The organism is Pseudomonas pichavaramensis (assembly GCF_050473265.1).
Lineage (GTDB): Bacteria > Pseudomonadota > Gammaproteobacteria > Pseudomonadales > Pseudomonadaceae > Aquipseudomonas.
In genome coordinates this window covers 57,672-111,763 of sequence record NZ_JBJKFJ010000004.1, presented here as the reverse complement: position 1 = coordinate 111,763, position 54,092 = coordinate 57,672, and the positions used below count along the sequence as shown (strand labels likewise).

Annotated in this window: 59 protein-coding genes and 1 other RNA gene (1 of these 60 only partly in view); 34 read left to right on the top strand and 26 right to left on the bottom strand. The window is 61.9% G+C overall.

Annotation, left to right across the window (positions count from 1 at the left end):
* Positions 1–134, top strand: the 3' portion of a protein-coding gene (locus ACJRW5_RS08205) for a hypothetical protein (RefSeq protein ID WP_484570034.1). It extends 109 nt beyond the left edge of the window; only the last 134 of its 243 coding nucleotides appear in the window; its start codon lies beyond the left edge, outside the window; the stop codon is at positions 132–134.
* A gap of 43 nt (positions 135–177) precedes the next feature.
* Here ACJRW5_RS08205 and ACJRW5_RS08200 read toward each other — a convergent pair whose 3' ends face one another.
* Positions 178–903 (bottom strand): amidotransferase, encoded by a 726-nt coding sequence (locus ACJRW5_RS08200; protein WP_484570033.1) that lies wholly within the window; start codon positions 901–903, stop codon positions 178–180.
* A 298-nt stretch (positions 904–1,201) separates the two neighbouring features.
* Between ACJRW5_RS08200 and ACJRW5_RS08195 the strand changes: the two genes are divergently transcribed.
* Both ACJRW5_RS08195 and ptrC read left to right on the top strand, forming a co-directional pair.
* A complete protein-coding gene (locus ACJRW5_RS08195; protein WP_484570032.1) occupies positions 1,202–1,315 on the top strand; it encodes a PA2485 family small membrane protein in 114 nt (37 codons plus the stop codon).
* Between the two features lie 20 nt (positions 1,316–1,335).
* On the top strand, positions 1,336–1,536 hold the full coding sequence (gene ptrC, locus ACJRW5_RS08190) for a type III secretion system co-regulatory protein PtrC (protein WP_484570031.1): 201 nt from the start codon (positions 1,336–1,338) through the stop codon (positions 1,534–1,536).
* Positions 1,537–1,600: 64 nt separating this feature from the next.
* Here ptrC and ACJRW5_RS08185 read toward each other — a convergent pair whose 3' ends face one another.
* Positions 1,601–3,745: a 3-hydroxyacyl-CoA dehydrogenase NAD-binding domain-containing protein gene (locus ACJRW5_RS08185; RefSeq protein WP_484570030.1), complete on the bottom strand. Its 2,145-nt coding sequence runs from the start codon at positions 3,743–3,745 to the stop codon at positions 1,601–1,603.
* Between the two features lie 16 nt (positions 3,746–3,761).
* The gene (locus ACJRW5_RS08180; RefSeq protein ID WP_484570029.1) at positions 3,762–4,967 is read right to left on the bottom strand and encodes an acetyl-CoA C-acetyltransferase; all 1,206 of its coding nucleotides are present in this window, start codon (positions 4,965–4,967) and stop codon (positions 3,762–3,764) included.
* A gap of 700 nt (positions 4,968–5,667) precedes the next feature.
* Here ACJRW5_RS08180 and ACJRW5_RS08175 point away from each other — a divergent pair.
* The gene (locus ACJRW5_RS08175; protein ID WP_484570028.1) at positions 5,668–6,030 is read left to right on the top strand and encodes a rhodanese-like domain-containing protein; all 363 of its coding nucleotides are present in this window, start codon (positions 5,668–5,670) and stop codon (positions 6,028–6,030) included.
* Positions 6,027–6,830 carry a c-type cytochrome gene (locus ACJRW5_RS08170; RefSeq protein WP_484570027.1) on the top strand — a complete coding sequence of 268 codons (804 nt, stop codon included), beginning with the start codon at positions 6,027–6,029 and terminating at the stop codon, positions 6,828–6,830. The genes ACJRW5_RS08175 and ACJRW5_RS08170 overlap by 4 nt, the downstream gene beginning before the upstream one ends.
* A gap of 88 nt (positions 6,831–6,918) precedes the next feature.
* Here the strand turns inward: ACJRW5_RS08170 and ACJRW5_RS08165 are convergent, their stop codons facing one another.
* From ACJRW5_RS08165 to ACJRW5_RS08150, 4 genes are all read right to left on the bottom strand, one after another.
* The gene (locus ACJRW5_RS08165) at positions 6,919–7,716 is read right to left on the bottom strand and encodes a transglutaminase family protein (protein ID WP_484570026.1); all 798 of its coding nucleotides are present in this window, start codon (positions 7,714–7,716) and stop codon (positions 6,919–6,921) included.
* Positions 7,713–8,663 (bottom strand): alpha-E domain-containing protein, encoded by a 951-nt coding sequence (locus ACJRW5_RS08160; RefSeq protein ID WP_484570025.1) that lies wholly within the window; start codon positions 8,661–8,663, stop codon positions 7,713–7,715. Before ACJRW5_RS08160 ends, ACJRW5_RS08165 begins: the two co-directional genes overlap by 4 nt.
* Before the next feature lie 2 nt (positions 8,664–8,665).
* Complete coding sequence (locus tag ACJRW5_RS08155; protein ID WP_484570024.1) at positions 8,666–10,075, bottom strand: circularly permuted type 2 ATP-grasp protein; 1,410 nt, start codon at positions 10,073–10,075, stop codon at positions 8,666–8,668.
* A gap of 382 nt (positions 10,076–10,457) precedes the next feature.
* Entirely contained in the window at positions 10,458–11,132 is a 675-nt protein-coding gene (locus ACJRW5_RS08150; RefSeq protein WP_484570023.1) for an alpha/beta family hydrolase, read from the bottom strand.
* 101 nt (positions 11,133–11,233) lie between these two features.
* On the opposite strand from ACJRW5_RS08150, the gene ccoN (ACJRW5_RS08145) reads away from it, so the two are divergent.
* From ccoN (ACJRW5_RS08145) to hemN, 14 genes are all read left to right on the top strand, one after another.
* A complete protein-coding gene (gene ccoN / locus ACJRW5_RS08145) occupies positions 11,234–12,673 on the top strand; it encodes a cytochrome-c oxidase, cbb3-type subunit I (protein WP_484570022.1) in 1,440 nt (479 codons plus the stop codon).
* The gene (ccoO, locus tag ACJRW5_RS08140; RefSeq protein WP_484570021.1) at positions 12,673–13,281 is read left to right on the top strand and encodes a cytochrome-c oxidase, cbb3-type subunit II; all 609 of its coding nucleotides are present in this window, start codon (positions 12,673–12,675) and stop codon (positions 13,279–13,281) included. The genes ccoN (ACJRW5_RS08145) and ccoO (ACJRW5_RS08140) overlap by 1 nt, the downstream gene beginning before the upstream one ends.
* Before the next feature lie 5 nt (positions 13,282–13,286).
* Positions 13,287–13,463 (top strand): cbb3-type cytochrome oxidase subunit 3, encoded by a 177-nt coding sequence (locus ACJRW5_RS08135; RefSeq protein WP_322981207.1) that lies wholly within the window; start codon positions 13,287–13,289, stop codon positions 13,461–13,463.
* Entirely contained in the window at positions 13,460–14,386 is a 927-nt protein-coding gene (ccoP, locus tag ACJRW5_RS08130; protein WP_484570020.1) for a cytochrome-c oxidase, cbb3-type subunit III, read from the top strand. The genes ACJRW5_RS08135 and ccoP (ACJRW5_RS08130) overlap by 4 nt, the downstream gene beginning before the upstream one ends.
* Positions 14,387–14,729: 343 nt before the next feature.
* Positions 14,730–16,172, top strand: a complete 1,443-nt coding sequence (gene ccoN / locus ACJRW5_RS08125; protein ID WP_484570019.1) for a cytochrome-c oxidase, cbb3-type subunit I — start codon at positions 14,730–14,732, stop codon at positions 16,170–16,172.
* A complete protein-coding gene (ccoO, locus tag ACJRW5_RS08120; protein WP_484570018.1) occupies positions 16,172–16,780 on the top strand; it encodes a cytochrome-c oxidase, cbb3-type subunit II in 609 nt (202 codons plus the stop codon). Before ccoN (ACJRW5_RS08125) ends, ccoO (ACJRW5_RS08120) begins: the two co-directional genes overlap by 1 nt.
* A 6-nt stretch (positions 16,781–16,786) precedes the next feature.
* Positions 16,787–16,969 (top strand): cbb3-type cytochrome oxidase subunit 3, encoded by a 183-nt coding sequence (locus ACJRW5_RS08115; protein WP_484570017.1) that lies wholly within the window; start codon positions 16,787–16,789, stop codon positions 16,967–16,969.
* On the top strand, positions 16,966–17,961 hold the full coding sequence (gene ccoP / locus ACJRW5_RS08110) for a cytochrome-c oxidase, cbb3-type subunit III (RefSeq protein ID WP_484570016.1): 996 nt from the start codon (positions 16,966–16,968) through the stop codon (positions 17,959–17,961). Before ACJRW5_RS08115 ends, ccoP (ACJRW5_RS08110) begins: the two co-directional genes overlap by 4 nt.
* A gap of 161 nt (positions 17,962–18,122) precedes the next feature.
* Complete coding sequence (gene ccoG, locus ACJRW5_RS08105) at positions 18,123–19,535, top strand: cytochrome c oxidase accessory protein CcoG (protein ID WP_484570015.1); 1,413 nt, start codon at positions 18,123–18,125, stop codon at positions 19,533–19,535.
* Between the two features lie 13 nt (positions 19,536–19,548).
* Positions 19,549–20,067 (top strand): FixH family protein, encoded by a 519-nt coding sequence (locus ACJRW5_RS08100; protein WP_484570014.1) that lies wholly within the window; start codon positions 19,549–19,551, stop codon positions 20,065–20,067.
* Positions 20,068–20,069: 2 nt separating this feature from the next.
* Positions 20,070–22,466, top strand: a complete 2,397-nt coding sequence (locus tag ACJRW5_RS08095; protein ID WP_484570013.1) for a heavy metal translocating P-type ATPase — start codon at positions 20,070–20,072, stop codon at positions 22,464–22,466.
* 121 nt (positions 22,467–22,587) lie between these two features.
* On the top strand, positions 22,588–22,794 hold the full coding sequence (gene ccoS, locus ACJRW5_RS08090) for a cbb3-type cytochrome oxidase assembly protein CcoS (RefSeq protein WP_037057038.1): 207 nt from the start codon (positions 22,588–22,590) through the stop codon (positions 22,792–22,794).
* Entirely contained in the window at positions 22,787–23,470 is a 684-nt protein-coding gene (locus ACJRW5_RS08085; protein WP_484570012.1) for a sulfite exporter TauE/SafE family protein, read from the top strand. Before ccoS ends, ACJRW5_RS08085 begins: the two co-directional genes overlap by 8 nt.
* A 135-nt stretch (positions 23,471–23,605) precedes the next feature.
* Positions 23,606–24,985, top strand: coding sequence for an oxygen-independent coproporphyrinogen III oxidase (hemN, locus tag ACJRW5_RS08080; RefSeq protein ID WP_484570011.1), 1,380 nt, complete (start codon positions 23,606–23,608; stop codon positions 24,983–24,985).
* A gap of 4 nt (positions 24,986–24,989) precedes the next feature.
* Here the strand turns inward: hemN and ACJRW5_RS08075 are convergent, their stop codons facing one another.
* Positions 24,990–25,433: a hypothetical protein gene (locus tag ACJRW5_RS08075; protein WP_484570010.1), complete on the bottom strand. Its 444-nt coding sequence runs from the start codon at positions 25,431–25,433 to the stop codon at positions 24,990–24,992.
* A gap of 152 nt (positions 25,434–25,585) precedes the next feature.
* On the opposite strand from ACJRW5_RS08075, the gene fnr reads away from it, so the two are divergent.
* The 4 genes from fnr to ACJRW5_RS08055 all read left to right on the top strand — a co-directional run bounded on the left by fnr (position 25,586) and on the right by ACJRW5_RS08055 (position 28,857).
* Positions 25,586–26,320: a fumarate/nitrate reduction transcriptional regulator Fnr gene (gene fnr, locus ACJRW5_RS08070; protein ID WP_024307955.1), complete on the top strand. Its 735-nt coding sequence runs from the start codon at positions 25,586–25,588 to the stop codon at positions 26,318–26,320.
* A gap of 43 nt (positions 26,321–26,363) precedes the next feature.
* Entirely contained in the window at positions 26,364–26,912 is a 549-nt protein-coding gene (locus ACJRW5_RS08065) for an adenine phosphoribosyltransferase (RefSeq protein WP_484570009.1), read from the top strand.
* Positions 26,913–26,979: 67 nt separating this feature from the next.
* Positions 26,980–27,795, top strand: coding sequence for an ion transporter (locus ACJRW5_RS08060; protein WP_484570263.1), 816 nt, complete (start codon positions 26,980–26,982; stop codon positions 27,793–27,795).
* A gap of 225 nt (positions 27,796–28,020) precedes the next feature.
* A complete protein-coding gene (locus tag ACJRW5_RS08055; protein ID WP_484570008.1) occupies positions 28,021–28,857 on the top strand; it encodes a metal-dependent hydrolase in 837 nt (278 codons plus the stop codon).
* A 121-nt stretch (positions 28,858–28,978) separates the two neighbouring features.
* Here ACJRW5_RS08055 and ACJRW5_RS08050 read toward each other — a convergent pair whose 3' ends face one another.
* Entirely contained in the window at positions 28,979–29,686 is a 708-nt protein-coding gene (locus ACJRW5_RS08050; RefSeq protein WP_484570007.1) for a TetR family transcriptional regulator, read from the bottom strand.
* A 116-nt stretch (positions 29,687–29,802) separates the two neighbouring features.
* On the opposite strand from ACJRW5_RS08050, the gene ACJRW5_RS08045 reads away from it, so the two are divergent.
* The 3 genes from ACJRW5_RS08045 (at position 29,803) to ACJRW5_RS08035 (ending at position 32,686) form a co-directional block, all read left to right on the top strand.
* Positions 29,803–31,356 (top strand): flavin-containing monooxygenase, encoded by a 1,554-nt coding sequence (locus ACJRW5_RS08045; RefSeq protein WP_484570006.1) that lies wholly within the window; start codon positions 29,803–29,805, stop codon positions 31,354–31,356.
* Positions 31,353–32,240: an SDR family NAD(P)-dependent oxidoreductase gene (locus ACJRW5_RS08040; RefSeq protein ID WP_484570005.1), complete on the top strand. Its 888-nt coding sequence runs from the start codon at positions 31,353–31,355 to the stop codon at positions 32,238–32,240. The genes ACJRW5_RS08045 and ACJRW5_RS08040 overlap by 4 nt, the downstream gene beginning before the upstream one ends.
* Before the next feature lie 197 nt (positions 32,241–32,437).
* Positions 32,438–32,686 carry a hypothetical protein gene (locus ACJRW5_RS08035; protein ID WP_484570004.1) on the top strand — a complete coding sequence of 83 codons (249 nt, stop codon included), beginning with the start codon at positions 32,438–32,440 and terminating at the stop codon, positions 32,684–32,686.
* A 143-nt stretch (positions 32,687–32,829) separates the two neighbouring features.
* On the opposite strand, the gene ACJRW5_RS08030 is transcribed toward ACJRW5_RS08035, so the two are convergent.
* From ACJRW5_RS08030 to ACJRW5_RS08020, 3 genes are read right to left on the bottom strand one after another with little or no spacing between them, the layout of a single operon-like run.
* Entirely contained in the window at positions 32,830–33,045 is a 216-nt protein-coding gene (locus tag ACJRW5_RS08030; protein WP_047587460.1) for a DUF3820 family protein, read from the bottom strand.
* A 46-nt stretch (positions 33,046–33,091) separates the two neighbouring features.
* A complete protein-coding gene (locus tag ACJRW5_RS08025) occupies positions 33,092–33,685 on the bottom strand; it encodes a DsbA family protein (RefSeq protein ID WP_484570003.1) in 594 nt (197 codons plus the stop codon).
* Positions 33,686–33,727: 42 nt separating this feature from the next.
* The gene (locus ACJRW5_RS08020) at positions 33,728–34,459 is read right to left on the bottom strand and encodes an SDR family oxidoreductase (RefSeq protein WP_484570002.1); all 732 of its coding nucleotides are present in this window, start codon (positions 34,457–34,459) and stop codon (positions 33,728–33,730) included.
* A 124-nt stretch (positions 34,460–34,583) separates the two neighbouring features.
* On the opposite strand from ACJRW5_RS08020, the gene ACJRW5_RS08015 reads away from it, so the two are divergent.
* The 3 genes from ACJRW5_RS08015 (at position 34,584) to ACJRW5_RS08005 (ending at position 36,106) form a co-directional block, all read left to right on the top strand.
* Positions 34,584–35,234 (top strand): YceH family protein, encoded by a 651-nt coding sequence (locus ACJRW5_RS08015; protein WP_484570001.1) that lies wholly within the window; start codon positions 34,584–34,586, stop codon positions 35,232–35,234.
* A gap of 32 nt (positions 35,235–35,266) precedes the next feature.
* Positions 35,267–35,581: an I78 family peptidase inhibitor gene (locus tag ACJRW5_RS08010; protein WP_484570000.1), complete on the top strand. Its 315-nt coding sequence runs from the start codon at positions 35,267–35,269 to the stop codon at positions 35,579–35,581.
* Between the two features lie 72 nt (positions 35,582–35,653).
* Complete coding sequence (locus ACJRW5_RS08005) at positions 35,654–36,106, top strand: MarR family winged helix-turn-helix transcriptional regulator (RefSeq protein WP_484569999.1); 453 nt, start codon at positions 35,654–35,656, stop codon at positions 36,104–36,106.
* A gap of 132 nt (positions 36,107–36,238) precedes the next feature.
* Here ACJRW5_RS08005 and ACJRW5_RS08000 read toward each other — a convergent pair whose 3' ends face one another.
* The 5 genes from ACJRW5_RS08000 to ACJRW5_RS07980 all read right to left on the bottom strand — a co-directional run bounded on the left by ACJRW5_RS08000 (position 36,239) and on the right by ACJRW5_RS07980 (position 41,259).
* Complete coding sequence (locus ACJRW5_RS08000; protein ID WP_484569998.1) at positions 36,239–37,618, bottom strand: aspartate aminotransferase family protein; 1,380 nt, start codon at positions 37,616–37,618, stop codon at positions 36,239–36,241.
* Positions 37,619–37,641: 23 nt separating this feature from the next.
* The gene (locus ACJRW5_RS07995; RefSeq protein WP_484569997.1) at positions 37,642–38,988 is read right to left on the bottom strand and encodes a glutamine synthetase family protein; all 1,347 of its coding nucleotides are present in this window, start codon (positions 38,986–38,988) and stop codon (positions 37,642–37,644) included.
* 28 nt (positions 38,989–39,016) lie between these two features.
* Positions 39,017–39,574 carry a helix-turn-helix domain-containing protein gene (locus tag ACJRW5_RS07990; protein ID WP_484569996.1) on the bottom strand — a complete coding sequence of 186 codons (558 nt, stop codon included), beginning with the start codon at positions 39,572–39,574 and terminating at the stop codon, positions 39,017–39,019.
* 16 nt (positions 39,575–39,590) lie between these two features.
* Positions 39,591–40,880 (bottom strand): NAD(P)/FAD-dependent oxidoreductase, encoded by a 1,290-nt coding sequence (locus ACJRW5_RS07985; protein ID WP_484569995.1) that lies wholly within the window; start codon positions 40,878–40,880, stop codon positions 39,591–39,593.
* A gap of 79 nt (positions 40,881–40,959) precedes the next feature.
* Complete coding sequence (locus ACJRW5_RS07980; RefSeq protein ID WP_484569994.1) at positions 40,960–41,259, bottom strand: antibiotic biosynthesis monooxygenase; 300 nt, start codon at positions 41,257–41,259, stop codon at positions 40,960–40,962.
* 490 nt (positions 41,260–41,749) lie between these two features.
* Here ACJRW5_RS07980 and ACJRW5_RS07975 point away from each other — a divergent pair, with 490 nt between their 5' ends.
* Positions 41,750–42,697 carry an AraC family transcriptional regulator gene (locus ACJRW5_RS07975; RefSeq protein WP_484569993.1) on the top strand — a complete coding sequence of 316 codons (948 nt, stop codon included), beginning with the start codon at positions 41,750–41,752 and terminating at the stop codon, positions 42,695–42,697.
* 88 nt (positions 42,698–42,785) lie between these two features.
* Here the strand turns inward: ACJRW5_RS07975 and ACJRW5_RS07970 are convergent, their stop codons facing one another.
* The 5 genes from ACJRW5_RS07970 to dnaX all read right to left on the bottom strand — a co-directional run bounded on the left by ACJRW5_RS07970 (position 42,786) and on the right by dnaX (position 47,929).
* On the bottom strand, positions 42,786–43,934 hold the full coding sequence (locus ACJRW5_RS07970; RefSeq protein WP_484569992.1) for an acyl-CoA dehydrogenase family protein: 1,149 nt from the start codon (positions 43,932–43,934) through the stop codon (positions 42,786–42,788).
* A 65-nt stretch (positions 43,935–43,999) separates the two neighbouring features.
* The gene (locus tag ACJRW5_RS07965) at positions 44,000–44,572 is read right to left on the bottom strand and encodes an eCIS core domain-containing protein (RefSeq protein ID WP_484570262.1); all 573 of its coding nucleotides are present in this window, start codon (positions 44,570–44,572) and stop codon (positions 44,000–44,002) included.
* Positions 44,573–44,600: 28 nt separating this feature from the next.
* On the bottom strand, positions 44,601–45,200 hold the full coding sequence (gene recR / locus ACJRW5_RS07960) for a recombination mediator RecR (protein WP_484569991.1): 600 nt from the start codon (positions 45,198–45,200) through the stop codon (positions 44,601–44,603).
* Between the two features lie 241 nt (positions 45,201–45,441).
* Entirely contained in the window at positions 45,442–45,768 is a 327-nt protein-coding gene (locus ACJRW5_RS07955; RefSeq protein WP_061239082.1) for a YbaB/EbfC family nucleoid-associated protein, read from the bottom strand.
* 25 nt (positions 45,769–45,793) lie between these two features.
* Complete coding sequence (gene dnaX, locus ACJRW5_RS07950; protein ID WP_484569990.1) at positions 45,794–47,929, bottom strand: DNA polymerase III subunit gamma/tau; 2,136 nt, start codon at positions 47,927–47,929, stop codon at positions 45,794–45,796.
* Positions 47,930–48,400: 471 nt separating this feature from the next.
* Here dnaX and ACJRW5_RS07945 point away from each other — a divergent pair, with 471 nt between their 5' ends.
* Both ACJRW5_RS07945 and ACJRW5_RS07940 read left to right on the top strand, forming a co-directional pair.
* The gene (locus ACJRW5_RS07945) at positions 48,401–48,622 is read left to right on the top strand and encodes a hypothetical protein (RefSeq protein WP_484569989.1); all 222 of its coding nucleotides are present in this window, start codon (positions 48,401–48,403) and stop codon (positions 48,620–48,622) included.
* 53 nt (positions 48,623–48,675) lie between these two features.
* Positions 48,676–48,963, top strand: coding sequence for a DUF3509 domain-containing protein (locus ACJRW5_RS07940; RefSeq protein WP_484569988.1), 288 nt, complete (start codon positions 48,676–48,678; stop codon positions 48,961–48,963).
* Positions 48,964–49,165: 202 nt separating this feature from the next.
* On the opposite strand, the gene ffs is transcribed toward ACJRW5_RS07940, so the two are convergent.
* An RNA gene (ffs, locus tag ACJRW5_RS07935) (signal recognition particle sRNA small type) lies at positions 49,166–49,262 on the bottom strand.
* Between the two features lie 104 nt (positions 49,263–49,366).
* Positions 49,367–50,920 carry a methyl-accepting chemotaxis protein gene (locus ACJRW5_RS07930; protein WP_484570261.1) on the bottom strand — a complete coding sequence of 518 codons (1,554 nt, stop codon included), beginning with the start codon at positions 50,918–50,920 and terminating at the stop codon, positions 49,367–49,369.
* Between the two features lie 278 nt (positions 50,921–51,198).
* Between ACJRW5_RS07930 and ACJRW5_RS07925 the strand changes: the two genes are divergently transcribed.
* Positions 51,199–52,791, top strand: a complete 1,593-nt coding sequence (locus tag ACJRW5_RS07925; protein WP_484569987.1) for an esterase/lipase family protein — start codon at positions 51,199–51,201, stop codon at positions 52,789–52,791.
* A gap of 137 nt (positions 52,792–52,928) precedes the next feature.
* A complete protein-coding gene (locus ACJRW5_RS07920; protein WP_037054278.1) occupies positions 52,929–53,207 on the top strand; it encodes an HU family DNA-binding protein in 279 nt (92 codons plus the stop codon).
* A 45-nt stretch (positions 53,208–53,252) separates the two neighbouring features.
* Here ACJRW5_RS07920 and ACJRW5_RS07915 read toward each other — a convergent pair whose 3' ends face one another.
* Together ACJRW5_RS07915 and ACJRW5_RS07910 are read right to left on the bottom strand one after the other, a co-directional pair.
* On the bottom strand, positions 53,253–53,546 hold the full coding sequence (locus ACJRW5_RS07915) for a copper-binding protein (protein WP_484569986.1): 294 nt from the start codon (positions 53,544–53,546) through the stop codon (positions 53,253–53,255).
* Between the two features lie 20 nt (positions 53,547–53,566).
* A complete protein-coding gene (locus ACJRW5_RS07910) occupies positions 53,567–54,064 on the bottom strand; it encodes a cupredoxin domain-containing protein (RefSeq protein ID WP_484569985.1) in 498 nt (165 codons plus the stop codon).
* Positions 54,065–54,092: the final 28 nt, after the last annotated feature.

Here is a 54,092-nt window from a genome sequence, read left to right as displayed (position 1 = left end):
GCAATATCGAATGCAGCCATAAGCTCGCCCATCATCTCAATCTGGCCGAAAGCCTGAAACTACAGCGCAGCAGCCCACCGCCCAGCCCCAACAAGTTGTTCTCGCCGAACTTCCTGCCTGCCAGACAGGCATAAAAAAGCCCGGAAACCGGGCTTTTTTATGCCAAACAAAATCAGATCAGGCCTTGGCCTGCTTGCCCTGAGCGACGAAGCGCATCATCCACTCGCCCACCACACTGCCTTGCTGTGCGTGCTTGAGGCTGTCCACCCCTTGCTGATAGATCTCATCTCCCAGGTGCTGCTGACGCAGATCGAGCAATGCCCGTGAGTAATCGTGAATGAACTCGGGATGCCCCTGGAAGCACAGCACCTGATCCTCGATGTGGTAGGCGCCAATAGGACAGAAATCACTGGAAGCCAGCAGCGTAGCCTTTTCCGGCAAGCGGGTGACCTGATCCTGATGACTGATCAACAGTTGCAGGTCATCCAGCGCAGGACTCATCCATTCAGGCTTGCCCTGCAGACGATAGCTGTGCACCCCAACGCCCCAGCCCTGCTCTGCCCGCTCGGCCTTGCCGCCCAGCAGCAGCGCCAGCAACTGGTGACCGAAGCAGATGCCCAGCAGCTTGTCGCCGCGCTGGTAACGCTCGAGCAGGTATTGCTTGAGGGTCTGAATCCATGGGTCGCTGCCGAAGGAGTCCGCCTTGCTACCCGTCACCAGGTAAGCATCGAAATGCTCGCTGTCAGGCGGGTAATTCCCTTCCACCACGTTGTAAACACTGAACTGCGCCGCAACCGGCTGTTGAGCGAAGAGTTGCTCGAACATACGCCCGTAGCCCTGATACTGGTCGACCAGTTCGGGACGGAGGATGTCAGTTTCCAGGATGCAGATACGCAGTGACATGGGGTTTCCTGTGTGGGCACGAAGGGAGAACGATTTGTGTGTTTTTCTTAACACATGCCCCTACACAAGGAAATAGCCAAGCCAGATTTCCACGCATATTCGACGTTTCGGAACGCTGTGCAATGCCGCGAACAATCGTCAATTAAAATTGACAGACCATGCCCGCAATGGTGCCGGGCGAAGCGTTATCAGCCGCTTCGATAGTTACCATGCACACCATTCACTTCTGTGATTGCAAGCCTGCGGCGACTATCACCACATCGGGCAGTCGCCCTCATCGCACAGAAGGAAATCCACCATGAGCATTTACGCCGCACTCGCCAGCTTTGCCGCTGCATCCGCCTTCCAGACTTCTACTCCGGTTCGCCCTGCCCCGACTGCACCGGCAGACCGCGACATCCGTTCCAGCTGAAAGCGGCCAGGAGAACAGCCATGCACAGCCAACTCAGCCTGGACGCCTATGGTGTCACCTACGTTCACCTGCAGGATGACGGCTTGCAGTTCGAGACCGAAGCCGCCCTGCAACTCGATGACGGCAGCATGCTGACGCTGCGCATGCCGACCCGCTACAGCGAGATGCTGGCGATTCACGAAGCGGTCTGCATCAAGCAGGGCTGGTGCCGTGCAGCCTGAGGCCGACTCTCCGCAAAGAAGAAACGGCCCATTGGGCCGCCTTCTTTACAGAGCCTAAAGCGCCTTAGAAACTCTCGCCCTTGGCTGCCTTTTCCAGCAATAGCGCAGGCGGCAGGAAACGTTCGCCGTACTGTTCGGCCAGGTACTGGGCACGCGCGACGAAGTCCTTCACCCCGTACTGGTTGATAAACTGCAACGCACCGCCGGTCCAGGCGGCGAAACCAATACCGAAGATCGACCCGACGTTGGCGTCGGCCACCGACTTCAGCACACCTTCTTCCACACAACGCACCGTCTCGATGGCCTGGATGAACAGGATGCGGTCGCGCACGTCCTCTTGCGAAATCTGCGCGTCAGCCTTCTCGAAGCGTGCCTTGAGTTCCGGCCACAGATGCTTCTTGCCACCGGCTGGGTAGTCGTAGAAACCGCCACCGGCCGCCTTGCCCGGCCGTTTGTACTCATTGAGCATCAGGTCGATCACGGCAAAGGCCGGGTGCTCGGGAATGGATTTACCCTCAGTGGCCAGATCCCTGATGGTCTGCTGACGAATGTGATTCATCAGGCTCATCGACACTTCGTCACTGATCGCCAGCGGCCCGACCGGCATGCCGGCCTTACGCGCTTCGTTCTCGATCATCGCCGCACTGACGCCCTCGCCGAGCATGGCCAGACCTTCGTTGGTGAAGGTACCGAACACCCGCGAGGTGAAGAAGCCGCGGCTGTCGTTGACCACGATGGGCGTCTTCTTGATCTGCATGACGTAGTCGAAACCACGCGCCAGCGTCTCGTCGCTGGTCTGCTCACCCCGGATGATCTCCACCAGCGGCATCTTGTCCACCGGGCTGAAGAAATGCAGGCCGATGAATTTCTCCGGTTTGGCCACAGCAGTGGCCAGGCCGGTGATCGGTAGTGTCGAGGTGTTGGAAGCAATCACCGCATCGCTCAACGCAGCGGCCTCGGCGGCGGCGGTGACCTTGCCCTTGAGCGCACGGTCCTCGAACACTGCCTCGATGATCAAGTCGCAACCGGCGAAATCCGACTCGCTGTCGGTCGCCGTGATCAGCGCCAGGAAGGCCTCGCGCTGCTCGGCGCTCATATGACCCTTGCTGACCTTCTTGTCGAGCAGCTTGGCCGAATAGCTCTTGCCCTTCTCCGCCGCCTCGACGGACACATCCTTGAGCACCACTTCGATACCGGCAGCGGCAGAGACATAGGCGATACCGGCGCCCATCATGCCGGCGCCGAGCACGCCGACTTTCTTGGTCTGGGTTTTCGGATAGCCCTGTGGACGCGAGCCGCCGGCATTGATCTCGTTGAGCTGGAACCAGAAGGTGCCGATCATGTTCTTCGCCACCTGACCGCAGGTCAGCTCGGTGAAGTAGCGCGCCTCGATGATCTGCGCGGTGTCGAAGTCGACCTGCGCACCTTCGACGGCCGCGCACATGATTTTCTCCGGCGCAGGGAAGCAGCCCTTGGTCTTGTCGCGCAGCACGCTCGGGGCGATGGCCAGCATCTGCGCCACGTTCGGCGAACTGGGCGTACCGCCTGGGATCTTGTAGCCCTGCACATCCCACGGCTGCATGGCGGTCGGGTTGGCGGCGATCCAGGCGCGGGCCTTGGCCAGCATCTCGTCGCGGTCGCTGGCCAGATCGTGGATCAGACCGACCTTGAGCGCCGCCTCCGGGCGCACCTTCTTGCCTTCGGCCAGATACGGCAGCGCCTTTTCCAGGCCTAGCAGGCGCACCATGCGTACCACTCCGCCACCGCCCGGCAACAGGCCCAGCGTGACTTCCGGCAGACCGAGCTGCACATGCGCTTCATTGAGGGCGATGCGGTGGTGGCAGGCCAGGGCGATTTCCCAGCCGCCGCCCAGCGCCGCACCGTTGATGGCGGCCACCACCGGCTTGCCAAGGGTTTCCAGGCGGCGTAGCTGGCCCTTGATCTTCAGGATCATCGCGTAGAAACCCTGGGCCTCGGCCTGAGTGACCTTGATCAGTTCATTGAGGTCGCCGCCGGCGAAGAAGGTCTTCTTCGCCGAAGTGACGATCACCCCGGCAAGCGAGTCCTTCTCCGTCTCCAGGCGATCGACGATCTGCCCCATGGTCTCGCGGTACGCCGCGTTCATGGTGTTGGCGCTCTGGCCGGGCATGTCCATGGTCAGGACGACGATATTGTCCTGGCCTTTTTCGTAACGGATGGCGTCAGTCATTCTTCTTATCTCCGCCTCAAACTCTTTCGATAATCGTTGCGATACCCATGCCACCGCCGACGCAGAGCGTGGCCAGGCCGTAGCGCAGATCGCGCTTTTCCAGTTCATCGAGCAGCGTGCCGAGGATGGCGCAACCGGTGGCGCCCAACGGGTGGCCCATGGCGATGGAGCCGCCATTAACGTTGACCTTGTCCTCGCTGACGCCCATGTCTTTCATGAACTTCATCACCACCGAGGCAAAAGCCTCGTTGACCTCGAACAGGTCGATGTCGTCGATGGACAGCCCGGCCTTGGCCAGTGCCTTGCGCGTGGCCGGCGCCGGGCCAGTGAGCATGATGGTCGGGTCGGTGCCGGTCACTGCCGTGGCGACGATACGCGCACGCGGTTTCAAGCCCAGTTCCTTGCCCTTGGCTGCCGAGCCCATCAGCATCAAGGCGGCGCCATCGACGATGCCGGAGCTATTGCCCGGCGTGTGCACATGCTCGATACGCTCGACATGGCTGTATACGCGCAGCGCGGTGGAATCGAAGCCCATCTGTCCCATCATCTCGAAGCTGGGCTTCAATTTGCCCAGGCCTTCGAGGGTGGAGTCGCCACGAATGAATTCGTCATGCTCAAGCAGCACGATGCCGTTCTGATCAGTAACCGGCACCAGCGACTTGGCGAACGAACCATTGCCGCTGGCACGCGCGGCCTTCTGCTGTGAGCGCAGGGCGAAGGCATCGACATCGGCGCGACTGAAGCCCTCGAGGGTAGCGATCAGATCGGCACCGATGCCCTGCGGCACGAAGTTGCTGTGCATGTTGGTTTCCGGATCCATCACCCAGGCGCCGCCGTCGGAGCCCATGGGCACACGCGACATTGACTCCACACCACCGACCACCACCAGATCCTCGAAGCCGGAGCGCACCTTCATCGCGCCGATATTCACCGCCTCCAGGCCCGAAGCGCAGAAGCGGTTGAGCTGCGCGCCCGCGACGCTGACGTCCCAGTCCGCGACCATGGCGGCGGTCTTGGCGATATCGGCACCCTGATCACCCACTGGCGTGACGCAGCCGAGGACGATGTCATCCACTTGGCTGGTGTCCAGATCATTGCGTGCCTGCAGAGCATTCAGCAGCCCGGAAACCAGTTGTACGGGCTTGACGCTGTACAGCGCGCCGTCCTTCTTGCCCTTGCCACGCGGCGTGCGCACCGCGTCGAAAATATATGCTTCGGTCATGGCGTCCTCGGAGACTAATACGGCGCTGGCGGAACAGGTTGTCCCGACCACGCATGTTCATATTGAGCTTGCCTACCATAGCGCCGAGGCCGTGCGGCTCAATGACCGAAGCGCTCAGCGCCATTGACACCTGAGCTCAGACGAACGGTCGTTTGTTCGTCGTCCGACGGCGAGAAGCAACGGAGTGTCTGCCTCAAGGCATACGACGCTTGGCAGGCCAGTATTCATAGCTCGAGTTTCCTAGCAGCAGGCCACTTGCAACCAAGTCATCTAAGGAATCTGCGATGGCGCCCCTAGAGTTAGTCGTGTACCGACGCAAAAAATGGTGCAAGGAGCCGCTGCTGGGTCATGCCGGGGCGGTGATTCAGGATCACGCCCTGGCAACGGGCAACCAGACAACACAGTGGGCGTCCAACGCCAGATCAATAACAACAAAAGGCATATGACCATGTTGAAGCAGCCGAAATACCGTCAGGCTGGCGTCATACTTTTCGCCACGGCGGTCATACTGATCCTTCCCAATCTGACCCGTCTGGTCAGCTAACTCTGGATGCCCCGACTCTGTGCAGACGCCGTGGTGTGCTCGGCACAGAGCGGGCGAGACTCTAGGCCAACGCCGAGGCAGTTCTTCACGGCTTGCTAGACGCAGCGCCGACCTCAGGCAAAGATAGAGCGTTATCTCTCTACTCCGGAGCCGGACATGCGCCTCGCCATTCTTTTCCTTGCAAGCCTGCTCGGCGCTTTCGGCGTCCAGGCAGGCGACGTAAACCAATCTGCCGCCCTCGACCTGCTGAAACGTGACGACAGTCTGCTGATCGACGTGCGCAGCGCGGAGGAATTTAGCGACGGCGCCCTGCCTGGCGCCATCCGCATTGGCCATGAAGAGATAGCGCAACAGATCGCCAGCGTAGCCCCCGACAAGGATCGTCCTCTGGTGCTCTATTGCCGCAGCGGTCGCCGCTCGTCACTCGCGCAGCAAACACTGGAAGAGATGGGCTACAGCCAGGTAATCAACGCCGGCGCTTACGAAGATCTCCTGCCCCTGCTGGAGAACGTCGAGTGAAGGCACTGCTGATCGCCCTGCTCACTCTGAGCTGCTGGGTGCAGGCTGCCGAACTCGACGTGCAATTGAACGAAAGCAAACGTAGCTGGAGCAGCAGTCAACTGCTGAATCACCCTCAGGCCCGCGATATCGAAATCGCCGAGGACGTCAGCTACAAACGCACCATGCACTATCGCGCCGTACCCATCAGCGTGCTGTTGGAGGGTGTAACGCCGGGTGACCATTTGCAGGCTATTGCTCAGGATGGCTTCGCCGCCGAGCTACCCGCAGCCATCTTGCTTGCCAGTGAAGGCGCCAAGGCCTGGCTGGCCATCGAAGACCCTCGCCACCCCTGGCCGCCACTCGGCCAGGGTAAAGCCAGCGCCGGGCCGTTCTATCTGGTCTGGACCGATCCGACTGCCAGCCAGATAGGTCCGGAGCAATGGCCTTTTCAGGTCGCCAGCATTCGCCAATTGGCGTCGGTAGCGAAACGCTTTCCTGCCCTGCTCCCGGCCAGCGACGCCAGCAGCGATGTGCAGGCCGGCTTCGCCCTGTTCCAGAAGAATTGCATGACCTGCCACCGCCTCAATGGCGCGGGTGACTCCGAGTTCGGCCCCGACCTGAACATTCCGCACAACCCGACCGAATATTTCACCGGTGACTTTCTACGCCAGTACATCCGCAACCCGCAGAGCCTGCGGCGCTGGCCGCAGGGGCGCATGCCGGGGTTCAGCGAGCAGGTCTTGCCGTCGACCGAACTGGAGCGATTGATTGCTTACCTGGAGCATATGGCCCAGCGCAGGAACAACCCCAATCTGTAGAACGATTCGGGTAGGGTGCGCCGTGCGCACCGGGACTTGACTGGTACCGAGGTGCGCACGGCGCACCCTACGAAAGGCCCACAGCGCCTTACTGTTGCCGCACCTGCAGCAACGGCGCCACCTGCACCTGTGCATGCATCTGCTCGCAGCCACCGCCACGGCGCATGCCACGCACCGGGCAGGCATCGAGATAGTCCAAACCGACTGCCAGCTTGAGGTGGCGCTCCGGACGTGCCAGGCAGTTGGTCACGTCGAAGCTATACCAGGCATCGCCCACCCAGGCTTCGGCCCAGGCATGGCTGGCCAGGTGTTCGGAGTCATCGGTGTAGAGATAACCGGACACGTAGCGCGCCGGTACACCCAGACTCCGGGCGCAGGCGAGGAAGGCGTGGGTGTGGTCCTGGCAGACACCACGACGACCGGCAAAGGCTTCCGCAGCGCTGGTGTCGACTTCAGTCACCCCCGGCTGATAGGCGATGTGGGCATTCAGTGCATGCATCAAGTCGATCAGACCGTTGCGATCGCTATGCGCCTTGCCGTGCTGCGCAGCGAACTCACGGATGGCATCGTCCGCCTGGGTCAGACGAGTGAAGCGCAGGAAAGGCAGCGCAGACTGGCGCTCGTGCTCGGCTTCGCAGGTTTCATCGATGTCCACCTGGCCACGTGCACCGATGACGATGGACTCGTGCGGCTCGTCCAGGGTCAGCACGTGCAGGATGTTGCCGTAGGGGTCGATCTGGGCGTGCACCGGGCGCGGCAGATCGAGCTGCCAGCTAAGTACCTGCTGGCGCTCGCTGTCATGCGGGGTCAAGCGCAGATACTGAATGCTCGCGCGCACCTGATCATCGTAACGGTAGGTGGTGTCATGACTGATCGAGAGTCTCATGCGACCTCCAGATAGGACGTATGGATGGTGTTGCCCAGCTGGCGCACCAGCAGGATGAAGTCGGTAAGCCAGGCGTGCAGGCCTTCGTCGAGCACTTCGCCGATGCTGGTGTAGCGCAACCGCGCATCCAGCTCGGCAGCCAGGCGCTGCGCAGGCCTGCCGTTCTCCCCCGGTAGACCGGCCAACATGTGGTTGAGTTCTTCCATGCAGGCACGCAGCGAACGCGGCACGTCCGGACGCAGCAGCAGCAGTTCGGCGACTTTGCGCGTACGGGGTGAGCCGCGGTAGATCTCGGCGAAGGCTTCGAAGGAGGACAGCGCCCTTAGCAGTGCGCTCCATTGGTAATAGCTGCGCGCGGTGCGCTCCTCCAGCTCGTCGATCTCTTCGCCGAGCATTTCGTAGCGGGCATCGAGCAGGCGCAGGGTGTTGTCGGCGCGCTCGATGAAGGTGCCCAGACGGATGAAGCGATAGGCCTCGCCGCGCATGATGGTGCCGAAGGTGGCGCCGCGGAACAGGTGCGAGCGCTCCTTGACCCACTCGCAGAAACGGCTGATGCCGTAGCGTCCCAGGCCTTGCTCGGCAATCCCGCGCATCTCCAGCCAGGTGGCGTTGATGTTCTCCCACATGTCGGCGGTGATTCGCCCGCGCACCGCGTGGGCGTTGCTGCGCGCCGCCTGCAGGCAGCAGTAGATGCTGCCCGGGTTGCTCGCATCGAGGGCGAAGAAGTGCAGCATGCGTTCGGCGTGCAGCGGACCATGACGCTCCAGATAATCATCCAGAGTGCCGGTAATCAGCAGCGGCATGGCCAGCTCATCGAGGCCGTCGCCACGGCCGTCCTGCGGCATCAGCGACAGCGAATAGCTGACGTCGAGCATGCGCGCCAGATTTTCCGCACGTTCCAGATAGCGGGACATCCAGTACAGATCGGAGGCAGTACGACTGAGCATGATTAGTCCTCCACCACCCAGGTGTCCTTGGTACCGCCGCCTTGCGACGAGTTGACCACCAGCGAACCTTCGCGCAATGCCACACGCGTGAGGCCTCCGGGCACCAGGCGGGTTTCACGACCGGTCAGCACGAACGGGCGCAAATCGATATGACGCGGGGCGATGCCGCGCTCGACGAAGGTCGGGCAGGTCGACAGGCTCAGCGTCGGTTGGGCGATATAAGCTTCCGGCTTGGCCTTGAGGCGCTCACGGAAGGCCTCGATCTCGGCCTTGCTCGCCGCCGGGCCGACCAGCATGCCGTAGCCGCCAGAGCCCTGAGTTTCCTTGACCACCAGTTCGGACAGGTTGGCCAGCACATGAGACAGTTCCTCGGGCTTGCGGCACTGCCAGGTCGGTACGTTCTTGAGGATCGGCTCCTCGTCGAGGTAGAAGCGGATCATGTCGCCGACATAGGGGTAGACCGACTTGTCGTCGGCTACGCCGGTGCCAATGGCGTTGGCCAATACCACATTGCGTGCTCGGTACGCCGACAGTAGGCCGGCGACGCCGAGCATGGATTCGGGATTGAAGGCCAGCGGATCGAGGAAGGCATCGTCGAGGCGGCGGTAGATCACATCCACCTGACGCGCACCGGCGGTGGTACGCATGTACACCTTGTCGTCACGGACGAACAGGTCGGCGCCCTCCACCAGCTCCACGCCCATCTCGCGCGCCAGGAAAGCGTGCTCGAAATAGGCGCTGTTGAAGCGCCCCGGCGTCAGCACCACGACCGTGGGGTTGTCCAAGGGGCTGGAACTCTTCAGCGCGTCGAGCAGCAGATTCGGGTAGTGATCCACCGGCGCCACGCGCTGCGCGGCGAACAATTCGGGGAACAGGCGCATCATCATCTTGCGGTCTTCGAGCATGTAGCTGACGCCGCTGGGGGTGCGCAGGTTGTCCTCGAGTACGTAGTAGCTGCCATCACCGTCACGCACCAGATCGACCCCGGCGATGTGCGCATAGATGTCGCGGTGCAGGTCGAGGCCCTGCATGGCCATCTGGTAGCCCTCGTTGGCCAGCACCTGCTCGGCAGGGATGATGCCGGCCTTGATGATGCGCTGGTCGTGATAGAGGTCGGCGAGAAACAGGTTGAGTGCCTGCACCCGCTGGATGCAGCCGCGTTCGACGATGCGCCATTCGCTGGCGGGGATGGAGCGGGGAATGATATCGAAGGGGATCAGGCGCTCGGTGCCCTGATCGTCACCGTAGAGGGTGAAGGTGATACCGGCGCGGTGGAACAGCAGGTCGGCTTCGCGTCGGCGCTGGGCCAGCAGGTCTTCTGGCGTTTCCGCCAGCCAGCGGGCGAACTCCCGATAGTGCGGGCGGACAGCGCCGCTCGCGTCATACATCTCGTCATAAAAGGTGCGGGCCATGCCGTACTCCTTGTCACCCGGACTTGCAGCATCCTCTGCAAGGCCCGAGCCAGAGAAATTAATCCTTCAATTTCAAATACATACCAACAACACCCAAACAAAATGCACCGAATCGGTGCGCATAAATCTTTCTGTCATGAAGCGCCGCCCCATTGCGTGGCAGCGCCGGCCATTCTTACGCCTGGCCGAGGCTCGATAGAGGCAAAACGCCTGTAATACAGCCCTACAGGCCAAGTGCTCAGATGTCACATTGCGTGACCACTCGGTCAAGCGCAACCGCTTTTGCAACGGCCTTACCGCTAAATAAAGCACTCAGCCTCCGCGGATCATTCGCTACGGATCTCTCGGATTTCATCCGGGCTGCGTGAGCCAATACGCCCCGTCAGCTTGCTCCGAGAAACTCCGCGACGACCTGCACCGCGGTTTCGAGATGCTGCTCGTGTGTGAAGCCGGAAGCCTTCAGCGGCTTGAGGTCATGATCGGCTGCAGCCAGCCAGTGCAGCTCGATGGCCGCCGACAAGCTGTAGCCGGTGACGGCCTCGCGGTTACCCAGTGCATCGCGCTCGCCCTGCACGATCAGGGTCTTCGTGCGCAGTTCGGCCAGGTGCACGACTCTGGGTTTTTCCGGCTTGCCGGCGGCATAGAAAGGGTAGCCCAGGCAAACCAGAGCATCCGCCCCCAATTCATCGACGAGCAGACTGGCCATGCGCCCCCCCATGGATTTGCCGCCAATCGCCAGTGGCCCTGCGACCCGTTGGCGCACCTGGACATGCACCTCACGCCATTGCTGCAGCAGTTGCGCCTGCGGATTGGGCGGCCGTTTGCGTCCATCCACACGGCGCTGGGCCATGTAGGCGAACTCGAAGCGCACCACGCGCACGCCCCGCGTTGCCAGCCCTTGCGCCATGCACTGCATGAACGGGCTATCCATCGGTGCGCCTGCCCCATGCGCCAGGATCAGAGTGGCCGTTGCCGCCTGCGGCGGTTCGTCCCACCGCCAGGGCTGCCCCTGCTCACATTGACCGGCGTCAATAAACCCAGATGGCCCTTTGCTCATGCTTGCCTCGCGTCGATATCCGTGGTGTTCATGGCCTGCTCATGCCTAGGGGTGCCACGGATATCGGCCGCTCTGCCATAACCGTGGATGGAAGCCCAGACATGAACACAACAACCCGTTCCGCCTACAACTACAGGGTGGTTCGCCAGTTCGCCATTATGACGGTGGTTTGGGGCATCGTCGGCATGGGACTCGGCGTATTCATCGCCGCCCAGCTGGCCTGGCCCGAACTGAACTTCAACCTACCCTGGACCAGCTTCGGCCGGCTCCGCCCGCTACACACCAATGCGGTGATCTTCGCCTTCGGTGGCTGCGCCTTGTTCGCCACCAGCTACTACGCGGTGCAACGCACCAGCCAGACCACGCTGTTCGCACCCAAGCTCGCTGCCTTCACCTTCTGGGGCTGGCAACTGGTGATCCTGCTCGCAGCCATCACCCTGCCCCTGGGTTGGACCAGTTCCAAGGAATACGCCGAGCTTGAGTGGCCGATCGACATTCTCATCACCATCGTGTGGGTGTCCTACGCCATCGTCTTCTTCGGCACCGTCATGCAACGCAAGGTCAGCCACATCTATGTGGGCAACTGGTTCTTCGGCGGTTTCATTCTCACCGTGGCGATCCTCCACCTGGTCAACAACATGGAGATTCCGGTCACGCTGACCAAGTCCTACTCGCTGTACGCAGGTGCGACCGATGCGATGATCCAGTGGTGGTACGGCCACAACGCCGTGGGCTTCTTCCTGACCGCCGGCTTCCTGGGCATGATGTACTACTTCGTGCCCAAGCAGGCCGGACGTCCGGTCTACTCCTATCGCCTGTCGATCGTCCACTTCTGGGCATTGATCGCCGTGTACATCTGGGCCGGCCCGCACCACCTGCACTACACCGCACTGCCGGATTGGGCCCAGTCCCTCGGCATGGTGATGTCGCTGATCCTGCTGGCACCGAGCTGGGGCGGCATGATCAACGGCATGATGACCCTCTCCGGCGCCTGGCATAAGCTGCGCACCGACCCGATCCTGCGCTTCCTGGTGGTCTCCCTGGCCTTCTACGGCATGTCCACCTTCGAAGGCCCGATGATGGCCATCAAAACCGTCAACGCCCTGTCCCACTATACCGACTGGACCATCGGCCACGTACACGCTGGCGCGCTCGGCTGGGTGGCCATGGTGTCGATCGGCTCGCTGTATCACCTGATCCCGAAAGTGTTCGGTCGCGAGCAGATGCACAGCATCGGTCTGATCAACGGCCACTTCTGGCTGGCCACCATCGGCACCGTGCTGTACATCGCCTCGATGTGGGTCAACGGCATCACTCAGGGCCTGATGTGGCGCGCAGTCAACGAAGACGGCACCCTCACCTATTCCTTCGTCGAAGCGCTGGAAGCCAGCCATGTCGGCTTCATCGTGCGGGTCATCGGCGGCGCCATCTTCTTCAGCGGCATGCTGCTGATGGCCTGGAACGTCTGGCTGACCGTGCGTAGCGCCGAGTCGACCGAGATGGAAGCCGCTGCGCAGTTCTCGGTAGAAGGAGCCCACTGATGAAACACGAGATTCTCGAGAAGAACATCGGCCTGATGGCCCTGGTGATGATCCTGGCGGTCAGCATCGGTGGTCTGACCCAGATCGTTCCGCTGTTCTTCCAGGACGTCACCAACGAACCGGTCGAAGGCCTCAAGCCCTACACCGCTCTGCAACTGGAAGGTCGCGACATCTACATCCGCGAAGGCTGTGTCGGTTGCCACTCGCAGATGATCCGCCCGTTCCGTGCCGAAACCGAGCGCTACGGCCACTACTCGGTAGCCGGCGAGAGCGTCTGGGATCACCCCTTCCTGTGGGGTTCCAAGCGTACCGGTCCGGATTTGGCCCGTGTCGGTGGCCGCTACTCGGACGAGTGGCACCGCGCCCACCTGTACAACCCGCGCAACGTCGTACCTGAGTCGAAGATGCCCGCCTATCCCTGGCTGGTGGAAGGCATTCTCGACGGCAAGGACACCGCCAAGAAGATGAGTGCCCTGCGCACCCTTGGCGTGCCCTACAGCGAAGACGACATCGCCGGTGCCAGTGACGCGGTCAAGGGCAAGAGCGAGATGGACGCGCTGGTTGCCTACCTCCAGGTGCTCGGCACCGCCGTGAAGAACAAGAGGTAAGGGCCATGTTCGAATTCATCGATGTGGGTACGTTGCGCGGCTTGGGTACCGCACTGGTACTGATCGCCTTCACCGCAGTCACCTTCTGGGCTTACAGCGGCGACCGCCGCGACGAGTTCAACGCAGCGGCCAACCTGCCGTTCGCCGACGACAAGCCCGATGTCTGGAGTAATGAAGCATGACAGCCTTCTGGAGCCTATACATCACCCTGCTCACCCTGGGCACGCTGATCGCGCTGTTCTGGCTGATTTTCGCTACCCGCAAGAGCGAAGTGCACAAGAACCCGACCGAGCAAACCATGGGCCATGCCTTCGATGGCATCGAGGAGTATGACAACCCGCTGCCGAAGTGGTGGTTCATGCTGTTCCTCGGCACCCTGGTGTTCGGTGCGGCTTACCTGCTGCTCTATCCAGGCTTGGGCAACTTCAAGGGCCTGCTGCCGGGCTACGAGGACGGCTGGACTCAGGTCAACCAGTGGCAACGTGAGATGGATCGCGCCGATGAGCTGTACGGCCCGATCTTCGCCAAGTTCGCCGCCATGCCCATCGAAGAAGTGGCCAAGGACGAGCAAGCGCTGAAAATGGGCGGTCGCCTGTTCGCGTCCAACTGCTCGGTATGCCACGGTTCCGACGCCAAGGGCAGCTACGGCTTCCCTAATCTGGCTGACGACAGCTGGCGCTGGGGCGGTGATGCAGACACCATCAAGACCACCATCCTCAAAGGACGCCATGGCATGATGCCCCCGCAGGGCGCGGTGATCGGCGAAGATGGCGTACGCAACGCTGCAGCCTATGTGTTGACCCGACTAGGCGGTCGCGAACTGCCGGAAGGTGAAGTGGCGGATATCGCCGCAGGTGAGAAGATATTCTCCACCACCTGCTTCGCCTGCCACGGTGCCGACGGCAAGGGCACCGCCGCTCTGGGCGCACCGGACCTGACTCGTCCGAGCGCGTTCATCTACGGCAGCAGCTTCGCCCAACTGCAACAGACCATCCGTTATGGTCGCAGCGGTAACATGCCGGCCCAGGAAGATTTCCTGGGTAACGACAAGGCCCACCTGCTCGCCGCTTACGTGCTGAAACTGAGCCAGAGCGAGAAGCAGTAACCCCCGCTTTGCCGGCGATCATTCACGGATCGCCGGCTCCTCTCCAAACGCATGCGACTCAGTGTCGCACCTGCCGACCAATAGCCCTGCAATTTTCTTGAACTGGGCTAAGCTGCCTTTCAGTCGCCATCTGTCATAACTCCAAGGCGATCCCCTCTTAGCGCTGCGCAAACTGGTTGCGCCAAAAGCAGCCAGAGCACTTTCAAGGCCTGCCCGCAGGCCCTGTAAAAGGCTCTGAAACCCTATTCGCGCCGGCATGTTGCGTTGCAATGGCTACTTGCTTTCTCCATACTTGCCGCCGATTTTTGCCCCATAAAAATCCATTAACCGTGGAACCCCTAGCATGAGCACAGCAATCAGTCAGACTGCTTATAACTATAAGGTGGTCCGCCAGTTCGCCATTATGACGGTGATCTGGGGGGTCATTGGGATGGGTCTAGGCGTGTTCATCGCCGCACAGCTCGTGTGGCCAGAACTCAACCTGGGCCTGCCGTGGACCAGCTTCGGCCGTCTGCGCCCGCTGCACACCAACGCGGTGATTTTCGCCTTCGGCGGATGCGCCCTCTTCGCGACCTCGTACTACGTGGTCCAGCGCACCTGTCAAACGCGCCTGATCTCCGACGGTCTGGCTGCCTTCACCTTCTGGGGTTGGCAAGCGGTCATTGTTCTCGCGGTGATCACCCTGCCCATGGGCTACACCAGCTCCAAGGAATACGCCGAGCTCGAGTGGCCGATCGACATCCTCCTTGGCATCGTCTGGATCACCTACCTGCTGGTGTTCTTTGGCACCATCGTCAAGCGCAAGACCAAGCACATCTATGTGGGCAACTGGTTCTTCGGTGCCTTCATCCTGGTGACCGCGATGCTGCACATCGTCAACAGCATGGAAGTGCCGGTCAACCTGACCAAGTCCTACTCCATGTATGCTGGCGCCACCGACGCGATGATCCAGTGGTGGTACGGCCACAACGCCGTAGGCTTCTTCCTGACCACCGGCTTCCTGGGCATGATGTACTACTTCGTGCCCAAGCAGGCCGAGCGTCCGATCTACTCCTATCGCCTGTCGATCGTGCACTTCTGGGCACTGATCACCCTGTACATCTGGGCCGGCCCGCACCACCTGCACTACACCGCTCTGCCGGACTGGGCGCAGTCCCTCGGCATGGCGATGTCGGTGATTCTGCTGGCACCGAGCTGGGGCGGCATGATCAACGGCATGATGAGCCTGTCCGGCGCCTGGCATAAGCTGCGCACCGACCCGATCCTGCGCTTCCTGGTGGTATCCCTGGCCTTCTACGGCATGTCCACCTTCGAAGGCCCGATGATGGCGATCAAGACCGTCAACGCCTTGTCGCACTACACCGACTGGACCATCGGCCACGTACACGCCGGCGCCCTCGGCTGGGTAGCGATGATCTCCATCGGTTCGCTGTATCACCTGATCCCGAAAGTGTTCGGTCGCGAGCAGATGCACAGCATCGGCCTGATCAACGCGCACTTCTGGCTGGCCACCATCGGCACCGTGCTCTACATCGCCTCGATGTGGGTCAATGGCATCACTCAGGGTCTGATGTGGCGCGCAGTCAACGAAGACGGCACCCTCACCTACTCCTTCGTCGAAGCGCTGGAAGCCAGCCATGCAGGCTATGTCGTGCGCATGATCGGCGGCGCCTTCTTCGTCACCGGCATGCTGCTGATGGCCTACAACACCTTCCGCACCGTGCGTGCCGCCAAGCCGGCTGAATACGATGTGGCTGCGCAGATTCCCGCCGGAGTAGCTCACTGATGAAACACGAAATCATCGAGAAGAATATCGGTCTGATGGCGCTGCTGATGGTGATTGCCGTCAGCATCGGTGGCCTGACTCAGATCGTCCCGCTGTTTTTCCAGGACGTCACCAACGAGCCGGTCGAAGGCCTCAAGCCCTACACCGCCCTGCAACTGGAAGGTCGCGACATCTACATCCGTGAAGGCTGTGTCGGCTGCCATTCGCAGATGATCCGTCCGTTCCGCGCCGAAACCGAGCGCTACGGCCACTACTCCGTCGCCGGCGAAAGCGTCTGGGATCACCCCTTCCTGTGGGGCTCCAAGCGTACCGGTCCGGACCTGGCCCGCGTCGGCGGCCGTTACTCGGACGAGTGGCATCGCGCTCACCTGTACAACCCGCGCAACGTCGTCCCCGAGTCGAAGATGCCGGCCTATCCCTGGCTGGTGGAAGGCACTCTCAACGGCAAGGACACCGCGAAGAAGATGGAAGTCATGCGTGGCTTCGGCATCCCATACACCGACGAAGACATCGCCGGTGCTCGCGACGCTGTGAAAGGCAAGACCGAAATGGACGCACTGGTTGCGTACCTGCAGGTCCTCGGCACTTCCATCAAGAACAAACGGTAAGACGCCATGGATATCGGGACTATTCGCGGAATCGGCACGGCAGTGGTGTTCATCGCCTTTATCGGCGTAGTGCTCTGGGCCTACAGCAGCAAACGCAAGTCGAGCTTCGACGAGGCCGCCAACCTGCCCTTCGCCGACGATCCCGAAACCAAGCGCGACCAAGACTCTTCCAGGAGCAATAACCAATGACCACGTTCTGGAGTTGGTACGTAACCATCCTCTCCCTGGGCACCATTTTCGCCCTGACCTGGCTGATCTTCGGCACCCGCAAGGGCCAACGCCAGGAAGTGACCGAAGAAACCGTCGGTCACAGCTTCGATGGCATCGAGGAGTATGACAATCCGCTGCCCAAGTGGTGGTTCATGCTGTTCGTTGCCACCATCATCTTCGCCCTCGGCTACCTGGTCCTGTACCCAGGCCTGGGTAACTGGAAAGGCCTGCTGCCGGGCTACGACTACGTCGACAGCGAAAAGGAAACGCCTTTCGCTGCTGGCGTGCAGATCGCCGACGGCTCCATGCGTCACTCCGGTTGGACCGGCGTGCACCAGTGGGAGAAGGAAATGGCGCGTGCCGATGAGCAATACGGCCCGCTGTTCGCCAAATACGCCGCCATGCCCATCGAGGAAGTGGCCAAGGACGAGCAAGCCCTGAAAATGGGTGGCCGTCTGTTCGCCTCCAACTGCTCGGTCTGCCACGGCTCCGATGCCAAGGGCAGCTATGGCTTCCCCAACCTGACCGACAGCGAATGGCGCTGGGGCGGCGAGTCGGAAACCATCAAGACCACCATCCTCAAGGGCCGTGAAGGCGCCATGCCTGCTCAAGGGCCGGTTATCGGTGAAGACGGTGTACGTAACGTCGCCGCCTACGTTCTGACCCAACTGGCCGGTCGCGAACTGCCGGAAAGCGTGGAAGCCGATATCGAAGCGGGCCAGAAGGTCTTCGCCGGCACCTGCTTCGCCTGCCACGGCGCCGATGGCAAGGGCACCCCTGCCCTGGGCGCACCAAACCTGACCAACCCGGCAGCGTTCATCTACGGCAGCAGCTACGCGCAACTGCAGCAGACCATCCGCTACGGTCGTCACGGCAAGATGCCAGCCCAGGAAGAATTCCTCGGCAACGACAAGGTGCACCTGCTGGCCGCTTACGTCTACAGCCTGTCGCACAAGGCGCAAGAGCAGTAAGCGCAGAACGACTCTTTTGACAAGGGTCAATGAACGCCCGGGTCGCGACTGCTGGTCGCACCCGGGCGTTGTCTTTCAGGCGTACCATATAGCCACCGTGAACTGACCCTGACCGGCACGCATCGGCCCGGGCTGCCAACTAACCGCCGTGGTATGCATTGATGAGCGAACAGATTCCCGTCCAGGACATCACCCCTCCTTCAGCCAAGAATGCCAGCGTCGATCTGTACGCCAGCCGCGAGAAGATCTACACCCGCGCATTCACCGGCCTGTTCCGCAACCTGCGCCTCGCAGGCGGAGCACTGCTGTTCATTCTGTTCTTCGGCACCGCCTGGTTGAACTGGGAGGGTCGTCAGGCCGTCTGGTGGAACCTGCCGGAACGCAAGTTCCATATCTTCGGCGCCACCTACTGGCCGCAGGATTTCATGCTGCTGTCTTGGCTGCTGATCATCTGCGCCTTCGGCCTGTTCTTCATCACCGTGTTCGCCGGCCGTGTCTGGTGTGGTTACACCTGCCCGCAAAGCGTGTTCACCTGGGTATTCATGTGGGCCGAGAAGGTCACCGAAGGCGACCGCAACCAGCGCATGAAGCTGGACAAGCAGCAAATGAGCGGCAACAAGCTGGCGCGCAAGGTGGCCAAGCATGGCATCTGGCTGGGCGTGTCCCTGCTCACCGCGATCACTTTCGTCGGCTACTTCACCCCCATCCGCGACCTGATCCCCGAATTGCTGACGCTGCAGGCCAGCGGTTGGGCGCTGTTCTGGGTGGGTTTCTTCACCCTCGCCACCTACGGCAACGCCGGCTATCTGCGCGAGCAGGTGTGCATCTACATGTGTCCTTATGCGCGCTTCCAGAGCGTGATGTTCGACCAGGACACCCTGATCGTGTCCTACGACCCGCGTCGCGGTGAAGCACGCGGCCCACGCAAGAAGGACGCCGACTACAAGGCCCAAGGGCTCGGTGACTGCATCGACTGCAAGATGTGCGTGCATGTCTGCCCCACCGGCATCGACATCCGTGACGGCCTGCAGATCGAGTGCATTGGTTGTGCGGCCTGCATCGACGCCTGCGACAGCATCATGGAGAAGATGAACTATCCGAAGGGGCTGATCAGCTACACCACTGAACACAACCTGTCCGGCCGCCAGACCCATCTGCTGCGCCCGCGCCTGATCGGTTACGCTGTCGCGCTCGTGGCCATGATCGGCCTGTTCGCCTGGGCCGTGGCCAACCGCCCGCTGGTGGAACTGGACGTGCTCAAGGACCGTGTGCTGTTCCGCGAGAACGAGCGCGGCCATATCGAGAACGTCTATACCCTGAAGATCATGAACAAGGCGCAGCACGACATGACCTACGTGATCACTGCCGATGGCCTCGACGGCCTGGTCTACGAAGGCAAGCGCGAAGTTCGTGCCCTGGCGGGCGAGGTCTATTCCTTCCCGGTGGAACTCTCCATCGCACCAGAGAAACTGCCGTCGAGCGCCAACAACATTGTCTTCCACGTACAATCCGCGGACGACCCCAGTATCAAGAACGACGCCGACAGCCGCTTCATCGGCCCAAGCGTCCGCTGACAACGGAAAGAGCATGACCGAGCACGCACCATCGCCAGCCAAACCCTGGTACAAGCAGTTCTGGCCCTGGTTCATCATCGCCCTGCTGGGCTATTCCGTGGTGCAGGGCCTGGCCCTGCTCACACTGGCCACACGCAATCCACCAGGCCTGATTTCCGATGACTATTACGACGTCGGCAAGGGCATCAACCAATCTCTGGAACGCGAGAAACTGGCCGAGCGCCTGCAACTGCATGGCGAACTGGTGCTCGACGGCAGCACTGGCGTCGCGACTCTTGCGCTGGAGGGCAATAGCCGCCCACAGCAGATCGTCCTCAATCTGATCTCGCCGACCCAACCTGAGCGCGATCGCCGGGTGATTCTGCAGCCCGGTAGCGATGGCAATTACCGCGGCCAGATGGTCGACCAGGTCAGCGGGCGTCGCTTCGTCGAACTGCTGGGTCAGGAAGGCAGCCAGAGCTGGCGCCTGTTCGAGGAGGAGAACGTCGCCGATGGCCAGGCCATCAAGATCGGTGACAATCCCTCCTACTGATCATGCCCGCCCCTACTCCCTGCTATCACTGCGGCCTGCCGGTTCCTACCGGTAGCCGCTTCCATGCCGTGATCCTCGGCCAGACTCGCGATCTGTGCTGCCCCGGCTGCCAAGCCGTAGCCGAAGCCATCGTTGCCGGTGGCCTGGAGCACTACTACAGCCACCGCAGCGAGAATGCCGCCAACCCGCAGGCCCTGCCCAAGGCATTACCCGACGAACTGGCACTATACGACCGCAGTGACGTGCAACAGCCGTTCGTCCAGCACGAGGGCGAGCTGAGCGAGACCCAGCTGCTGATCGAGGGCATCAGTTGCGCCGCCTGCGGCTGGCTGATCGAAAAGCACCTGCGCGGCGTTCCGGGCGTAGCCGAAGCACACCTGAACCTGTCCAACCACCGCCTGCAGGTGCGCTGGCAGGACAGCCAGATTCCGCTGAGCAAACTACTCAACGAGCTGCGCCGCATCGGTTACGCCGCCCATCCCTGGCACGCAGACGAAGCAGCCGAGCGGCTGGCGGCGGAGAACCGCAGACGCATGCGCGAGCTGGGCGTGGCCGGCCTGCTGTGGATGCAAGTGATGATGGCGGCCATGGCCACATGGCCGGAATTCAATGTCGACCTGACTCCGGAGCTGGACAAGATCCTGCGCTGGACCAGCCTCTTTCTGACCACCCCCATCGTCTTCTACTGCTGCGGCCAGTTCTTCCGCGGTGCCCTGCGCGACCTGCGCACCCGCCACCTGACCATGGACATCTCCGTCTCCCTGGCCATCGGCGGCGCCTATGTCGCCGGCATCTGGTCCACAGTGACCGGCGTCGGCGAACTGTATTTCGATGCTGTAGGCATGTTTGCCTTGTTCCTTCTGGCCGGCCGCTATCTGGAACGCCGCGCCCGAGAACGCACCGCCGCGGCGACGGCGCAGCTGGTGCAACTGCTGCCTGCCTCCTGCCTGCGCCTGGCCGAAGACGGTCAGAGCCAGCGCATCCTGCTCAGCGAGCTACAGGTCGGCGAACAGGTGTTGGTGCAGCCCGGCTCGCTGATTCCCGCAGACGGACGCATTGTCGCCGGGCAATCCAGCGTCGACGAATCGCTACTGACCGGCGAATACCTGCCGCAAGCCCGCGCCATCGGCGACAGCGTCACCGCCGGCACACTCAACGTCGAAGGCCCGCTGACCGTCGAAGTCCAGGCGCTGGGCGATGCCACCCGGCTGTCCGCCATCGTGCGCCTGCTCGAACGCGCACAGAGCGAGAAGCCACGCCTGGCGGAGATCGCCGACCGCGTTTCGCAGTGGTTTCTGCTGTTCATCCTGGTGGCCGCAGCCCTGGTTGGTTTCATCTGGTGGGAAATCGACTCCAGCCGCGCCTTCTGGGTCGTGCTTGCCCTGCTGGTGGCCACCTGCCCCTGCGCACTGGCCCTGGCGACGCCGACGGCGCTGACCACCGCAACCGGCAGCTTGCACAAGCTGGGTATGCTGCTGACCCGCGGCCATGTACTCGAAGGGCTCAACCATATCGACACGCTGGTGCTGGACAAAACCGGCACGCTCACCGAGGGGTGCCTGACCCTCAGCGCCATTCATCCGCTACGCGAGCTCGATCAGGACAGTTGCCTGGCCCTGGCCGCCGCTCTGGAGAATCGCTCCGAGCACCCCATTTCCCGCGCCTTCGGCCAGGCGCCAAGAGCCGCCGACGCGGTCGACAGTCACCCAGGACTAGGCTTGCAGGGCAGTGTCGACGGCCACCTGCTGCGTATCGGCGAGGCCCGCTTCGTCTGCGCGCTGAGCGGCCAAGACATACCGGAGATTGCAGGAGCGCACGGCCAGTGGTTGCTGCTGGGCGACGAACAGGGGCCACTGGCCTGGTTCGTCCTCGATGATCGCATGCGCGACGATGCCCCCGAGCTGATCGCCGCCGCCCGCGAGCGCGGTTGGAATATCCATCTGCTGTCGGGCGACAGCTCACCGATGGTCGGCGAGGTCGCGAACCAGCTCGGCATCGAGGACGCCCGTGGCGGCCTGACACCGGATGCCAAGCTGGCCGTACTCAAGCAGCTACATGCCGAAGGGCGCCGCGTGCTGATGCTTGGCGATGGCGTCAACGACGTGCCGGTGCTAGCTGCAGCCGATATCAGCGTGGCCATGGGCTCCGCCTCTGATCTGGCCAAGACCAGTGCCGATGCCGTGCTGCTCTCCAACCGCCTGAGCAGCCTGGTGCAGAGCCTGAGCATGGCCAAACGCACACGCCGTATCATCATCGAGAACCTGGGCTGGGCGACGCTGTACAATGGCTCGATACTGCCATTCGCCGCCCTTGGCTGGATCACCCCGATCTGGGCGGCGGTTGGCATGTCATTCAGCTCGTTGCTGGTCGTGCTCAATGCCCTGCGCCTGAGCCGCTAGCCACAATGGTGGCAGCAAGCCCGACCGGGCGGACTGCGCAGGGTGGATCACGCCTTGCCGATCCACCAAAGCCACCACCGCGATGGCGGCAACAAGCACCATCACCCGCTCCGGAGAAAGCATGCCTGCGCTCTACATCCTGATTCCCGTGGCCATCGCCCTGGTCGCCTTCGCCATCTGGCTGTTCTTCTGGGCGGTGGACAGCGGCCAGTACGATGACCTCGACGGTCCCGCACACAGCATTCTCTTCGATGATGAGGACCCGCTGCACAAAGCAGGCGTCGAACAGGCCGAAGAGCAGAGCAAGCAGGACAAGCCCGATGCTTGAACTGGCACCCCTGCTGGTGTCAGCCCTGATTCTCGGCCTGCTCGGCGGCGGCCATTGCCTGGGGATGTGCGGCGGTCTGATGGGCGCACTGACCCTGGCTATCCCGCCAGAACAACGCGCTCGCCGGCTGCAGTTGCTGCTGGCCTATAACCTCGGGCGCATTCTCAGCTACAGCGCCGCTGGGCTGCTGCTCGGTCTGGCGGGCTGGGCCGTGCGTGGCAGTGCCGCCGAAGTCGTGATGCGCAGCCTGGCAGCCCTGCTACTGATCGCCATGGGCCTGTACCTGGCAGGCTGGTGGAGCGGCCTGACCCGTATCGAGGCGCTCGGCCGTGGCCTGTGGCGGTACATCCAACCGCTGACCCGCCGCTTCATGCCGGTCAGCAGCGTGCCACGCGCCCTGGTGCTCGGCGGCTTGTGGGGCTGGCTGCCTTGTGGCCTGGTCTATAGCACCCTGCTGTGGGCGTCCAGCCAGGGCGATGCTCGGATCAGTGCTCTGCTGATGCTGGCATTCGGCCTGGGCACCTGGCCGGTGCTGCTGGCCACCGGCCTCGCTGCCGAACACATCACAGCCCTGCTGCGCCAACGCGGAATCCGTATGGCCGGCGGCTTGCTGGTCATTCTGTTCGGCATCTGGACCCTGCCTGGCCCGCACCAACACTGGCTGATGGGTCACTGAGCACTCACCCAGCACGCATTCAGCCCGGTTCGGACAGCGACAACCCACCACACCCCGCCTGCTCTTGATTCAGATCAAGCCCCCGATCAGCAGCATCCCTAGACTGGCCACAAAGCCTGACCAGGATTATTTCCCATGCTCGACGCCATCCAGTGGGACGCCGATCTGATCCGCCGCTACGATCTCGCCGGCCCACGCTACACCTCGTACCCGACCGCCGTGCAATTCCACGACGACATCGGTCCGTTCGACCTGCTGCATGCCCTGCGTGACAGTCGCAAGGCTGGTCGCCCCCTGTCGCTGTACATCCATATCCCGTTCTGCGCGCACATCTGCTACTACTGCGCCTGCAACAAGGTCATCACCAAGGACCGTGGTCGCGCTCTGCCCTACCTGGAAAAGCTCGAGCGCGAGATCGAGATGGTCAGCCGCTACATCGGCAAGGAACAGGTCATCGAGCAACTGCACTTCGGCGGCGGCACACCCACCTTTCTCAGCCACGATGAACTGCGTCGACTGATGCAGCACCTGCGCCAGCATTTCAACCTGCTGGACGACTCCGGTGATTACAGCATCGAGATCGACCCGCGCGAAGCGGACTGGTCGACCATGGGGTTGTTGCGCGAACTGGGCTTCAATCGGGTCAGCCTGGGTGTGCAGGATCTCGACCCGGAGGTGCAGCGCGCGGTCAATCGCCTGCAAACGCTGGAGGAAACCCGCGCCATCGTCGAAGCCGCGCGCACCCTGCAGTTCCGCTCGGTGAACATCGACCTGATCTACGGCCTGCCCAAACAGACACCGGAGCGCTTCGCGCGTACCGTTGGCGAAATCATCGCGATGCAACCGGACCGGCTTTCGGTGTTCAACTACGCCCATCTCCCCGAGCGTTTCATGCCACAGCGGCGCATCAACAGCGAGGATCTTCCCTCTCCGGCGAACAAGCTCACGATGCTGCAGGCCAGCATCGAACAGTTGGCCAAGGCGGGCTATCGCTATATCGGCATGGACCACTTCGCCCTACCGGACGACGAGCTGGCCATCGCTCAGGAAGAAGGCACGCTGCAACGCAACTTCCAGGGTTACACCACCCACGGCCACTGTGACCTGATCGGCCTGGGCGTCTCCGCCATCAGCCAGGTCGGCGACCTGTACAGCCAGAACGACAGCGATATTGCCAGTTACCAGCAAAGCCTGAGCAACGGACAACTGGCCACACGACGTGGCTTGCACTGCAACGCGGACGACCGTCTGCGCCGCGCGGTGATCCAACAACTGATCTGCCATTTCCGGCTTGAATTCGCCGATATCGAAAAGGCCTATGCCATCGACTTTCGCGATTACTTCGCCGCGCTTTGGGACGACTTGCAACAGCTTGATCGTGACGGCCTGATTGCCCTCGGCGAAGACAGTATCGAGGTAATGCCTGCCGGAAGGCTGCTGGTGCGCTCGCTATGCATGCTGTTCGACCGTTACCTGAACGAACAGGTGCGTCAGCGCTTCTCGCGGGTGATCTGACAGATCAGGGCATCGCCAGGCTTGCGACGGCAGTCATCTGCTCATTGCTCAGGCCGTTCTCGTGCATGAGTTTGATCAGCGTGGCATTGGCCGACGTAAGCGCAGCATTGAGCGAGGCCAGTTCGGTTCGCAACGCGTCCAGACGCAGGCGCCGGGTATCGTCATCCAGAGACCGATCACCCGCCACCGACTCCAGCTCAGCCTGTTTCTCGGCGATCTTTGCCTGCAGTTCACGGATCTGCTTGAGCAGGTCCTTGATCGCCGCAGGCAGATCGCTGTCGTCGATGTCCTGATTCTTCTCGGACTTGGAGGCCAGCTGCTTGCCTAACTCGGACAGGCTCACCCGCAGCCCCTCGCGCACCTCTTCCGGAGTCGGCTCTGCTGCGGTGAATTGTCGCTGGACACCCTGAACCAGATTGCGCAAATGACCACTTGGCTCGATACGCATCGCGCTGCTCCCTGCATTGGACGAAACTCTACGACTCTCAATCGGCACCTACGGGCCAAACTTGAGCAGATGGTCAGGCCTCATATGGCTAGCCCCTGCCCGCACCCTGCGGTACCCTTACGAGCATTGCGTGTATATCGGGAAGCCCAACGATGTCCGAGAGCATCAAGTTGCGTACGCAACATCAAGCCCATTGCAAGGATTGCAGCCTGGCTGCCCTGTGCCTGCCCATCTCCCTGAACATGGAGGACATGGACGCGCTGGACGAGATCGTCAAGCGTGGCCGTCCGCTGAAGAAAGGCGAGTTCCTGTTCCGTCAGGGCGATGCCTTCGGCTCCGTGTTCGCCGTTCGCTCGGGGGCATTGAAAACCTTCAGCCTGAGTGACGGTGGCGAAGAACAGATCACCGGCTTCCACCTGCCCAGCGAACTGGTAGGCCTCTCCGGCGTCGACGGCGAGCGCTACCCGGTTTCCGCCCAGGCATTGGAAACCACATCAGTCTGCGAGATTCCCTTCGAGCGCCTGGATGACCTGGCCCTGCAGTTACCTCAACTACGCCGCCAGCTGATGCGCATCATGAGTCGCGAGATTCGCGATGATCAGCAGATGATGCTGCTGCTTTCGAAGAAGACCGCAGACGAACGTATTGCAACCTTCCTGGTCAACCTCTCCGCGCGCTTCCGTGCCCGTGGATTCTCAGCCAACCAATTCCGCCTGGCCATGTCGCGCAACGAAATTGGTAACTATTTGGGCCTTGCGGTCGAGACGGTGTCTCGCGTATTTACCCGCTTTCAGCAGAACAAGCTGCTCGAAGCCGAAGGCAAGGAAGTGCACATTCTCGATCCCATCGAGCTGTGTGCCCTGGCCGGTGGCAATCTAGACGTCTGAGTTCGCACCGGTGTCGCGGGCTCAACGCATTCAGGACCCGACGATGATTTTCGACGAATTCAGCATCAAGACCCTGATCCGCCCGGTACCGGACTTTCCCAAACCGGGCGTGATCTTCCGCGATATCACTCCGCTTTTCCAATCGCCACGCGCGCTGCGCATGGTGGCCGACAGTTTCATCCAGCGCTACGTCGAAGCCGAGTTCACCCACATCGGTGCCATGGATGCACGCGGCTTCCTGATCGGCTCGATCATCGCCTACGAACTGAACAAGCCGCTGGTGCTGTTCCGCAAGCAGGGCAAGCTCCCTGCCGACGTGCTGAGCGAGGGCTATCAGACCGAGTATGGAGAAGCCTTCCTCGAGGTTCACGCCGACAGCCTGTGCGAGGGCGACTCGGTGCTGATCTTCGATGACCTGATTGCCACCGGCGGCACCCTGATCGCCGCAGCCAATCTGGTGCGACGCATGGGCGCGAATGTCTTCGAAGCCGCCGCCATCATCGACCTGCCCGAACTGGGCGGCTCGCAGAAACTGCAGGACGCAGGCATCGCCACCTTCACCCTGACCGCCTTCGCACTAGACGATCATTGAGCCTTTGGACCCGCTGCTCGCAGCGGGTCGCTCTCTGATGCCCATCGACTTTCTCGCCGAACTGACCATGCAAGAATTCCAACTCGACCAATCACCCGACTGGCGCCAGCGCCTGGGCGCATTCATGGACGGTACACCCGTACAGCGCCTGGTCACCCTGCTGATCATCGTCAACGCCGCCATTCTCGGCCTGCAGACCTCACCCTCGATCATGGCCGACTGGGGCAAACCGCTGCTGATCCTCGACAGCCTGATTCTCGCCTGCTTCGTGATCGAGCTGGCACTGCGCCTCGCCGCTCACGGCATCGCCCTGCTGCGCAACCCATGGGCCGTGTTCGACTGCCTGGTCGTGGGCATCGCCCTGGTACCGGCAAGCGGTCCTTTTGCTGTTCTGCGCGCCTTGCGCGTACTGCGGGTGCTGCGTCTGGTGTCGATCAACCCAAGCATGCGCAAAGTGGTGCAGGCGCTGCTCGCTTCGCTGCCTGGCATGGGCAGCATCGTCATGCTGATGGGCCTGGTGTTCTATGTCGCGGCGGTGATGACCACCCAACTGTTCGGCGCGAGCTTCCCCGAGTGGTTCGGTAACATCGGCGCCAGCCTGTACACCCTGTTCCAGGTGATGACCCTGGAGAGCTGGTCGATGGGGATAGTACGCCCGATCATGGAGCAACATCCGCTGGCCTGGCTGTTCTTCGTGCCCTACATCCTCATCGCCACCTTCATGATGCTCAACCTGTTCATCGCGGTGATCGTCAACGCCATGCAGAGCACCCATGAGCCCAACGCAGAGGAACAAGCCGCTGCAGCACGTGAGCAGGCCATTCTCGACGAATTGCGCGCGCTGCGCAGTGAAGTGGCCGAACTGCGCCGCAATACACCCTGAACCGCAACCCCACGCCCCGGCATCTCTGGCCGGGGCGTACCTTCCTCTGGCCGCCCTGCGGCACACCCGCCTTAAGTTGGCGGCGCTAGGCGCTGCCACGTCCGATAGTTACATCGTTCAATGACACAGTTGGCCTGTCGGGGTCCGACGACCTCTACCCGAATGCTGTCACCTGGAGCCGTACAACAATCGGGAGCGCCAACTCCCCATAAGAGGACTCGAACGATGAGCGCCAGCGCCACCCTGCCCCAGCCAAAATCCAGCTTTCCGGTTCGTCGCATGGATTTCAGCTTCAGCGAAACGCCGAAGTATTGGTTCTACGGCGACCCCTTCATGAGCCAGTTCATGAACAACCTGTCGTCGCTGTTTCCCTACGGCGAGAAGTTCTTCGTCGACAGCGTGCGCGCGGTGCGCGACCAGGTCAGCGAGCCGCAGCTGAAGAAGGACATCAGCGCCTTCATCGGCCAGGAGGCCATGCATTCCAAGGAGCACGCGGCGTACAACGACTACGCCAATGCCCACGATATCGACCTGGAACGCCTGGAGCTGCGCATCAAGGTCCTGCTGGAGTGGGTCACCCGCTTCAGTACCAAGAAGCAGCGCCTGGCGGCCACCTGCGCGCTGGAGCATTTCACCGCGACCATGGCCGAGCAGTTGCTCAAACGCGAAGACCTCACCACCCAGATGAACGATCCCAAACTCTATCAGCTGTGGATGTGGCACGCGATCGAAGAGAACGAGCACAAGGCGGTTTGCTACGACGTCTACCAGAAAGTCTATGGCGGCTACTTCACTCGAACGCTGGTGATGATGCTGACCACCGTGATTTTTCTCGGCGTCATCGGCTGGTTCCAGATCCACCTGCTGCGCAAGGATGGTCAGTTGTTCAACTGGCGCAGCTGGGGGTTCGGCCTGAAGAAACTGTTCGGCCCGCGTAACGGCTTCTTCACCAAGTTGATCGGGCCTTACCTGGATTACTATCGCCCCGGCTTCCACCCTATGGATCACGACACCGAAAAACTGGAGAACCGCTGGCGCGAACGCCTCGGCTTCAATAACTGATGTTCCTTCGGGCGGCTCAAGCCGCCCGTGTTCCTTCCCTCGTAGGGTGCGCCATGCGCACCACGGGCGAGAGCTCGGTGCGCACAGCGCACCCTATGGAGAAACGAGCGTCCCGGGCGCGTCAGCCCAAGCGCAGCTGTCCCATGCTCTGCAAGACGCTGGCGCCGGTGAACAGCATGACGATCTGCTCCTCGGCCAGCGCACAGATCGCTTCGCGCCGATGCGGCTGGCCGATGTAGTCCAGCGACTGCTCGAACAGACTGCGACTGATCAGCCCTGAAACCTGGCGCACGGCGGCCTCGCTGACGAGCCCCGGCAGCAGCTTGAACTCGATGATGTCCTCAGCCATGTCCTCGGCAAAATCGTCCATCACCTGACGCAGGGCCTCACGCAGCACCAGTGAGGCACCGTGCAGTTCGCGCACGCCGATGATGAACGCCTCGGGGTGGGCGGCCACGAAATCGAAGAACAGCTGTACCGTCTCGTGACACACCCGCCGCCCGCGCCCAAGGTCGATACCCAGTAATGTGGGCAGCATCGCCCCCTGCTCCTTGACCGCGCGCTGCGCTGCCTCGCGCCGCAGGTCACGCAATGGCTGACGCAACAGGCGGGTGATCTCGCCGATCACGCTCAGGCCAAGATCGTCGACATCGCGAAAGTGCCGATAGAAGGTATTGGGGTTTAGGCCCGCCTCGCGCGCCAGCTCGCGCAGGCCCAGGCTGCTGAGGCTGCGACTGGTTGAGGTGAGGCGTAACGCCGCCTCCATCAGCAGGCGTTTGCCAGGCGCCTCGCCAGCCCTGTCGCGCACCTGCGCTTCGTCTCTGTGCATCCCTTCCCCTATCTAAAGTTGGCTTGTCGGTCCGACACCTTGCCGCCGAGTATACATCTGTCTACCTTGGCATACAGATGTAGACCCCAATAAGAACGACAAGCAGGAGTCCGGCCATGAATGCGCCCGTGTCACCCCCTACCGCTGCCCGCCACTGCAAGATCGCCATCCTCGGCAGCGGCTTTTCCGGCCTTGGCATGGCGATGCGCCTCAAGCAGCAGGGCGAGCAGGACTTCCTGCTATTCGAAAAGGAGGCCGGCATCGGCGGCACCTGGCGGGTGAACAACTACCCTGGCTGCGGTTGCGACGTGCAATCGCACCTGTACTCCTTCTCCTTCGAGCCGAATCCGAACTGGACGCGGATGTTTGCCAAGCAGCCGGAAATCAAATCCTACCTGGAGGGTTGCTGGGAGAAATATCGCCTGCAGGACAAGACCCTGCTGGGCACCGAGGTGGTGGAGATCCGCTGGGACGAACAAGCCGAGCGGTGGCACCTGCTGGATCGCGCCGGCAACCGCTACAGTGCGCAGTTTGTGGTGTCGGGGATGGGCGCCTTGTCCACGCCATCGATTCCCGCGCTCAAGGGCCTGGAGAACTTCAATGGCGAGGTGTTCCACTCGCAGCAGTGGAACCACGACTACGACCTGTCCGGCAAACGTGTGGCGGTGATCGGCACCGGCGCCTCGGCCATCCAGTTCGTGCCGCAGATCCAGAAGCAGGTCGAGCACCTCGATCTCTACCAACGCACCGCGCCGTGGATCATGCCCAAGCCGGATCGCGCCATCCGTGACAACGAGCGCAGCCGCTTCAAGCGCTTCCCGCTGGCGCAGAAGCTCTGGCGCGGCGCCCTGTACAGCATCCTCGAGAGCCGGGTGATCGCCTTCGCCTTCGCCCCACGTCTACTGCGCATGGCCCAGGGGATCGCCAAACTGTACATCAAGAAGCAGATCAAGGACCCGCTGCTGCGCGCCAAGGTCACCCCGGACTACACCATGGGCTGCAAGCGCGTGCTGATCTCCAACGATTACTACCCGGCGCTGACCCAGGCCAACGTCGAGGTGATTACCGACGGCATCGCCGAGATCCTGCCACATGGCGTGCGCACCGCCGACGGTCAGGAACGCGGCGTCGACGCGATCATCTTTGGTACCGGCTTCACTCCCAGCGACCCGCTGCCGCGCGGCACGGTGTTCGGTCGCGGCGGTGTCGACCTGCTCGACACCTGGCCGCAAGGTCCGGAAGCCTACAAAGGCACCATGACAGCCGGCTTCCCCAACCTGTTCTTCCTGATGGGGCCGAATACCGGGCTTGGCCATAACTCCATGGTCTACATGATCGAGTCGCAGATCACCTACGTGCTCGGCGCGCTGCGCCAAATCGACGACGGTCACCTGCAGAGTCTGGAACCCAAGCGCGAAGCGCAGGACGCCTTCAATAGCAAAATCCAGGGCACTCTGGGCAGCACGGTATGGAATGCCGGGGGCTGCATGAGCTGGTACCTGCATCCGGTCAGCGGGCGCAACTGCACGGTGTGGCCCGGCTTCACCTGGCGTTTTCGCATGCTGACTCGCCACTTCGATCCGCATGCCTACCACTTCAGCCGCCAGCAGGCTGTTCACCCGGCGCAGAGCAACGCCATCTCCCTCGATGTACAGGAGGCCACCGTATGAAGTCCTTCGAGAACAAGGTAGCCGCCATCACTGGCGCCGGCTCCGGCATTGGTCGCGCCCTCGCCTATCATCTGGCGCGTCAGGGTTGTCATCTGGCACTCTCCGACGTCAACGTCGAGGGGCTCAAGGAGACTGCCGAGCAGGCGCGCAAACTGGGTGTCACCGTCAGCGAGCAGCGTGTCGACGTTGCCGACCGCGCCGCCGTCGAAGCCTGGGCGGAGCAGATCGTCGTCGAGTTCGGCCGGGTCAATGCCATCTTCAACAATGCCGGCGTCGCTCAGGGCGGCACGGTGGAAGGCAACGACCACGCCGACTACGAGTGGATCATGAACATCAACTTCTGGGGTGTGGTCAACGGCACCAAGGCGTTCCTGCCCTATCTCAGGAATGCCGGCCAGGGCCATGTGATCAACGTGTCGAGTGTCTTCGGGCTGTTCTCGCAACCCGGGATGAGCGCCTATAACGCCAGCAAGTTCGCCGTGCGCGGCTTTACCGAGTCGCTGCGCCAGGAGCTGGACATGGCCAACTGCGGGGTTTCCGCCAGTTGCGTGCACCCCGGTGGGATTCGCACCAATATCGCCAAAACCGCACGCATGAACGACAGCCTGGCCAAGGTCACCGGCCAGGAAGCCGAGCAGGCGCGCCAGCAGTTCAACGACCAGTTACTGCGGACCACGGCGGAACAGGCGGCCAAGGTCATAGTGGGTGGCGTGCTGGCCAACAAGCGGCGCATCCTCATCGGCGCCGACGCCCATGTACTGGACTGGATGCAGCGCAGCATGCCAGCGCTTTATCAGCGCCTGGTAACCGTGTCGATGCGTCTGGCCGCACGCTTCGCGCCCAAGCCACGTAACGCCGGCAAGACCAGCCAGGCAACCGAATAGCACGCAGCGATCGAGCAAAGGGCCGGCCAATGCCGGCCCTGTGCGTTTGTCGGGTAATGCTCAGGAAGCCAGCATCTGCGCTAGGGTAAGGTAATAGACGCACCACTCATCCACGCGGCGCCGCTACCGGCTCGTGGCTGGAACCTCGGTGTGGCGTCGACACCGAGGGGCGGCACCCTGATCAAGAAGGTGGCCTCATGAGCGTACTGACCTGCACCCACCGCGACCACACCATTCAAGCCAGCGTGATGGAGCATCCCGGCCTGCCAACCCCTTGGGCTGGTGGTTGCCAGATCACCGATCCAGATGGCAAAACCAGCAAACGCCAGACCTTGCCGGTGGACTATGCCTTCATGGACGACCTGAGCAAAGCCCAGCACGCGTCCATCGCGCACGGTAAATGGTTGGTAGACCAGAAGCTCGATCACGGTCGCAACTGGCACTGACGCCAACCCAGGCGTAGGGTGCGCCGTGCGCACCAAAGGCCTGCAGGGGTACTGACATTTTCTGTACGCGCAGTCGTAGGGCGGGTGCAACCCGCCCTACGAGGCGTCGGAGCTTAATGTAGCCGGATGCAACCCGGGCAGATCTACGAACGGTCGCGCAGCGGATCGAGCAACGGCTTGAGGCCGTTGTGGTCGATCTCCTGCATCAAAGCCAACAGCTGGCCCAGCTCGCCCTTGGGGAAACCCTCGCGGGCGAACCAATTGAGGTAGTGGCCTGGCAGGTCAGCAATCAGCCGGTCCTTGTACTTGCCGTAGGGCATGCGGCGGGTCACCAGGAGTTTCAATGCTTCGGGATTCATCGCTTGCTCGAGTCGTCGAAAAACAGTCCGCCCATTGTGCCAGGCCTCAACGACTCAATGCCTCACGCACGAACTCCAGACGATCCTGGCCAAAGAACATCTCGTCACCGACGAAACAGGTCGGGGCGCCGAACACGCCACGCTTGACCGCCTCCTCAGTGGTCGCCTTCAGCGCTTCCTTCACCGCCGCTTCGGCAATCTGCTGCTGCAGCACCAAAGCATCGAAGCCGGCCGCTGCCAGTGCTTCAGCGACCTTGAGAGGGTCGCCCATGTTGACCCCGTCGACCCAAATCGCCCGGAACAGCACCTGCAGTGCATCGTCGAGACGCTCGGGCTGATGCAATTGCACCGCCACCAGCAGACGCATCAGCGTCAGGGTGTTGATCGGAAAATGTGGATTGAAACGCATCGGCACGCCATAGCGCTCGGCGTAACGCGCCAGGTCGCGAATCATGTAGCGCCCCTTTGCCGGGATCATCGCCGGCGAGGCATTCCCCGTCGCCTGAAATACGCCACCCAGCAGCATCGGCCGGTAAACCAGCGCAGCACCACAGTCGCGGCACAGCGCCGGTAGCTGGGTATAGGCCAGATAGGACGCCGGACTGCCCAGGTCGAAGAAGAACTCCACCGTTTTGCTCATCAGCTTCACTCACTCGTTATTTTGGTTATCGGCTTGCACAGGTTACCAGCGCTCCATCCACGGACGCAGGTCCAGCTCGAAGGTCCAGGCATCACGCGGCTGGGTATGCAGGAACCAATAGTTGTCGGCGATATGCTCGGGATCGAGGATGCCACCCTGATCCTTCCGGGCATACAACTCGGGAAAACTGTCACGGATGAAGGCCGTATCGATGGCGCCATCCACCACCACATGGGCCACGTGGACGTTCAACGGCCCCAGTTCGCGCGCCATGCTCTGTGCCAACGCACGGATGCCGTGCTTGGCACCAGCGAAGGCGGCGAATCCGGCCGCCCCTCGCAAACCAGCCGTCGCCCCGGTGAACAGGATGGTGCCGCGACCACGTCCGACCATGCGCTTGGCCACCGCCTGACTGGTCAGGAAGCCGGCGAAGCAGGCCATTTCCCAGATCTTGAAATACTTGCGCGCGGTTTCGTCGAGAATGCTGCAGGGCACATTGGCGCCGATATTGAACACCATCACTTCGATGGGCCCGATATCACGCTCGATACTCTCGACCAGTTCCGCCACCTGCTCTTCGCGCCGCGCATCGGAGGCGAAGCCATGAGCCTCTCCGCCGTCACCGCGAATCTCGTCCAGCAGCGGTTGCAACTTGTCCAGGCTGCGCCGGGTGACGCAGGCCACATAACCTTCCCGGGCAAAACGCCGGGCGATTGCCCCACCCGTAGCGTCGCCGGCACCGATGATCAAAGCGACTTTCTTGTTCTGGTTCATGGCGCTCTCCGTTGAGTAACGGCCGTCAGCTTAGCCGAACGCCACACTCGAACACACATTGAGACCTGTCGACTGAGTGCGGATGCCGTTAACCTAGACAGGTTCTTTCTGCCAGGATCGGTCCATGTCCCACGCCCCCTCTCCTCTGGTTGGTGAAACTCCGCTGCATGCCGTCGAAGTGCGAATTCTCGGCTGCCTCATAGAAAAGCAGCTGACCACGCCGGAGACCTACCCGTTGACGCTCAATGCCGTGCAACTGGCCTGCAATCAGAAAACCAGCCGCGAACCACTGATGAACCTGGAGTCCGGCGAAGTCGGCCGTTACCTGCGCAGCCTGGAAGGCCGTAATCTGGTGCATCTGCAGATGGGCAGCCGCGCGGATCGCTGGGAGCAGCGCTGCGACAAGCAACTGGAGCTGGTCAAGCCACAGACCGTACTGCTCGGCCTGCTCATGCTGCGCGGACCGCAAACGCTCAATGAGCTGCTCACCCGCAGCAACCGCATGTACGACTTCGATGACGTGGCCGAAATCCAGCACCAGCTGGAGCGCCTGATCGCGCGCGGTCTGGTCATGCTGCTGCCACGTCAGAGTGGCCAACGCGAAGACCGTTACATGCACTTGCTGGGGGAATCCGCCGATCTGGAAAACCTGCTGGCCAGCCGCCCGAGCGGCCGTGGCGAGGCCGCGGCACCTAACGAAGATCGACTGGTCGAACTCGAAGCGCGCGTTGCGGCGCTCGAAGAACGCCTGGCACGCTTAGAAAGCCCGCAATGACGGCTATATCCATGCAAAAGGAGCCCACAGCTTTGAACCTAAATACCCGCCTCAGCCTGATCGTCACCGCTGCCCTGTTCGCTGCAGGCTGCAGCAGCACCGCCGAACAATCCGAACCGGCCGCCAAGCCTGCCGACCCCAGCCTTGGTTGCACGTCCTCGGCGGTAGAACATCTGAAGGGCCAGACAGCGACACCTGAACTGCTCGAGCAGGCGCGCCAGCAGGCAGGCGCCAGCACAGCTCGCGTACTGACACCCAACAGCGTGGTGACCTTGGAATACAATGGCCAACGCCTTAATCTCAACGTCGATGCCCAGCGCGTGATCACCCGCGTGTCCTGCGGCTGATAACGTCGGTGGTGCGAGTTGACTCGCACCACTTAATCGACAGAACCGACCACCCTTGCACAGGCCAACGCCATGACCACCCCAGTGGAACCCTGCGCCGAACTCATGCTGGACAACCAGCTGTGCTTCGCCCTTTATTCCACCTCGCTGATGATGACCAAGACCTACAAGCCGTTGCTGCAGGCGCTGGGTCTTACCTACCCGCAATACCTGGCGATGCTGGTGCTATGGGAAAACGAGGGCATTACCGTCAGCGAGATCAGCTCACGCATGTTGACCGACCCTGGGTCATTGACGCCGTTGCTCAAGCGCCTGGAAAGCGAGGGCCTGTTGCAGCGTCAGCGCAGCAGTCAGGATGAACGCGTGGTGCAACTGTACCTGACCGACAAGGGGCGTGCCCTTCATGAACAGGCCAAAGCTCTGCCAGCCTGCATTCTCAGGGCCTCGGGCCTGAACATCGAACAGCTGGGCGAGCTGCGCGATGATCTGGTTGCCCTGCGCAAGCACATGCAGGATGCGCTCTGAGGCAACACCCGCGCGTATCGAACAAGACCCCGCGACCGTCACCGGTCGCGGGGTTTCGTTGTTCTTGTGGGAGGGGCTTTAGCCGCGAGCTTTTCCTGTCGTAGCTAAAGCCCCTCCCCGCGAACCAAGAGCTCAAGCCTGACTACGTACCTGCTCCCAGGTCAGATCCAGGCACTTGCGTGCCTTTTCCACCAGCTCGTCCACTTCCGCCTGGCTGATCACCAGCGGCGGTGCGATGATCATGGTGTCGCCCACAGCGCGCATGATCAGACCGTTCGCAAAGCAGTGACCGCGACACACCATACCCACGCCCACATCACCAGAGAAACGTTTACGGCTGGCCTTGTCCTGCACCAATTCAATGGCGCCGAGCATACCGAGACCGCGCACTTCGCCCACCAGCGGGTGATCCACCAGCTCACGCAGACGCTTCTGCAAGTACGGCGCAGTTTCTGCCTTGACCCGTTCGACAATGCCTTCTTCCTTGAGAATGCGCAGGTTCTCCAGGCCCACCGCCGCCGCCACCGGATGCCCGGAATAGGTGAAGCCGTGGTTGAAGTCGCCATGCGCCTCGATGGCCTCGAACACCTTGTCGCTGACGATCAGCCCGCCCATCGGCACGTAGCCGCTGGTCAGGCCCTTGGCGATGGTCATCAGGTCCGGTTTGAGGTCGTAGTACTGGCTGCCGAACCACTCGCCGGTACGGCCGAAGCCGCAGATCACTTCGTCAGCCACGAACAAGATGTCGTACTTGGCGAGGATTTCCTTGATCCGCGGCCAGTAGCTATCCGGAGGAATGATCACACCACCGGCGCCCTGCACCGGCTCGGCAATGAACGCGGCGACCTTGTCTTCGCCCAGTTCGAGGATTTTCTTCTCCAGCTGGTCGGCGGCCCAGATGCCGAACGCTTCCGGCGACTGCTCGCCACCCTCGCCGAACCAATATGGCTGCGGGATATGGGCGATGCCGGGGATCGGCAGGTCGCCCTGCTCGTGCATGAATTTCATGCCGCCGAGGCTGGCGCCGGCCACGGTGGAACCGTGATAGCCGTTCTCGCGGCCGATGACAATCTTCTTCGCAGGCTGCCCCTTGCATGCCCAGTAGTGGCGCACCAGGCGCAGCATGGTGTCGTTGCCCTCGGACCCCGAACCGGTGAAGAACACGTGGTTCATGCCGGCCGGCGCCAGCTTGGCAATCGCCGCAGCCAGCTCCAGCACCGGCGGGTGGGCGGTCTGGAAGAAGGTGTTGTAGAACGGCAGCTGACGCATCTGCGTAGTGGCAGCTTCGACCAACTCCTCACGGCCATAACCGACCGCCACGCACCACAGACCGGCCATGCCATCGAGGATCTTGTGTCCCTCGCTGTCCCACAGGTGCACGCCTTTGGCCTCGGTGATGATACGCGGGCCATTCTCGGCCAGCTGCTTGTAGTCACTGAACGGCGCCAGATGGTGGGCCTGGCTCAAAGCCTGCCATTGGGCGGTCTTGGGGTTGTTTACGGCGTTGTTCATGGCGCCTCCTTCTATCCGTGACATCACAGGTACCAGCGGTACTCCCGCGGGCTGATGTCGTGCATGAAGGCCAGGTGATCCTGGCGTTTGTTCTCGCAATAAACCATGACGAACTCGCTGCCGAGGCCAGCCGTCACACGCTCGCTGGCCTGCATGCGGCGCACGGCGTCGAGCATGTCGTTGGGAAAATCGACGCCGCTTGCACGGTCGTCATTCAGAGGTGCAATGGGCTCGACCTTGGCATCAAGCCCCTGCTCGATGCTGGTCAGCAGCGCCGCCAGCACCAGATAGGGGTTGGCATCGGCGCCCGGCAGGCGGAACTCCAGGCGCAGGTTGCGCGTATCCGACTCGGGAATGCGCACGCACGCATCGCGATCCTCGAAACCCCAGCTGGCCTTGCTCGCCGAGTTCACCTGAGCACCAAAGCGGCGGTAGCTGTTATGGTTCGGCGCGTAGATCGGCATCAGTTCCGGCAGCAGTTCCAGGCAGCCGGCCACGGCGTGGCGCAACGGACGCTGCTCATCGCGCGCCAGCAGGTTGTCACCCGCCTCGTCGTACAGGCTGACATGAATATGCATGCCGCTACCCGGATACTGCAGGTAGGGCTTGGCCATGAAGCTGGCGCGGTGGCCGTGCTTCAGCGCTACACCACGGGTGAGCCGGCAGAACAGCGCCGACCAGTCGGCCGCCTGCATCGGGTCGGTGCTGTGGCTGAAGTTGATCTCGAACTGCCCCGGGCCGATCTCGGCGGTGATCACCGTGGTTTCGATACCCTGCAGGCGCGCAGTCTCGGCAATGTCGTCGAGCACGTCAGCAAAGCGCGACAGGCGCTCAATGTGCATGTTCGGCTGATCATCGGCATCGCCGCTCACGTCATCGCGCGGGTACTGCGGCAGACCTTCCTTGAGCGTTTTATCGAACAGGTAGAACTCCAGCTCGAATGCCACCACCGGGCGAATGCCGCGTGCAGCCAGGCGCTGCACCACGCGCGCCAGAACCTCGCGCGGTTCGAACTCGATCGGCGCGTCGGTACCATCGGAGCTGATCAGCATCTGCCCCAGAGGCTGGCGCTCCCAGTTCACCAGCTTCAGCGTGCCGGGAATCAAACGCCGTGGCGCGTCCGGGTCACCATCATGGAAGCAGTAGTCGCCGATCTCGTAGAGCCCGCCCTGGGCGCCGAGCAGCACGCAGTTCTGCGGCAGCTTGAGGGCACTGCCGGCAGCGACCTTCTCCAGCATCTCGATGGGATAGCGCTTGCCGTAGAAGTGCCCGGGAATATCCAGGCAGATCAGATCGACGAAGCGCACTTCGGGGTGGGCCTGGCGAAATTGGCGGACTTCGTCGAGCAGCTCGACTCGGGTGGCATTCATGATGGTCATTTCCGGTCAACGGGAAGGTTCAGTTGTAGATCCACAGCACGCGCGCAGGCGTGTCGCCCTGGTTGGCGTAGCGCAGGCCCGCGTAGCTCGGCACCTGGAAGGCATCACCGGGGTACAGAGTGGCGCTCTGCTCATCCTCGCCCAACCACAGCGTCAGCTGGCCTTCGAGTACGTAACCAGCCTGCTCGGAGCGGTCGCTCATCTGCCGTTCGCCACTGCTGGCGCCTGGCTCGAGCAGGCTGTCGACGACCATGAAGGCGCCCTGCAGGCTCGGCGATGCCATGATGTCGGTGATGCCACCGGCCAGGTACAGAGTACGGCGCTCATCCGGCCGGGTGACCCAGTCCAGCGCCTTGGGCTTGGGCAGGCTGTAGAAATAGGTGGTAGGGACGTCGAGCGCCTCGCTGATTGCGGTCAGATCCTCCACCGTCGGGCGCGACAGGCCGCGCTCGACCTGCGAGAGGAAACCCACGGAACGACCGATGCGCTCGGCCAGCTCATTGAGGGTGACCCTCTTGTGCTTACGCAGGTCGTGGATGAGCACGGCCAACGCGGCCATTTCCAGATTCTTGTCCATCTCAGGGCTGTCCATTTCAGAAGCTGTCTCTCAGTCGGTACCAGGCCTTGCCGATGGCCTCGAGCGGTGCAGCCAGGCGTTCGCCAAAAGGGAAATCGGGATTGCTCAGCTGCCGGTACAGCGCCAGCTCATCCTCGTTGCCAAGGATGGCGTCGCTCACTGCCCGTGCCGCAGCCAGGGTCGGCAGCACGCCATGACCGGAGAAGCCCTGCATCCAGTAACGGCCACTCTCACCGCCTATGTCCGGCGTGCGTGCGCGCGTCACGTCAATGTGGCCGCCCCAGGCGAAGTCGATGGCCACGCCGGACAGCTGCGGGAATACACGTTCAAGAAAGGGCCGGGTCGCTGCCACCATGTCCTTTGGCAGGCCGCCCAGATAGGTGCAGCCACCGCCGAACAGCAGGCGGTGATCCGGCGTGCGGCGGAAGTAATCGAGGACGAACTGGTTGTCGGTCACACAGGTATTGCGCGGCAACAAGGCTTCGGCGAGCTCCGCCCCCAGCGGCTCGGTGGCGACCTGATAGGTGCCGACCGGCAGAATGCGCCGTGCCAGGCGTGGTTCCAGGTTGTCGATATAGGCGTTGCAGGCCAGCACCAGATTGTCAGCCTGCACGCTGCCCTGCGCGGTGTGCACCCGATAGCCGCCATCACAGGCGTCCTGGCGCAGCGCGCGGCTCTGCTCGAAGATCTGCCCGCCGGCGCGGACGAAGGCCTCGGCCAGACCGATTGCCAGTTTGAGCGGGTTGAGATGCCCGCCTTCGGGGTCGTATAGCCCGGCCTGATAACGCTCGCTGGCGATCCAATCCGGCATCTGCTCGCGGGAGACGAACTGCAGCGTGCGATGCCCCCATTTGCTCGCAGCCTCCTCCTGCCATTGATGCAGGTGCGCCACGCGTCGGGGCAGCACAGCCGTCCACAGATGACCACGCTGGTAATCACAGTCGAAACCTTCGCGCGGCGGCAACTCGCGCAGCTCGTTCGCGGCCCAGGCCATGCCGTCCCACAGACGCCGGGCGCGCTCGATGCCAAGGGCCTGTTCCAGCGGAGGCATGTCGCACGACCAGCCCAGGATCGCCTGCCCACCATTGCGCCCAGAGGCCGCCCAGGCCACCCGACTGGCTTCCAGCACGATGACCCGCAAGCCCGCGCTGGCCAGGCGCAGCGCGGTGTGCAGGCCACTGAAGCCCGCGCCAACCACCGCTACATCGCACCGCAAGTTACCCTGCAGAACCGGCTGATGCGTCAGCCTATCCCCACAACTATGGGCGTAGTAGCTGTCAACGTGCTCACTGGCGTGGCAAAACATAGACGACTTATGAAATTTAAAATAATTAATTTCATGAAAATCTATAGATATAAATTCACGAAGGCAAGCCAGGAGACAATCAGGCGACTTGTTGCTGCAATTCCATTGCACACTCGAGATGGGTGAAAAGCCCCTCTGCTATAGCTTGCGCGAACACCTGGCGCAGGCCCTCACTACCCAGAAAGGCATCTCGTGCAGCCGCCGAGCGCCAGTGCCCCTCCACCTCCCAGGTCAGCGAGTCGCCATGCCGCGGAGAGACCCGCAGGCCATGGCAACCGGGAATATCACGACCGATGTCATCAAGCCGGGCCAGACACTGTCCCAACCGGACGGAACGGTCGTGACGGGCGCGAACGGTCATACGGTGAACGATGCTCATGGCAACCTCCGGAAACTGGATCAAGACATAGCGGCAGCATCAAGCTGCCAAGCAATGGGCGATGCGTCGGGCCCCTCGAAAGCATCATCGCCGGCCCAAGCGTCTAGCCAGGCTGTAGCAAGAAGTAGCAGCACCAGAGGTACGATCAGCCATCTGCCGAGCATAGCGGTGCACCTCATGAACAGGTGAAGCAACATCGAGCGGGCGACATCGTCAAAGCACGCCCCATGAGGACATAAGGCGCAACACGATGACTGCAAAGGTTAATTGCCAGGTCATCGCATCGTTAGTCGATTAATGGCAAGTTATTGCCTAAAACTGCACCATCCGATACGAGCTCAGTTATCGAAATAAACGGTGAGAACCTTTTGAAATACTCTGTATCACTGGCTATTTGCCCATTACTGGCAAATATTTGCCTAATCCTGCCACCCCTCATGACTTGCCTGAAAAACCTGGCTAGGCTTCGCTGACTTTCTGGAGGCGCGCCATGCAGTCACCCATCCATAACGCCACGACACTAGACACTCCCCTCGCCGAACTCAGCCACGAAATGGCGCGTCTCGTTGAGCGTTTCGTACCCGAAGATGGCCTGCATCTCACCGCCATTCCTGGGCTGAAGCTCGCCCGGGCGACAACGCCTAGCCTGCCAATGCAGACGGTCTACGACCCATGCCTGTGCATCATCGCTCAGGGGCGCAAGGAAATACGTCTGGGAGAAGAGCTGTACGTCTACGACCCGCTGAACTACCTGGTGGCATCCGTAATGCTACCGGTCACCGGTCGTGTTATCGAAGCCAGTCGGGAAGCCCCCTACCTGAGCCTGGCACTGGAGATCGACCCGGCACTGATCAGCAGCCTGCTTACCGAAATGCCGCCAATCCCCGCGCCCGACGCGGCCTCACAGCGCGCGCTGTTTCTCGACCGCCTCGACCCGAGATTGCTGGACGCGGTGATCCGCTTGCTGCGCCTGCTGGAAACGCCCCGGGATATCGCCATGCTGGCACCGCTGGCAATACGCGAGATCTTTTATCGCATGCTGCTCAGCCCACAGGGTCATCGCCTACACGAAGTGATAGTCGCTGACAGTCAGAGCCAGCGCATTTCCCGGGCTATCGAGTGGCTACGCAAGAACTTCGACCAACCCCTGCGTATCGAAGAACTGGCCCGCGAGGTCAACCTGAGCCCATCGACCCTGCATCACCGTTTCAAGGCCGTCACTGCTTTCAGCCCGCTGCAATATCAGAAGCAACTGCGCCTTCAGGAGGCTCGTCGGCTGATGCTTTGTGACAACCTGGAAGCGGCTGCAGCCAGCTATCGCGTGGGTTACGAGAGCCCCTCGCAATTCAGCCGCGAGTACAGCCGCCTGTTCGGTGAGCCGCCACAGCGTGACATCGCCCGCCTACGCCAGGCGGCGCAGAATCAGCAAGCCTCCTGATCAGCGATTTCCGTGGGAGGCGCTTCAGCGGCGAGCTTTTTCGTCTCGTGTAGGCTGATCGCGGCTGAAGCCCCTCCCACGCCAGCAGCTACAACCCCATCTGCTTGGCGATGATTTCATTCATGATCTCGCGAGTGCCACCGCCAATGGAAAGAATGCGGTTGTCGCGATACAGGCGCTCGACCAGGGATTCACGCATGTATCCCATGCCTCCCAGGATCTGCACCGCATCATAGGTGAGGCGGTCGGCAATATCGGTGGCGAAGTTCTTGGCCATGGAAACCTCCTTGACCACACTCCTGCCGGCCGCCATCTGCGCCGCCTGGCGATAGGTGAACTCGCGGGATACTTCCAGCTGAGTGGCCATCTCGGCCAGGCGATGCTTGAGCACCTGGAACTTGCCCACCGGTTTGCCGAACGCCTGACGCTCGCGAGCCCACTTCATCGACTCATCCAGAGCCAGCTGCGCCGTCATGTTGGCCATTATCGCCAGGCTCAGGCGCTCACTCTGGAAATTGGCCATGATGCAGGCGAAACCGGCGTTCTCTGCGCCGATCAGGTTCTCCACTGGCACCTTGCAGTCGTCGAAGAACAGCTCGGCGGTATCCGACGCCCACCAGCCCATCTTCTTCAGTTTGCGGCCGACGCTGAACCCCGGCGTACCCTTCTCGACCAGCAGCAGACTGACACCACCAAAACCCTCGCCGCCAGTACGAACCGCGACGGTGTAAAAGTCGGCACGAACGCCGCTGGTGATGAAGGTCTTGCTGCCGCTGATGCGGTAGTGATCACCCTCACGCACTGCGCGCGTCTTCAGGCTGGCCACATCCGAACCACCGGACGGCTCGGTGACCGCCAGCGCCATGATTTTCTCTCCAGCCAGCACCTGCGGCACCACGCGCTCGCGAATCTCCGGCCTGGCCCACTTGAGCACTGGCGGCAGGCCGATATCCAGGGAGCCAAGCCCCGCCACCAACCCACCCGAACCGCAGCGCATCAGCTCCTCGCTGGCCGCCACCTTGGCGAATACGTCACCTTCGTGGCTGCCGCCATACTGCTCGGGATAACCGATGCCGAGAATGCCCGCCGCACCCGCCTTGAGATACAACTCACGGGGGAACTCTTCGGCCTCCTCCCATTCGTCAATATGAGGCAGGATCTCACGCTCGACGAAGCGTCGAACGGAATCGCGAATCAATTGGTGGGACTCATCGAAATACGACGGAGCGGCGGCCATGCGGGTACTCCCGTTATTGTTTTGGCCACCCTAACCTAGCGCTTGCTTGGTTTACAAGCGAACACCTATTGCTGCTCGCGCAGAACGCCTCTAACCCGTGCCTGCATCTCGTAAGCCGGACCCTCAACCGCCTGGAAGTCACGGGTGTAACGCTGGGCGAACCCAGCGCTGCCCCACTCGCGATATTGCTGTACATGCCAGAGCTCGTGCGCCCAGAGCGCGGCATCACTGGCGGCGGCATCGGCATCGCGGAACACCACCACATCGATCAGGGTGACCGCCTGCACGTCCGGGTTCTGCAGCATGACGGTAGCGGCGTCCATCTCGTCGGTGATACCCACCCGATAACGCACTTCGTCGAGCAGCACATCGTCATAGAAGGATGCCAGCTGCACGCGAATCATCAGGGGAATGGGTTCAGTTCCGCTCCGCAGCGCGGCCTGTCGTGACTGCAACAACCAGGCTTCGAGGCGGGCGGCAGCCAGGTTGAGGCCATCTTCTCGCATGCGTACAGGGTCGGGGACGCACAAACAGGAGGCACCAAGACAGACCGGGACTTGCCCGACCGGGCATTGTGAAGCCTGGCCGGCAGCGGACATCAGCAGCAGAGGCAGCAAAGCGATACGGCTGACGCGCATGGGCATAGCGAATCGTATGGGTGATGACTTAGAAGGTGATTGGACGTCTGCCAGCCAAGGCATGCGCCAGAGTCCCACCATCGACCAGCTCCAGCTCGCCACCAAGCGGCATACCGTGGGCGATGCGTGAAGCCAGCAGGCCCTTGCCGGCAAGGATCTGAGCGATGTAATGCGCCGTGGCCTCACCTTCCACGGTGGGGTTGGTGGCCAGGATCACCTCGGCAAAACCGCCAGCGTCGATACGTTCGAGCAATTCGGGAATGCCAATGGCTTCAGGGCCAAGGCCATCGAGTGGTGACAGATGCCCCTTGAGCACGAAGTAACGGCCGCGATAACCGGTGTGTTCCACCGCATACACGTCCATCGGCCCCTCCACCACGCACAACAGGCTGTCATCGCGGCGCTCGTCCGAGCACAACTGGCAGATTTCGTCCTCGCTCAGGCTGCGGCAGCGCTTGCAGTGCCCGACACCTACCATCGCGGCACTGAGCGCCTGCGCCAAGCGCTGACCACCACTGCGATCACGCTCGAGCAGCTGCAGCGCCATGCGCTGCGCAGTCTTCTGCCCGACACCGGGCAGGATGCGCAGGGAGTCGATCAACTGGCGAATCAGAGGGCTGAAGCTCATGGCGTTCCTACAGGTTGATGCCCGGACAAGCTCCGGGAAACGGGACAGATAACACGCCCGGATTGCATCCAGGCTACGCGCTTAAAGTCGCGCACACTCAACGCCACCCTGTCGAGGGGGCGACCAGACAGTATGCAGCACAAGGCGCGAAAGGCCCCGAGCACCGGAGTTTACGTCTGTAAATGAGGATGCTCGGGGCCTTTCGCAACGCCGTAATGCGTGCCGGCTGGGCGTCACATGCTCAGAAAGGCATTTTGAAGCCGGGGGGAAGCTGCATGCCTGCCGTCATGCCAGACATCTTCTCCTGGCTGTTCTGCTCGACCTTGCGCACGGCGTCATTGACCGCTGCAGCGATCAGGTCTTCCAGCACTTCCTTGTCTTCCTGCATCAGGCTGTCGTCCAGGCTGATACGTTTGACGTCGTGACGACCGGTCATCACCACACTGACCAGGCCGGCGCCAGACTGGCCGGTCACCTCGGCATTGGCCAGCTCTTCCTGCATTTTCTGCATTTTTTCCTGCATCTGCTGAGCCTGTTTCATCAGGCCTGCCATGCCACCTTTCATCATGTCGGTATCCTCGGTGTTCGCGGGGTTAACTGGGAGTATCGATAGGCTCGATGCTGTCGTCGCGCACTTTGGCGGCGAACTGCTGAATCATCTGTTGCACCAGCGGGTCGGCCTGGATAGAAGCCTCGGCACTGCGCTGACGCTCGGCACGGCGACGGGCTGCTGCCTGGGCCGGCGTTTCCTGCTCGGGCTTGCGCAGCTCGATACGCAACTTGATGCTGCGTCCCTGCTGCTGATTCAAGGCATCGTTGAGACGACGCTGCTGGGTCGGATTGAACAACGCACTGTGCGCTGGGTCCAGGTGCAGCAGCCAGTCATCGCCATTGGCCTCGATCAACGTGCAGTTGGCCGCGATGCTGCCAGTCATACCGCCAAGGCCAAGCTGCGGGAACAGTGCCAACCATTCCGCCGCCAGACCAGTAGCGGGCTTGGCCGCTGGCAACGGTTCCTCGACCACAGGTGCTTCAGCTTCGGCCTGACCAAAATCGTAGTCGAGCGTTTCGGCGTCCATCTCGACGTAGTCATAATCACCGGGCGGCGGCTCGTCGTCGCCACCCTCAGCATCCACCTCTGCCTGGACGATCTCATTGACCAGCGGCGCTGCTGCCTCAGGTACAGCGGCTTCCACGACGTTTGCGTTTGCTTCGGGCGCCGGCGCGACCTCCGGCAGAGCAGGTGCAACGGCAGGCTCCGCCGACTTGGCAGTCTCCCAAGGCACATCGACAACGGCCGCAGAAGCCACTGATGCCTCTGGCTCTGGCTCTGGCTCTGGCTCTGGCTCTGGCTCTGGCTCTGGCGACAGGCTGGCAACCGGCGCTACAGAAGCGTCAACAGTTTGGGCAGGCGCACTTGCAACTGCCTCGACGGCAGTTGGTGCGGCGGCAGTTGGTGCGGCGGCACTTGCTGCAACGGCAGCCGGCGCCACAGGCGCAGGAGTGGCCTCGGTGACCGCGGCAGCGGGAGCGGAAACGACAGGAGCCGGCATAGCGGTGCCGGCCACTGGGTTCGGTTGGGGATCAGCAGTGGCCTGGCTGATCCCCAAGGGCTTTAGCACGACCTTGGGCGCATCGTCCGCCCCCGCCGGGCGGAAGGCCAACATGCGCAGCAGGACCATTTCGAAGCCGCCGCGCGGCTCAGGTGCCAGCGGCAGGTCGCGACGGCCGATCAGGCCCATCTGGTAATAGAACTGCACATCCTCGGCGGGCAGCGCCTGGGCCAGTTGCAGCACCCGCTCGCGATCACCCTGACCGTTGTCCACCGCATCCGGCAGCGCCTGGGCAATCGCCACGCGGTGCAGCACGTTGAGTATTTCCGCCAGCACGCCATTCCAGTCCGGCCCTTGCTCGGCCAGGTGGCGCACGGCCTCGATCAATGCCTTCGCATCACCCTCGATCAGCGCATGCAGCACGCCATAGACCTGGCCATGATCCAGCGTACCGAGCATCGCCCGCACATCGGCGGCCAGCACCTTGCCCTCGCCGAAGGCAATCGCCTGATCGGTAAGGCTCATGGCATCGCGCATCGAGCCATCGGCGGCGCGACCGAGCAGCCACAGGGCGTCGCTCTCGAACGGCACGCTCTCGGCAGTCAGTACATGACTGAGATGCTCGACCACCCGCTCCGGCGGCATGTTCTTCAGCGAGAATTGCAGGCAGCGCGACAGCACGGTAACCGGCAGCTTCTGCGGGTCGGTGGTGGCGAGGAGGAATTTCACATGGGGTGGCGGCTCTTCCAGCGTCTTCAGCAAGGCGTTGAAGGAGCTGGTGGAGAGCATATGCACTTCGTCGATCAGGTAGACCTTGAAGCGCCCGCGGGTCGGCGAGTACTGCACGTTGTCGAGCAGCTCGCGGGTGTCCTCGACCTTGGTGCGGCTCGCGGCGTCCACTTCGATCAGGTCGACGAAGCGCCCCTCGTCGATCTCCCGGCACACCGAGCAGGTGCCGCAGGGCGTGGAGCTGATGCCGGTTTCACAGTTCAGGCACTTGGCGATGATCCGCGCGATGGTGGTCTTGCCCACGCCGCGCGTGCCGGTGAACAGGTACGCATGATGCAGGCGCTGGCTATCCAGGGCGTTGATCAGGGCTTTGAGCACATGGGTCTGGCCGACCATTTCGCGGAACGAGCGCGGACGCCATTTACGTGCAAGAACCTGATAACTCATGGAAAACCGTCATGTGAGGAAAGCAAAAGTGGGCTAATCCTAGCGGAGCAACCAGCAAATTGCATCCGCCAACGGAGCACCTGAAAAGCGCGCGCACCCGGCTGAGAAACAGCTCTGTTCATTTCTTGCACAATACAGTATGATTCGCGCCGTTCGTACCAAGCTGTAAGTCATTCAGGCCCTTGCGCCTCCTCCTGGTTTCCCGGTTCAACGTCTAGCGCGTCCCTGCGCTGCCGCCCTCCCCGATCCCATCTGCTGACTGATCAGGCCGACTCGCCACTCATCCTGTATTGGCGCTGTTTCTCTGCCTGCCTCCGACGTACTGACCACGCCGAAGAACCGTAACAATGGAACTTTATCGTGTTAATCAAGCTCCGATCGGTTGATTGCTAAGGCCGCTTTTCGGCCAACCCTATGGAGCGACAAAACGCGCAACGAAGCGCACAAGTTTTAAAGGAAACACTTAGAAAAATGCATACTCAACATCAAATTCAGAAAGCCATCAGCACGCTGACTCATGCTTTTGCCCCTTTCGACTGCCGCATTCAGGCAACCCGCAAAGGCAGCTTCAGCTTCACTCTGGTAGACAAGACCGGTATTGCCCAGTACAGCCAGCGCCTGTACCCCGGCCAATACGGCGATGAGTCGCTGCAAGAAGTGATCGAACGTACCCGTCAATCACTTGTAGCCTGAACCAATCCCCCATCCAGCGGTCAAAACTGGCCAACCTCAGGATGGAGTAGGACATGGAACTCAATAACCAACAGCTCGTCGATCACCTGTTCAACCCGCTTCGTGCCAGCTTCAGCTCACCTCGGCCGGACGGCAGCATCATCCTCGCCTTGCACGACGAGAGCGACAGCACCGTGTACAGCCGCGTCCTGGCGAAGCCACAGCTCGACGACCAAGACGCCTTCGCCCAGAGCCTGGAAGAAATTCGTCTGGAGCTGGCCGTACGCGCCGGCAACATCCCAGCCGACCTGCGCAAAACCCTGAAAGAGCAGGACAGCGTGCTGAACTACCGCATCGCCTGAGTTCACCAGAACCACGAAAGCCCGCCGCCCGAGCGGGCTTTTTTATGGCCGCCCCCTGACAGCCAGTCTTCACGCCGCTGCCGCACAACGTTAAACATGACTCCCGACTATTTTTATAGCGCGCAGGAGCAATCCGCCGCTATGGGCAGAAAATCGATATGAAAATGAGGAAGTGGCGAAAGCCCGGGAAACTGGAGGTGGACCCTACCAGCCACACCCCGGCACTCGATGTCACCGCTGCGGCTGCTCCCTTCCGGGCCTGACCGGGTTCACGGCTGATCAATGCGAGGGGACCGGCAGGGCCACCATAACGCTGCCCGCCATTGCGACGGGCCGCGCCATTGTAACGACTAAACGCAAAGTTACAACCGCTTCAATCACTTAGATGCATCAAGCGGCCGTTTCACACACGAAAACGCCCTACCAACTGCGCCAGACCATGGGACAACTCGGACAGGTGCTGGCTGGCGCGCGTGCTTTGCTCCGAGGTTTGTGCCGCCTCGTTGGACAGGTCACGAATATCACTGATGTTGCGCGCGATCTCTTCGGTGACGCTGCTCTGCTCTTCGCAGGCCGTGGCAATTTGCGCGGCCATGTCGTTGATGCGCTGCACCGAATCCCCCGTTACGCTCAAGGCCTGATCCACACCGGCGGCCTGCTCGACACTCTGCCGCGCTCTTGTGCTACCTGAATGGGTTGCCTTGACAGCGTTCTGCACACCGGCCTGCAAGCGCTCGATCATCTGCTGGATGTCCTTGGTGGACTCCTGAGTACGTGCGGCCAGCGCCCGCACCTCATCGGCGACCACCGCGAACCCTCGCCCCTGCTCACCTGCACGAGCCGCCTCGATGGCGGCATTGAGTGCCAGCAGGTTGGTCTGCTCGGCAATACCCTTGATCACCGCCAGCACCGCGCCGATGTTGGCGGTCTCCTGCTCCAGGGTCTGGATGGTGTCGGAGGCGCTCTCCACTTCCTGGGCCAGCTGGCGAATCGAATGAATGGTCGCACCGACCACCTCAGCCCCTTCACGCGACTGCACCTCGGCGTGACGCGCTGCATCGGCGGCATTCTGCGCGTTGCGCGCCACTTCATGCACCGCCGCGCTCATTTCCGTGGCCGCGGTGCTGACCTGATCCACCGCGGCATGCTCACTGCTGATCAGTCGGTCATTGGCGGCAGCCATGCCTGCCAGACTCTTGGCGGAATCCGCGACCTCACCGGTGACGCGCCCTACTTCCTTGATCAAGGGCTGCAGCTTGTCGAGAAAGCGATTAAAGGCATGACTGAGCTTGCCCAGTTCATCCTTGGTCAGCACATCAAGACGCACTCGCAGATCGCCATCACCATCGGCAATCTGTTCGATTCGATAGAGCAGACTGTGCAGCGGTTTGGTGACCAGTAGAGGAAAACCAACCACCAGCACCAGACACACCGCCAACCCTACGGCAATGATCACGCCTTGCTGCCAGGTCAGTGCCTCGCCGTGAGCGATGGCAGCCGTACCGACCGCATTGGCGGCGCTGTCTTCCAACTCGCCCAGCTTGTCGATGGCACTGCGCGCCTCCTCGAATTGCGCCTCGCTGTCGCCGAAGCTCAGCACGCTAGCGGCATCCGGATCGTTGACGGAGAGTTCAAGCACGCGCAGCGATGTCGCCTTCCAGCGCTCGAAACCACGGTCGAAGTCCGCCACCAGCGCCAGCGCCTCGCTGCCCGGCTGCATATCGGCGAACGCGTGCACGCGATCATAGGCCTGCTGCAGGTTCTCGCTGTGCGATTCGCGCAGTTGCGCGGCGTGGTTGCCAGAGTCTTCATCCAGCAGACTGCGCTCGGCCACGAAAGCCTGATAGAGATCACGATCGGCGTTGAGCAACAGACTGATTGCCGGCAGATGACGCTTGGTCAGCGTCGTGCTCGATTCTGCCACCTGATAGATACCGCGTACGCCCAGCACACCCATGGTGATCAGCAGCGCGGCCAACAACAGGATGGGCAAGGCAATTTTCCAGCGGAAGCCGAGATCAGCGAATGCGCGCAGCATAATGGCACTCCAACATTAGGCATGTCTCAATAGCTTAGTCGACCCTCGCGAGGCCGCCGCCTGAGTACACAAAAAGCCCTGGTGAAGCGACCTACTGAGCTAGCCTTGAGCAAAACACCCCAGCGCAACTCGTCGCATCCCGCAGTCAGGCCCTGATGAGCAGTCCCGAGGCACGCGCAAGCCCCTGAGGAGCAGCCATGGCCAATGCAAACAGCCCTTTTCACCCGATCATCTATGTCCGCGGCTATGCCATGACGCCCGGAGAGATCGACCAGACCAGCGCCGATCCCTTCTGCGGTTTCAACCTGGGCTCCACCGTCTACCGTGCGGTGGCGGAAAAGACACGACAACCGCGCAAGTTCGTCTTCGAATCACCGGTGATCCGGTTGGCGTCGGAGTTCGGTTATCAGGACGTTTACGAGGAGGGATACGACATCCTCGATCCGGAATGGGCAGCCAACTCGGACAATCGTCTAGCAAGCCGCTCGATCATTGTCTACCGCTACTACGACGAAGCCTCGCGCCTGCTCGGTATTGGCAGCACGCCGAGCCTCGAGGTTTTTGCCAGCAAACTCGGCGAGCTGATTCTCAAGGTGCGTGAGCTGATTTGCGCCAACCCGAAGAATGCCATCACCCGGAACGACTTCCGCTGCTATCTGGTGGCTCACTCCATGGGCGGTCTGGTGTGTCGTGGCCTGTTGCAGAACCCGAAACTGGATCCGGGCGGTGCAGCCAGGCTGGTGGACAAGGTCTTCACCTATGCCACACCACACAACGGCATCGACCTGCTGGGCATCAACCCACCAAGCTGGTTGAGCCCCGGCGATATCAGCAACTTCAATCGCCAGCGACTTGCCTCTTTTCTCGACCTGGAGGCCAACTACAAGCTCACCGACCGGGTCGACTGGCTGCCCGAAGCGCGTTTTCCTTCCGATCGTTTCTTCTGCATGGTCGGCACCAACCGCACAGACTACGAAGCAGGCCTGGGCCTTTCCCGCACCTTTGCCGGCCATGGCAGCGATGGTCTGGTGCGTATCGACAACGCCACCCTGTGCGGCCTGGATGCCAACGGAAAGCCTGCAGCACCCTGCGCCAAGGCCTTTGCATACCGATCCCACTCCGGCTATTTCGGCATCGTCAACAGCGAAGAGGCCTACCAGAACCTGACACGTTTCCTGTTTGGCGATGTTCGCGTGGACGTCTGGGCCGAAGTCGATGCCATCACCCTGCCCAAGGAACTGCGCAAAGCCGAGCGCGAGGGACAAGCGGTCAACGCCCTGTATCAGTTCGAAGTCCTCGCGGCCCCACGCGGCAAACTCTGGTACCTGAGCCGGCGTACCGCAGAAGAGGACTCGGTGGCCTGCCTGGCTCATCAACATTGGCTCAAGGCGCCCGAGCAGAACGGCAAGTTGTATCTGGGCAGTCTGTTTCTTGCTGATCGCGCCAGGGTCAACAGCAGACGCAAAGGGCTGGCCTACACCCTGACCTTCAACGTGCGGGTGCCGGACTATGAGGTGGAGCGCAAACTCTGGGTCAATCAGCATTTCGAGGGCAGCTATCTGTTCCGCAACAGCCTCGTTCTGGAAATCACCCCGCCCACCAACGATAGTGGCTGGAAGGTCAGCCACGCCTGGCAGAACCAAGGCGTGCACAGCGCCGATGAGCTGCTCGACGGCCAACAGCGCGGCGACGGCAGCCTGCAGGCCGAGATACCGTTCGACAGCGCCAGCGAACCCGGGATACGCGGCAGGCTGCGTTTTTTCATCTCACACTGGAACAACGCCGCATGATGCGACACTAAGCCCTATCGGAAGTGTCTGCCACAGCACTCCCGGGCTGTACCTTTTGTGCTAGTTTCCCCTCGTTCTCGGCTGCCGCGGGAATAACCGATGCCGCCGAACCTATTACCTGCAAACGGAGTTACATCATGGCAATCACCAAAGACCAACTGATCAGCGACCTGGCCGAGGCCGTTTCCCTGCCCAAGGCCACTGTCCGCACACTGATCGATCAGTTGGGCGAAATTGTCGGCGACGCCCTGGAAAACGACGGTGAGATCACCCTTCCGGGCATCGGCAAACTGAAGGTGAGCGAGCGCCCGGCGCGCACCGGCCGCAACCCGCAAACCGGCAAGAGCATCGAGATCGCTGCCAAGAAGGTGGTCAAACTGGTGCCGGCCAAGGCCCTGAGCGACGCCCTGAACTGAGTGTCTGCCGGCCCGCAACGCGATGTTCGGGCCGGCCTTCCCTGTTTACTTCACTCTGTGCAACTCGGTAACGACATAGCGGCTACCTTGTTGTTCGACCTGAAAGCTCACCTTCTCACCTGCCGCAACACCTTCCAGCAATTGCGCTTCAGCCACCTCGAACACCATGGTCATCGGCGGCATGCCGACACTGGCGATGGGGCCATGACGCAAGGTGATTTTCTGGGCAGCAACATCCACCTTGCGCACCTCGCCCTGACTCAGCGGCGCCGGCTCGGCGGCCTGCAGCGGCCAACTGAACATGGCGGCCAGCGACGCGATCATCAATCTGTTGTTCATGCTTGCTCTCCTTTCGCGAGTCATTCGGCCAGCACCTGTATGCGGCCCGTCATACCGGCCTGGTAATGGCCAGCGATCAGGCAGGCAAAATCGAATTCGCCTGCGCGGTTGAAGGTCCAGACCATTTCACCACTCTGCCCAGGTGCAACATGCGCCATATAAGGCTCGTCATGCTGCATGCCGGGGAACCTGGCCATCATCTCGGCATGCTCTTTCAGCGTGGCCTGGGTACCAAGGACGAACTCGTGAAGCACCTGCCCAGCGTTATGCTGGACGAAGCGAATGGTCTCGCCCTGCCGGACCTGCAGGTTGTCCGGCGTGAAGCGCATCTGGTCGCTCATGCTGATCTCGATGGTGCGATCGACTTTCGTCGCCTCTCCGGCGATTCCCCAGGGCATCTGCTCCATGAGCATTGGCATCGAATGCGCCATGTGCTCCTCGCTGTGCGCCAGTGCTGCCGGGCTGCTCAATGCGCTGCCCAATGTCAGGGCCAGCGCCAGAAACGTCTGTTTATTCATCTCAGAACTTCCTCGATAGGTATTAGGG

What these genes read in the sequence shown, in the direction of transcription:
- ACJRW5_RS08200 (WP_484570033.1), bottom strand. Translation starts at nt 903, where the DNA reads ATGTCACTGCGTATCTGCATCCTGGAAACTGACATCCTCCGTCCCGAA.
- ACJRW5_RS08195 (WP_484570032.1), top strand. Translation starts at nt 1,202, where the DNA reads ATGAGCATTTACGCCGCACTCGCCAGCTTTGCCGCTGCATCCGCCTTC.
- ptrC (WP_484570031.1), top strand. Translation starts at nt 1,336, where the DNA reads ATGCACAGCCAACTCAGCCTGGACGCCTATGGTGTCACCTACGTTCAC.
- ACJRW5_RS08185 (WP_484570030.1), bottom strand. Translation starts at nt 3,745, where the DNA reads ATGACTGACGCCATCCGTTACGAAAAAGGCCAGGACAATATCGTCGTC.
- ACJRW5_RS08180 (WP_484570029.1), bottom strand. Translation starts at nt 4,967, where the DNA reads ATGACCGAAGCATATATTTTCGACGCGGTGCGCACGCCGCGTGGCAAG.
- ACJRW5_RS08175 (WP_484570028.1), top strand. Translation starts at nt 5,668, where the DNA reads ATGCGCCTCGCCATTCTTTTCCTTGCAAGCCTGCTCGGCGCTTTCGGC.
- ACJRW5_RS08165 (WP_484570026.1), bottom strand. Translation starts at nt 7,716, where the DNA reads ATGAGACTCTCGATCAGTCATGACACCACCTACCGTTACGATGATCAG.
- ACJRW5_RS08160 (WP_484570025.1), bottom strand. Translation starts at nt 8,663, where the DNA reads ATGCTCAGTCGTACTGCCTCCGATCTGTACTGGATGTCCCGCTATCTG.
- ACJRW5_RS08155 (WP_484570024.1), bottom strand. Translation starts at nt 10,075, where the DNA reads ATGGCCCGCACCTTTTATGACGAGATGTATGACGCGAGCGGCGCTGTC.
- ACJRW5_RS08150 (WP_484570023.1), bottom strand. Translation starts at nt 11,132, where the DNA reads ATGAGCAAAGGGCCATCTGGGTTTATTGACGCCGGTCAATGTGAGCAG.
- ccoN (WP_484570022.1), top strand. Translation starts at nt 11,234, where the DNA reads ATGAACACAACAACCCGTTCCGCCTACAACTACAGGGTGGTTCGCCAG.
- ccoO (WP_484570021.1), top strand. Translation starts at nt 12,673, where the DNA reads ATGAAACACGAGATTCTCGAGAAGAACATCGGCCTGATGGCCCTGGTG.
- ACJRW5_RS08135 (WP_322981207.1), top strand. Translation starts at nt 13,287, where the DNA reads ATGTTCGAATTCATCGATGTGGGTACGTTGCGCGGCTTGGGTACCGCA.
- ccoP (WP_484570020.1), top strand. Translation starts at nt 13,460, where the DNA reads ATGACAGCCTTCTGGAGCCTATACATCACCCTGCTCACCCTGGGCACG.
- ccoN (WP_484570019.1), top strand. Translation starts at nt 14,730, where the DNA reads ATGAGCACAGCAATCAGTCAGACTGCTTATAACTATAAGGTGGTCCGC.
- ccoO (WP_484570018.1), top strand. Translation starts at nt 16,172, where the DNA reads ATGAAACACGAAATCATCGAGAAGAATATCGGTCTGATGGCGCTGCTG.
- ACJRW5_RS08115 (WP_484570017.1), top strand. Translation starts at nt 16,787, where the DNA reads ATGGATATCGGGACTATTCGCGGAATCGGCACGGCAGTGGTGTTCATC.
- ccoP (WP_484570016.1), top strand. Translation starts at nt 16,966, where the DNA reads ATGACCACGTTCTGGAGTTGGTACGTAACCATCCTCTCCCTGGGCACC.
- ccoG (WP_484570015.1), top strand. Translation starts at nt 18,123, where the DNA reads ATGAGCGAACAGATTCCCGTCCAGGACATCACCCCTCCTTCAGCCAAG.
- ACJRW5_RS08100 (WP_484570014.1), top strand. Translation starts at nt 19,549, where the DNA reads ATGACCGAGCACGCACCATCGCCAGCCAAACCCTGGTACAAGCAGTTC.
- ACJRW5_RS08095 (WP_484570013.1), top strand. Translation starts at nt 20,070, where the DNA reads ATGCCCGCCCCTACTCCCTGCTATCACTGCGGCCTGCCGGTTCCTACC.
- ccoS (WP_037057038.1), top strand. Translation starts at nt 22,588, where the DNA reads ATGCCTGCGCTCTACATCCTGATTCCCGTGGCCATCGCCCTGGTCGCC.
- ACJRW5_RS08085 (WP_484570012.1), top strand. Translation starts at nt 22,787, where the DNA reads ATGCTTGAACTGGCACCCCTGCTGGTGTCAGCCCTGATTCTCGGCCTG.
- hemN (WP_484570011.1), top strand. Translation starts at nt 23,606, where the DNA reads ATGCTCGACGCCATCCAGTGGGACGCCGATCTGATCCGCCGCTACGAT.
- ACJRW5_RS08075 (WP_484570010.1), bottom strand. Translation starts at nt 25,433, where the DNA reads ATGCGTATCGAGCCAAGTGGTCATTTGCGCAATCTGGTTCAGGGTGTC.
- fnr (WP_024307955.1), top strand. Translation starts at nt 25,586, where the DNA reads ATGTCCGAGAGCATCAAGTTGCGTACGCAACATCAAGCCCATTGCAAG.
- ACJRW5_RS08065 (WP_484570009.1), top strand. Translation starts at nt 26,364, where the DNA reads ATGATTTTCGACGAATTCAGCATCAAGACCCTGATCCGCCCGGTACCG.
- ACJRW5_RS08060 (WP_484570263.1), top strand. Translation starts at nt 26,980, where the DNA reads ATGCAAGAATTCCAACTCGACCAATCACCCGACTGGCGCCAGCGCCTG.
- ACJRW5_RS08055 (WP_484570008.1), top strand. Translation starts at nt 28,021, where the DNA reads ATGAGCGCCAGCGCCACCCTGCCCCAGCCAAAATCCAGCTTTCCGGTT.
- ACJRW5_RS08050 (WP_484570007.1), bottom strand. Translation starts at nt 29,686, where the DNA reads ATGCACAGAGACGAAGCGCAGGTGCGCGACAGGGCTGGCGAGGCGCCT.
- ACJRW5_RS08045 (WP_484570006.1), top strand. Translation starts at nt 29,803, where the DNA reads ATGAATGCGCCCGTGTCACCCCCTACCGCTGCCCGCCACTGCAAGATC.
- ACJRW5_RS08040 (WP_484570005.1), top strand. Translation starts at nt 31,353, where the DNA reads ATGAAGTCCTTCGAGAACAAGGTAGCCGCCATCACTGGCGCCGGCTCC.
- ACJRW5_RS08035 (WP_484570004.1), top strand. Translation starts at nt 32,438, where the DNA reads ATGAGCGTACTGACCTGCACCCACCGCGACCACACCATTCAAGCCAGC.
- ACJRW5_RS08030 (WP_047587460.1), bottom strand. Translation starts at nt 33,045, where the DNA reads ATGAATCCCGAAGCATTGAAACTCCTGGTGACCCGCCGCATGCCCTAC.
- ACJRW5_RS08025 (WP_484570003.1), bottom strand. Translation starts at nt 33,685, where the DNA reads ATGAGCAAAACGGTGGAGTTCTTCTTCGACCTGGGCAGTCCGGCGTCC.
- ACJRW5_RS08020 (WP_484570002.1), bottom strand. Translation starts at nt 34,459, where the DNA reads ATGAACCAGAACAAGAAAGTCGCTTTGATCATCGGTGCCGGCGACGCT.
- ACJRW5_RS08015 (WP_484570001.1), top strand. Translation starts at nt 34,584, where the DNA reads ATGTCCCACGCCCCCTCTCCTCTGGTTGGTGAAACTCCGCTGCATGCC.
- ACJRW5_RS08005 (WP_484569999.1), top strand. Translation starts at nt 35,654, where the DNA reads ATGACCACCCCAGTGGAACCCTGCGCCGAACTCATGCTGGACAACCAG.
- ACJRW5_RS08000 (WP_484569998.1), bottom strand. Translation starts at nt 37,618, where the DNA reads ATGAACAACGCCGTAAACAACCCCAAGACCGCCCAATGGCAGGCTTTG.
- ACJRW5_RS07995 (WP_484569997.1), bottom strand. Translation starts at nt 38,988, where the DNA reads ATGAATGCCACCCGAGTCGAGCTGCTCGACGAAGTCCGCCAATTTCGC.
- ACJRW5_RS07990 (WP_484569996.1), bottom strand. Translation starts at nt 39,574, where the DNA reads ATGGACAAGAATCTGGAAATGGCCGCGTTGGCCGTGCTCATCCACGAC.
- ACJRW5_RS07985 (WP_484569995.1), bottom strand. Translation starts at nt 40,880, where the DNA reads ATGTTTTGCCACGCCAGTGAGCACGTTGACAGCTACTACGCCCATAGT.
- ACJRW5_RS07980 (WP_484569994.1), bottom strand. Translation starts at nt 41,259, where the DNA reads ATGAGCATCGTTCACCGTATGACCGTTCGCGCCCGTCACGACCGTTCC.
- ACJRW5_RS07975 (WP_484569993.1), top strand. Translation starts at nt 41,750, where the DNA reads ATGCAGTCACCCATCCATAACGCCACGACACTAGACACTCCCCTCGCC.
- ACJRW5_RS07970 (WP_484569992.1), bottom strand. Translation starts at nt 43,934, where the DNA reads ATGGCCGCCGCTCCGTCGTATTTCGATGAGTCCCACCAATTGATTCGC.
- ACJRW5_RS07965 (WP_484570262.1), bottom strand. Translation starts at nt 44,572, where the DNA reads ATGCGCGTCAGCCGTATCGCTTTGCTGCCTCTGCTGCTGATGTCCGCT.
- recR (WP_484569991.1), bottom strand. Translation starts at nt 45,200, where the DNA reads ATGAGCTTCAGCCCTCTGATTCGCCAGTTGATCGACTCCCTGCGCATC.
- ACJRW5_RS07955 (WP_061239082.1), bottom strand. Translation starts at nt 45,768, where the DNA reads ATGATGAAAGGTGGCATGGCAGGCCTGATGAAACAGGCTCAGCAGATG.
- dnaX (WP_484569990.1), bottom strand. Translation starts at nt 47,929, where the DNA reads ATGAGTTATCAGGTTCTTGCACGTAAATGGCGTCCGCGCTCGTTCCGC.
- ACJRW5_RS07945 (WP_484569989.1), top strand. Translation starts at nt 48,401, where the DNA reads ATGCATACTCAACATCAAATTCAGAAAGCCATCAGCACGCTGACTCAT.
- ACJRW5_RS07940 (WP_484569988.1), top strand. Translation starts at nt 48,676, where the DNA reads ATGGAACTCAATAACCAACAGCTCGTCGATCACCTGTTCAACCCGCTT.
- ACJRW5_RS07930 (WP_484570261.1), bottom strand. Translation starts at nt 50,920, where the DNA reads ATGGGTGTGCTGGGCGTACGCGGTATCTATCAGGTGGCAGAATCGAGC.
- ACJRW5_RS07925 (WP_484569987.1), top strand. Translation starts at nt 51,199, where the DNA reads ATGGCCAATGCAAACAGCCCTTTTCACCCGATCATCTATGTCCGCGGC.
- ACJRW5_RS07920 (WP_037054278.1), top strand. Translation starts at nt 52,929, where the DNA reads ATGGCAATCACCAAAGACCAACTGATCAGCGACCTGGCCGAGGCCGTT.
- ACJRW5_RS07915 (WP_484569986.1), bottom strand. Translation starts at nt 53,546, where the DNA reads ATGAACAACAGATTGATGATCGCGTCGCTGGCCGCCATGTTCAGTTGG.
- ACJRW5_RS07910 (WP_484569985.1), bottom strand. Translation starts at nt 54,064, where the DNA reads ATGAATAAACAGACGTTTCTGGCGCTGGCCCTGACATTGGGCAGCGCA.